51 protein-coding genes, 1 tRNA gene and 1 pseudogene (1 of these 53 running past the window's edge) are annotated in these 56393 nt (G+C 72.9%); 16 read left to right on the top strand and 37 right to left on the bottom strand.

What is annotated here, in order from left to right:
* On the top strand, positions 1 to 1019 hold the end of the coding sequence (locus EKO23_RS04810; protein WP_134714644.1) for a SpoIIE family protein phosphatase. Its footprint begins 1354 nt before the window's first position; the window shows 1019 of its 2373 coding nt (coding positions 1355–2373); its start codon lies off the left edge, out of view; its stop codon occupies positions 1017 to 1019.
* Here the strand turns inward: EKO23_RS04810 and EKO23_RS04805 are convergent.
* Both EKO23_RS04805 and EKO23_RS04800 read right to left on the bottom strand, forming a co-directional pair.
* Positions 1005 to 1475, bottom strand: a complete 471-nt coding sequence (locus EKO23_RS04805; protein WP_134714642.1) for a DUF6069 family protein — start codon at positions 1473 to 1475, stop codon at positions 1005 to 1007. The two genes, EKO23_RS04810 and EKO23_RS04805, sit on opposite strands and share 15 nt — an antisense overlap.
* Complete coding sequence (locus EKO23_RS04800) at positions 1459 to 2481, bottom strand: RNA polymerase subunit sigma-70 (RefSeq protein ID WP_134714640.1); 1023 nt, start codon at positions 2479 to 2481, stop codon at positions 1459 to 1461. Before EKO23_RS04800 ends, EKO23_RS04805 begins: the two co-directional genes overlap by 17 nt.
* Positions 2482 to 2519: 38 nt before the next feature.
* On the opposite strand from EKO23_RS04800, the gene trhA reads away from it, so the two are divergent.
* The 5 genes from trhA to EKO23_RS04780 all read left to right on the top strand — a co-directional run bounded on the left by trhA (position 2520) and on the right by EKO23_RS04780 (position 9973).
* On the top strand, positions 2520 to 3077 hold the full coding sequence (gene trhA, locus EKO23_RS04795; RefSeq protein WP_217702468.1) for a PAQR family membrane homeostasis protein TrhA: 558 nt from the start codon (positions 2520 to 2522) through the stop codon (positions 3075 to 3077).
* Complete coding sequence (locus EKO23_RS26405) at positions 3037 to 3273, top strand: hemolysin III family protein (protein ID WP_217702467.1); 237 nt, start codon at positions 3037 to 3039, stop codon at positions 3271 to 3273. Before trhA ends, EKO23_RS26405 begins: the two co-directional genes overlap by 41 nt.
* 347 nt (positions 3274 to 3620) lie before the next feature.
* On the top strand, positions 3621 to 8603 hold the full coding sequence (locus tag EKO23_RS04790; protein ID WP_134714638.1) for an nSTAND1 domain-containing NTPase: 4983 nt from the start codon (positions 3621 to 3623) through the stop codon (positions 8601 to 8603).
* Between the two features lie 133 nt (positions 8604 to 8736).
* Positions 8737 to 9096 carry a hypothetical protein gene (locus EKO23_RS04785; RefSeq protein ID WP_134714636.1) on the top strand — a complete coding sequence of 120 codons (360 nt, stop codon included), beginning with the start codon at positions 8737 to 8739 and terminating at the stop codon, positions 9094 to 9096.
* A 400-nt stretch (positions 9097 to 9496) separates the two neighbouring features.
* Complete coding sequence (locus EKO23_RS04780) at positions 9497 to 9973, top strand: BRCT domain-containing protein (RefSeq protein ID WP_134714634.1); 477 nt, start codon at positions 9497 to 9499, stop codon at positions 9971 to 9973.
* A gap of 864 nt (positions 9974 to 10837) precedes the next feature.
* Here EKO23_RS04780 and EKO23_RS04775 read toward each other — a convergent pair.
* The 7 genes from EKO23_RS04775 to EKO23_RS04745 all read right to left on the bottom strand — a co-directional run bounded on the left by EKO23_RS04775 (position 10838) and on the right by EKO23_RS04745 (position 17284).
* The gene (locus EKO23_RS04775) at positions 10838 to 11110 is read right to left on the bottom strand and encodes a hypothetical protein (RefSeq protein WP_134714632.1); all 273 of its coding nucleotides are present in this window, start codon (positions 11108 to 11110) and stop codon (positions 10838 to 10840) included.
* A gap of 451 nt (positions 11111 to 11561) precedes the next feature.
* Positions 11562 to 11635 (bottom strand) — tRNA-Met (locus tag EKO23_RS04770).
* 171 nt (positions 11636 to 11806) lie between these two features.
* Positions 11807 to 14818: a UPF0182 family membrane protein gene (locus EKO23_RS04765; protein ID WP_246050909.1), complete on the bottom strand. Its 3012-nt coding sequence runs from the start codon at positions 14816 to 14818 to the stop codon at positions 11807 to 11809.
* On the bottom strand, positions 14815 to 15411 hold the full coding sequence (locus EKO23_RS04760; protein WP_246050908.1) for a PPA1309 family protein: 597 nt from the start codon (positions 15409 to 15411) through the stop codon (positions 14815 to 14817). The genes EKO23_RS04765 and EKO23_RS04760 overlap by 4 nt, the downstream gene beginning before the upstream one ends.
* Before the next feature lie 2 nt (positions 15412 to 15413).
* Entirely contained in the window at positions 15414 to 16457 is a 1044-nt protein-coding gene (locus tag EKO23_RS04755) for a YlbL family protein (RefSeq protein ID WP_134714630.1), read from the bottom strand.
* A gap of 38 nt (positions 16458 to 16495) precedes the next feature.
* A complete protein-coding gene (locus tag EKO23_RS04750) occupies positions 16496 to 16777 on the bottom strand; it encodes a hypothetical protein (RefSeq protein ID WP_134714628.1) in 282 nt (93 codons plus the stop codon).
* A gap of 36 nt (positions 16778 to 16813) precedes the next feature.
* Positions 16814 to 17284: a molybdenum cofactor biosynthesis protein MoaE gene (locus EKO23_RS04745; RefSeq protein WP_134714626.1), complete on the bottom strand. Its 471-nt coding sequence runs from the start codon at positions 17282 to 17284 to the stop codon at positions 16814 to 16816.
* Between the two features lie 67 nt (positions 17285 to 17351).
* Here EKO23_RS04745 and EKO23_RS04740 point away from each other — a divergent pair, with 67 nt between their 5' ends.
* The gene (locus tag EKO23_RS04740; protein WP_134714624.1) at positions 17352 to 18665 is read left to right on the top strand and encodes a zinc-dependent metalloprotease; all 1314 of its coding nucleotides are present in this window, start codon (positions 17352 to 17354) and stop codon (positions 18663 to 18665) included.
* Positions 18662 to 19231 (top strand): NUDIX domain-containing protein, encoded by a 570-nt coding sequence (locus tag EKO23_RS04735; RefSeq protein ID WP_217702465.1) that lies wholly within the window; start codon positions 18662 to 18664, stop codon positions 19229 to 19231. The genes EKO23_RS04740 and EKO23_RS04735 overlap by 4 nt, the downstream gene beginning before the upstream one ends.
* A 13-nt stretch (positions 19232 to 19244) precedes the next feature.
* On the opposite strand, the gene EKO23_RS04730 is transcribed toward EKO23_RS04735, so the two are convergent.
* The 3 genes from EKO23_RS04730 to EKO23_RS04720 form a co-directional block, all read right to left on the bottom strand.
* Complete coding sequence (locus EKO23_RS04730; RefSeq protein WP_134714622.1) at positions 19245 to 19802, bottom strand: M48 metallopeptidase family protein; 558 nt, start codon at positions 19800 to 19802, stop codon at positions 19245 to 19247.
* A gap of 10 nt (positions 19803 to 19812) precedes the next feature.
* Positions 19813 to 20859, bottom strand: coding sequence for a PHP domain-containing protein (locus EKO23_RS04725; RefSeq protein WP_246050907.1), 1047 nt, complete (start codon positions 20857 to 20859; stop codon positions 19813 to 19815).
* 339 nt (positions 20860 to 21198) lie between these two features.
* On the bottom strand, positions 21199 to 22026 hold the full coding sequence (locus tag EKO23_RS04720) for an enoyl-CoA hydratase/isomerase family protein (RefSeq protein ID WP_134714618.1): 828 nt from the start codon (positions 22024 to 22026) through the stop codon (positions 21199 to 21201).
* A gap of 209 nt (positions 22027 to 22235) precedes the next feature.
* Here EKO23_RS04720 and EKO23_RS25080 point away from each other — a divergent pair, with 209 nt between their 5' ends.
* Together EKO23_RS25080 and EKO23_RS04715 are read left to right on the top strand one after the other, a co-directional pair.
* Positions 22236 to 22394, top strand: coding sequence for a DUF5679 domain-containing protein (locus EKO23_RS25080; protein ID WP_167880327.1), 159 nt, complete (start codon positions 22236 to 22238; stop codon positions 22392 to 22394).
* 119 nt (positions 22395 to 22513) lie between these two features.
* The gene (locus EKO23_RS04715) at positions 22514 to 23419 is read left to right on the top strand and encodes a hypothetical protein (protein ID WP_134714616.1); all 906 of its coding nucleotides are present in this window, start codon (positions 22514 to 22516) and stop codon (positions 23417 to 23419) included.
* A 35-nt stretch (positions 23420 to 23454) separates the two neighbouring features.
* Here the strand turns inward: EKO23_RS04715 and EKO23_RS25075 are convergent, their stop codons facing one another.
* The 5 genes from EKO23_RS25075 to EKO23_RS04695 form a co-directional block, all read right to left on the bottom strand.
* Positions 23455 to 23619, bottom strand: a complete 165-nt coding sequence (locus tag EKO23_RS25075; RefSeq protein ID WP_167880326.1) for a hypothetical protein — start codon at positions 23617 to 23619, stop codon at positions 23455 to 23457.
* Between the two features lie 79 nt (positions 23620 to 23698).
* Positions 23699 to 23881, bottom strand: a complete 183-nt coding sequence (locus EKO23_RS04710) for a hypothetical protein (RefSeq protein ID WP_134714614.1) — start codon at positions 23879 to 23881, stop codon at positions 23699 to 23701.
* 19 nt (positions 23882 to 23900) lie between these two features.
* A complete protein-coding gene (locus EKO23_RS04705; RefSeq protein WP_246050906.1) occupies positions 23901 to 24050 on the bottom strand; it encodes a hypothetical protein in 150 nt (49 codons plus the stop codon).
* A 76-nt stretch (positions 24051 to 24126) separates the two neighbouring features.
* Positions 24127 to 24438 carry a WhiB family transcriptional regulator gene (locus tag EKO23_RS04700; protein WP_134714610.1) on the bottom strand — a complete coding sequence of 104 codons (312 nt, stop codon included), beginning with the start codon at positions 24436 to 24438 and terminating at the stop codon, positions 24127 to 24129.
* A gap of 479 nt (positions 24439 to 24917) precedes the next feature.
* On the bottom strand, positions 24918 to 26963 hold the full coding sequence (locus EKO23_RS04695) for an ATP-dependent DNA helicase UvrD2 (protein WP_134714608.1): 2046 nt from the start codon (positions 26961 to 26963) through the stop codon (positions 24918 to 24920).
* Between the two features lie 127 nt (positions 26964 to 27090).
* Between EKO23_RS04695 and EKO23_RS04690 the strand changes: the two genes are divergently transcribed.
* Positions 27091 to 27324 (top strand): mycoredoxin, encoded by a 234-nt coding sequence (locus tag EKO23_RS04690; RefSeq protein ID WP_134714814.1) that lies wholly within the window; start codon positions 27091 to 27093, stop codon positions 27322 to 27324.
* A gap of 137 nt (positions 27325 to 27461) precedes the next feature.
* Here EKO23_RS04690 and EKO23_RS04685 read toward each other — a convergent pair whose 3' ends face one another.
* The 3 genes from EKO23_RS04685 to EKO23_RS04675 form a co-directional block, all read right to left on the bottom strand.
* Entirely contained in the window at positions 27462 to 28325 is an 864-nt protein-coding gene (locus tag EKO23_RS04685; protein ID WP_134714606.1) for a hypothetical protein, read from the bottom strand.
* Between the two features lie 298 nt (positions 28326 to 28623).
* Positions 28624 to 29532 carry an NAD(+) diphosphatase gene (gene nudC, locus EKO23_RS04680; RefSeq protein ID WP_134714604.1) on the bottom strand — a complete coding sequence of 303 codons (909 nt, stop codon included), beginning with the start codon at positions 29530 to 29532 and terminating at the stop codon, positions 28624 to 28626.
* On the bottom strand, positions 29529 to 31454 hold the full coding sequence (locus EKO23_RS04675; protein ID WP_134714602.1) for a M3 family metallopeptidase: 1926 nt from the start codon (positions 31452 to 31454) through the stop codon (positions 29529 to 29531). Before EKO23_RS04675 ends, nudC begins: the two co-directional genes overlap by 4 nt.
* Positions 31455 to 31533: 79 nt before the next feature.
* Here EKO23_RS04675 and deoD point away from each other — a divergent pair, with 79 nt between their 5' ends.
* Positions 31534 to 32247, top strand: a complete 714-nt coding sequence (deoD, locus tag EKO23_RS04670; RefSeq protein WP_134714600.1) for a purine-nucleoside phosphorylase — start codon at positions 31534 to 31536, stop codon at positions 32245 to 32247.
* A 4-nt stretch (positions 32248 to 32251) separates the two neighbouring features.
* Here the strand turns inward: deoD and EKO23_RS04665 are convergent, their stop codons facing one another.
* Complete coding sequence (locus tag EKO23_RS04665; protein ID WP_246050905.1) at positions 32252 to 35455, bottom strand: ATP-dependent helicase; 3204 nt, start codon at positions 35453 to 35455, stop codon at positions 32252 to 32254.
* Positions 35452 to 38691, bottom strand: coding sequence for an ATP-dependent helicase (locus EKO23_RS04660; RefSeq protein ID WP_134714598.1), 3240 nt, complete (start codon positions 38689 to 38691; stop codon positions 35452 to 35454). The genes EKO23_RS04665 and EKO23_RS04660 overlap by 4 nt, the downstream gene beginning before the upstream one ends.
* Positions 38692 to 38883: 192 nt before the next feature.
* Here EKO23_RS04660 and EKO23_RS04655 point away from each other — a divergent pair, with 192 nt between their 5' ends.
* Complete coding sequence (locus EKO23_RS04655) at positions 38884 to 39429, top strand: hypothetical protein (protein WP_217702464.1); 546 nt, start codon at positions 38884 to 38886, stop codon at positions 39427 to 39429.
* A 155-nt stretch (positions 39430 to 39584) separates the two neighbouring features.
* Here the strand turns inward: EKO23_RS04655 and bar are convergent, their stop codons facing one another.
* From bar to EKO23_RS04635, 4 genes are all read right to left on the bottom strand, one after another.
* Positions 39585 to 40679 (bottom strand): barbiturase, encoded by a 1095-nt coding sequence (bar, locus tag EKO23_RS04650; RefSeq protein WP_134714596.1) that lies wholly within the window; start codon positions 40677 to 40679, stop codon positions 39585 to 39587.
* A 22-nt stretch (positions 40680 to 40701) separates the two neighbouring features.
* Positions 40702 to 41637: a carbamate kinase gene (locus EKO23_RS04645; RefSeq protein WP_134714594.1), complete on the bottom strand. Its 936-nt coding sequence runs from the start codon at positions 41635 to 41637 to the stop codon at positions 40702 to 40704.
* Between the two features lie 94 nt (positions 41638 to 41731).
* Positions 41732 to 42403, bottom strand: a complete 672-nt coding sequence (locus EKO23_RS04640) for a hypothetical protein (protein WP_134714592.1) — start codon at positions 42401 to 42403, stop codon at positions 41732 to 41734.
* 86 nt (positions 42404 to 42489) lie between these two features.
* Positions 42490 to 43455: a hypothetical protein gene (locus tag EKO23_RS04635; RefSeq protein WP_134714590.1), complete on the bottom strand. Its 966-nt coding sequence runs from the start codon at positions 43453 to 43455 to the stop codon at positions 42490 to 42492.
* A gap of 97 nt (positions 43456 to 43552) precedes the next feature.
* Here EKO23_RS04635 and EKO23_RS04630 point away from each other — a divergent pair, with 97 nt between their 5' ends.
* Positions 43553 to 44998 (top strand): CapA family protein, encoded by a 1446-nt coding sequence (locus EKO23_RS04630; protein WP_134714588.1) that lies wholly within the window; start codon positions 43553 to 43555, stop codon positions 44996 to 44998.
* Positions 44999 to 45011: 13 nt separating this feature from the next.
* Here the strand turns inward: EKO23_RS04630 and EKO23_RS04625 are convergent, their stop codons facing one another.
* The 7 genes from EKO23_RS04625 to EKO23_RS04595 form a co-directional block, all read right to left on the bottom strand.
* Positions 45012 to 46004, bottom strand: a complete 993-nt coding sequence (locus tag EKO23_RS04625) for a M28 family metallopeptidase (protein ID WP_246050904.1) — start codon at positions 46002 to 46004, stop codon at positions 45012 to 45014.
* A 171-nt stretch (positions 46005 to 46175) separates the two neighbouring features.
* Positions 46176 to 46595, bottom strand: a complete 420-nt coding sequence (locus EKO23_RS04620) for a cupin domain-containing protein (protein WP_134714586.1) — start codon at positions 46593 to 46595, stop codon at positions 46176 to 46178.
* A 32-nt stretch (positions 46596 to 46627) separates the two neighbouring features.
* The gene (locus tag EKO23_RS04615) at positions 46628 to 47110 is read right to left on the bottom strand and encodes a nucleoside deaminase (RefSeq protein WP_134714584.1); all 483 of its coding nucleotides are present in this window, start codon (positions 47108 to 47110) and stop codon (positions 46628 to 46630) included.
* Positions 47107 to 47553: a DUF1801 domain-containing protein gene (locus EKO23_RS04610; RefSeq protein WP_134714582.1), complete on the bottom strand. Its 447-nt coding sequence runs from the start codon at positions 47551 to 47553 to the stop codon at positions 47107 to 47109. The genes EKO23_RS04615 and EKO23_RS04610 overlap by 4 nt, the downstream gene beginning before the upstream one ends.
* A 28-nt stretch (positions 47554 to 47581) precedes the next feature.
* Positions 47582 to 48889 (bottom strand): ArsB/NhaD family transporter, encoded by a 1308-nt coding sequence (locus EKO23_RS04605; RefSeq protein ID WP_134714580.1) that lies wholly within the window; start codon positions 48887 to 48889, stop codon positions 47582 to 47584.
* Positions 48886 to 50391, bottom strand: coding sequence for a potassium/proton antiporter (locus EKO23_RS04600; protein ID WP_134714578.1), 1506 nt, complete (start codon positions 50389 to 50391; stop codon positions 48886 to 48888). The genes EKO23_RS04605 and EKO23_RS04600 overlap by 4 nt, the downstream gene beginning before the upstream one ends.
* Complete coding sequence (locus tag EKO23_RS04595; RefSeq protein WP_134714576.1) at positions 50388 to 51098, bottom strand: SPFH domain-containing protein; 711 nt, start codon at positions 51096 to 51098, stop codon at positions 50388 to 50390. The genes EKO23_RS04600 and EKO23_RS04595 overlap by 4 nt, the downstream gene beginning before the upstream one ends.
* A 113-nt stretch (positions 51099 to 51211) precedes the next feature.
* On the opposite strand from EKO23_RS04595, the gene EKO23_RS04590 reads away from it, so the two are divergent.
* The gene (locus tag EKO23_RS04590; RefSeq protein ID WP_246050903.1) at positions 51212 to 52180 is read left to right on the top strand and encodes a sensor histidine kinase; all 969 of its coding nucleotides are present in this window, start codon (positions 51212 to 51214) and stop codon (positions 52178 to 52180) included.
* Positions 52177 to 52830: a response regulator gene (locus EKO23_RS04585; protein WP_217702463.1), complete on the top strand. Its 654-nt coding sequence runs from the start codon at positions 52177 to 52179 to the stop codon at positions 52828 to 52830. Before EKO23_RS04590 ends, EKO23_RS04585 begins: the two co-directional genes overlap by 4 nt.
* Before the next feature lie 91 nt (positions 52831 to 52921).
* On the opposite strand, the gene EKO23_RS04580 is transcribed toward EKO23_RS04585, so the two are convergent.
* The 4 genes and pseudogenes from EKO23_RS04580 to EKO23_RS25070 form a co-directional block, all read right to left on the bottom strand.
* On the bottom strand, positions 52922 to 53341 hold the full coding sequence (locus tag EKO23_RS04580) for an SRPBCC family protein (RefSeq protein WP_134714572.1): 420 nt from the start codon (positions 53339 to 53341) through the stop codon (positions 52922 to 52924).
* A gap of 153 nt (positions 53342 to 53494) precedes the next feature.
* Entirely contained in the window at positions 53495 to 54199 is a 705-nt protein-coding gene (locus EKO23_RS04575) for an SDR family oxidoreductase (protein WP_134714570.1), read from the bottom strand.
* Complete coding sequence (locus EKO23_RS04570; protein WP_134714568.1) at positions 54196 to 56160, bottom strand: hydantoinase B/oxoprolinase family protein; 1965 nt, start codon at positions 56158 to 56160, stop codon at positions 54196 to 54198. The genes EKO23_RS04575 and EKO23_RS04570 overlap by 4 nt, the downstream gene beginning before the upstream one ends.
* Positions 56157 to 56393, bottom strand: a pseudogene (locus EKO23_RS25070) (hydantoinase/oxoprolinase family protein); the annotation flags it as partial. The gene EKO23_RS04570 and the pseudogene EKO23_RS25070, both read right to left, overlap by 4 nt.

Below are 56393 nucleotides of genomic sequence, written 5' to 3'. Positions count from 1 at the left end.
TGCGGGACGCACGAGGACACCTGGTCCTGCGCCACGTGTGGCACGAGGACGAGGGCACGCTGGACGCGCTCCGCGCGACCCTGGAGACCGCTGGCGCCGACAGCCTCCCGGGGCCGGTGCACACGCTCCCGTTGACCGCTCGCGGCCGGGACATCGGCACGCTCACGCTCGGCCGGCCGGGGGCCCCACCCCTGCGCGGAGAGGTATACCGCATCGCCGACTCCCTGGCACGACGCGCCGCGATGGCCATCGACAACGCCCGTGCCCACGGTGAGCTGAAGGCGGCCGGCGAGGCCCTCCAGCGGAGCCTGCTGCCGCCGTCGATCCCCGCCCCGCCGGGACTGGACGTCGGGGTCGTGTACGAGCCGGCGGACGAGAGCACCACGGCAGGCGGGGACTTCTACGACCTGTTCGCCCTCGGGGACGGACGGTGGTGCTGGGTGGTGGGCGACGTGTGCGGCACGGGGGCGGAGGCCGCCGCGGTGACCGGCCTGGCCCGGCACACGATCCGGGCGCTCGCCATGACCGGGATCCCGATCGCCGTCACGCTCGAGCGGCTGAACTCGGCGATCCTCGACGAGGGCGCCCGGGCTCGCTTCCTCACGCTCGCCTGCGGGGTCATCGGACCCGTGCGCGGCAGACGAGCCCGGCTCGGCCTGGTGGTCGCCGGGCACCCGCCACCGTTCCTCGTCCGGCACGGCGAGGTCCGACAGGTCGGTCGTCCGCAGATGCTGCTCGGGGTCGAGGAGCGCGTGACCTACACCGAGGAGTACCTCGAGCTCGAGCAGGGAGACCTGCTCGTCGCCGTCACCGACGGGGTGCTCGAGCGCCGCGACGGCGCCAGGATGCTCGGCGAGCAGGGCTTCGAGTCGGAGCTGGCCAAGGCCGCAGACCTGCCCGCGCAGATGGTCGCCGAGCACGTACGCGAGCTGGTGCTGGACTTCGTCACCGGTCCGAACCGCGACGACATGGCGGTCCTCGCGCTCAAGCTGCCACCGCCCGGCTCAGGGTCGGCCTGACCACGACGGCTGGGTGCGCAGGCTCCGGGTCAGGGCGGGGATCATCACCGCCGCTGCGACGAGGTGCAGCCCCATGAGGGCGGCGATGGTGGCGGTGTCTGCCCCGGAGAGCAGGGGCGGGACCAACGAGATCAGGGTCAGCGTCACCGCCGTCCACACGAATCGCTCGGCAGGGTGGGCGCTCCAACGAAGCAGCCCGCCGGCGATGAGGACACCCACGACCGAGAAGAAGCCGGTGACCACGGCGAACCCGGACAACGGGATGGTCTCGCCGCCGTCGGGGATCTCGAAGTCGACACCAGCCGCCCCGGCCAGCGCAGCGGCAAGGGTGGTGGCCACCATCGCTGCGAGGGTGGCGATGAGGCCGGTGACGGCGAGCCGGCGGAACCGGTGGGGGTGGCTGGGGCGGCCCGAAGCCGGACCGGAGACGACCCCGGTGTCATTGAGGCTGTTCATGGCGTTCCTGCCCGGTGCCGTCCGCCGGCAGGCGCTCCGGCAGGCCGAGCCGCGGGAACCGGTCGGCGTGGAACGTGACGATCTCGGTGATCGCCCCGCCGCTGATGCGCAGCGCGTCGATGGTCAGCGGCAGGTACGCGCCCTCCCGCTCGTGCCACTGGTAGAAGGCGACGGCGGGCTGCCGGTTGACGGACGTCGGTACGGCGCGCAGGCCCGTCATGGACTCGAAGCCGTCCTCCTTCCAGTCGTTGACCACCGCGTCACGACCGACGTACAGGCCCGGCGTCGGCGGCATCGAGCACCGGACGTCGTCGCGCAGCATCGCCGCGATGCCGTCGACGTCGGAGGCCACGCTGAGGTCGCTGAAGCGACGCACCAGCTCGCGTGTCCCCGCGTCGTCCTCGCCGCCGGTCCAGTCCTGGCGCTCGGCGGGCAGGTGCTGCCGCATGCCGGCGCGGGCCCGTTGCAGCGCGCTGTTGACCGAGTTCACGGAGTCCCCGAGGAGCTCCGCGACGTCCTTCGCCGGCCAGCCGAGCACGTCCCGCAGGATCAGCACGGCGCGCGGCCGCGGCGCGAGGTGCTGGACCGCGACGACGTACGCCAGCTCGATCGTCTCCCGGGCCACCGCGACCGTCTCCGGGTCGTCCGTGTCGCCCGTGGGCAGCTCGTCGAGCAGCCGGTCCGGGTAGGGCTGGAGCCACCGCACCTCCCCACCGGTCGCGGGCTCCGGGCGACGCTTGGCGAGCAGGTCCAGGCAGGCGTTGGTGGCGATCCGGTACAACCAGGCCCGGAACGTCGACCGCCCCTCGAACGTGTCCCGCCGCCGCCAGGCACGCAGGAACGTCTCCTGCACGGTGTCCTCGGCGTCCTCGAACGACCCGAGCATCCGGTAGCAGTGCACGTGCAGCTCCCGCCGGTGCCGCTCCGCCAGCCCCGAGAACGCCGGCTCGTCGACCTCGCCCAGCCCGTTCACGCCCAGCTCCTCCAGCAGTGTGTCCGACCTCATCGCGCCATCTTCCCGTCTCGTGGTGTCCCGTCACAGGTATGACGGACACGGGCGCGACAACTCATCACTCGCCGGCGCGCACCACCGGCGGCGATGCGGGCGGGTGGTTCGGGAAAAAGGTCAGCGGGTCGATCACCGCAACCAAGCTGCACCTGCGGGGCTGGCTCCACCTCGGGATCCTGCCGTTGACGCTGGCCGGCGGCGTCCTTCTGGTGGCGCTGTCGCCCGATGCGCGGACCCGGGCCGGGGCCGCAGTCTTCACCGTCTCCGCGCTGCTGCTGTTCGGTGTCTCGGCGGCCTACCACTGCAAGACGTGGTCGCCGCAGGCCTGGTTCGTCCTGCGCCGTCTGGACCACTGCAACATCTTCTTGCTGGTCGCCGGCTCGTGCATGGCGTACGCCGCGCTCCTGCTCGACGTCAGCGACAGCGTGGTGATGCTCAGCATCGTCTGGTCCACTGCGCTGCTCGGCGTCGCCGCCCGGTTCGTCTGGCCGTACGCGCCGCGGTGGCTGTCCCCGCCGCTGTACGTTGCCGCCGGCTGGGGTGTTGGTGTTCGTGCCCGACCTGTTCGGCGGTGCGTTGCGGCTCGGCGGTGACGCGGGCGGAGCGACCTTGTTCCTGCTCGTGGCCGGCGCCGGGCTCTACGTCACGGGGGCTGTCGTGTACTTCTTCCAGCGCCCCGACCCGTGGCCCCGCTGGTTCGGCTTCCATGAGGTGTTCCACGCCTTCACCGTGCTCGCGTTCCTCAGTCACTACGCGGGCATCTCGGTGGCCACACTCGCGATGCGCTGAACAACGTTCCGGCCGGTGGCGTCCCTCCGGACCGCCGCACGGTCGGCTCGGCTGGCCCTCATGCCGAGAGCGGATGGGCGTGGGAGTATCCCCGCATGACCAGCGCCCCACCCTGCGGGTGACACGCGCCAGGCCAGAGGCCCCTTTGGTCCGCGCTGTCGAGCAGGTGGTCGCCGGCGTCGTAGGGGTGGGACGATCGTCGGACGGAGCCTGCCGGCTCGCTGGACCTTGCCTCATGGGTCCGGAGCGTCGCTCGGGAGGGCATCTGGGCGCTGGTCACGTTGCCACGTGAATGCAACAAGCTCGAGGCACCGTGACATGGGCAGGCGACACCGAACGAGGTGCAGATGATCCGGTTCCACGCGCTGGGTGGGCTCACCGTCACGGACGAGCAACGTGGCGAGCTGGGCATCGGTGGGCCGCGCCAGCGACGACTGCTGGCGATGCTCCTGATCCACCGGGACTCCGTCGTGTCCGTCGACCGGCTCGCCGACGCGGTCTTCGCCGGCGACCCGACTCCGGCGGCGAGCACCACCCTGCGCAGCTACGTCGCCCGCGCACGCAGGTTGCTCGATGGAGCGGAGTCCGGATCCCTCGTGGTGACCCAGGCGCCCGGGTACCTGCTCCGGGTTCCGGTCGAGGCGTTCGACGTCACCTGCTTCGAGCGCTCCGTCGCCGAAGGAGGGTCGCGGCTGGGGCGCGACGATGCGACCTCCGCGTCATCGGTACTTCGGGAGGCGCTCGCCCTGTGGCGTGGAGATGCCTACGCGGAGTTCGCCGACGAGGACTGGGCACGTCCCGAGGCACAGCGTCTCCAGGAGCTGCGCCTGGTCGCCCAGGAACGTCTCATCGATGCCGAGCTGGCCTGCGGTCGAGCCGCGGCGATGATCCCGGAGATCGAGGCCCTGACCCGTGAGCACTCGCTGCGGGAGTCGTTCCGGGCGCAGCTGATGATCGCGCTGTACCGGGCCGGCCGTCACGCGGAGGCGCTCGCCGTGTTCCGCGACTACCGCAACCTGCTCGTCGACGAGCTCGGCGTCGAACCGTCCCCCACGTTGGCCGCGCTCGAGCAACGCGTGCTCAGCCACGACCCGGGGTTGGCGCTCTCCGAACCCGCGGGACGCCCCCTGCGGGGGTATCGCCTCGGCCAGCGGCTGGGCACCGGCCGCAGCGGCACCGTGTACGCGGCGCGCCTCCCCGGTGTCGAGCGCGACTTCGCGATCCGGGTCGTCCGGGACGAGGTCGCCGACCACCCCGAGTTCGTGCGGGCGTTCGAGGCGAGAACCCAGCAGCTCGCCGCGCTCCGGCACCCGGGGATCGTGTCGATCCACGACTACTGGCGCGAGCCGGGAGCCGCCTACCTCGTCATGCGCCGGATGCACGGCGGGTCCCTGGCCGACAGGCTGGAGCGCGGGCCGCTCACCGACGCCACCACCGCCGCCCTGGTCACGCGGATCGGCGGAGCGCTGGTGGCCGCGGCCGCCAGCGGCATCGTGCATGGCCAGCTCGTTCCCGGCAGCGTGCTCTTCGACTCGGCCGGCGATCCCTATGTGTCCGACTTCGCGCTCGCCCCCGGGGATCCGGCGCGGACCCCCGGCGACGACGTACACGACTTCGCAGAGCTGGTCCGTGCGTGCCTGGCGCGCGACCGCGGTCACGTCCTCGAGGTCCTCGCCCGGGGGCTGTCGACGGTTGACCGACCGTCGATGGCGGAACTGGTCCCGTTGCTCGTCGCCGCGATCACCGGCGGGCGGCCGGTCAGGGAGACTGCCCAGCTGAACCCATACAAGGGACTCCGGGCCTTCGAGGAGGCGGATGCCGAGGACTTCTTCGGCCGTGACGACCTCGTTGACGAGATCGTCACCCGTCTCCGGAGGGACGGTCCGCGGGGTCGGCTCGTGCTGGTGGTCGGCGGCTCCGGAACCGGCAAGTCCAGCGTGGTGCGGGCCGGGTTGCTGCCGCGGGTGCGTCGCGGCGACGTCCCGGGGTCACACCGGTGGTTCGTCACGACGATGCTTCCAGGCTCCTCGCCCTTCAAGGAGCTCGCCGAGTGCCTGCGCCGGGTCGCGGTCGCCGACCCGTCCGGGCTGGCGGACCGGCTCGCCGAGGACGAGGCGGGGGTCGACCGGGTGCTCCGGCACCTCATCCCGGGGGACGGGCAGCTTCTCCTGGTCGTCGACCAGCTGGAGGAGCTGTTCACCCTCGCGAGCGACCAGGACCAGCGCGCCTTCGTCAACGGCGTGATGCACGCGGTGTCGATCCCCGACAGCCGCCTGCGGGTGGTCGCCACCCTGCGCGCCGACTACTACGACCGACCGCTCGCGTTCCAGCCCCTGGGGATGGTGGTGAGCGACGCGACGGTCACGACGACGGCGATGTCGCCGGCCGACATCGAAGCGGCCGTCGTCGAACCTGCCGAGCGCGTCGGGGGGCGGGTCGAGCAGTCACTAGTGGTCGAGCTGGTCAGCGCGGTCGTCGACGAGGCGGCCGCTCTGCCGGCACTCCAATACACGCTGTACGAACTGGCCGAGCGCAGTCCCACCAAACGTCTCGAGCTGTCCGCTTACCGGGAGCTGGGCGGTGTCGGCGGGGCCATCGCCTCGCGGGCCGAGCGTCTCTACAGCTCGCTCGACGACGGGGACCTTGCCGCCGTACGCCGGATGTTCGAGCGCCTCGTCGTCGTGGCGACCGAGGGGGAAGCCACCCGTCGGCGCGCCGCCCGCACCGAGCTGTCCGGCCTCGGTGCCGACCGGCGGGTGGAGGCGGTCATCGACCAGTGGGCGCAGGCGCGACTCCTGACGCTCGATCGTGATCCCCGGACCCGGGTGCCGACCGTCGAGCTCGCCCACGAGGCCCTGCTGCGCGAGTGGCCGCGGCTGCGGTCCTGGATCGAGGAGGACCGTGAGGCGATCATGGCCCTAGGCCGGTTGCGCGAGGCCGCGCGGACCTGGGTCGAGCTGGGCCGCGACCCGGGGTCGCTCTACCGCGGCGCCCGTCTCGAGATCACCTTGGACAACGCCGGCTTCGGGACTGCCGACCTGCCGGAACCGGAACGAGAGTTTCTCGAGACCAGCAAGGACGCCCGCGACCTCGAGCGGCAGGAGGCAGCGGACGCGATCACTCGGCAGGTGCGGGCCAACCGGCGGCTGCGCTGGCAGCGTGCGGCTATCGCCGTCGCCCTGGTGGTCGCGCTGGTCGGCGGTTTCATCGCGCTGGACCAGCGACGCCAGGCCGAGCAGGAACGTCGGGTGGCTATGGCACGCGAACTCGCCGCGGCCGCGGTGGCCAGCATTCCCGACGACTCGGAGCGCAGCATGCTACTGGCCCTGGCCGCTGTCGACGAGACGCGGTCGCACGGGGAGGAGGCGCTTCCCGAAGCCGTCGAGGCCCTGCACCGAGCCGTGACCGCGTCCCGCGTCCTCCTCACCGTCCCGGACGTCGGAGGCGGGCTGGACTGGAGTCCGGACGGGGCTACGTTCGTGACCGAAGGCACCGAGGAGTCGGGCATCGTCGACATCCGGGACGCGAGCACCGGCGCGTCGATCCGCAAGTTCCGGGGACACGACGACGACGTCAACGACGTGACGTTCAGCGACGACGGCTCCATGCTCGCCACGTCCGGCGACGACGGCGCGGTTCGTGTGTGGGCCCCGGACACGGGCAAGAAGCTGCTCGAGCTCCAGCCCCCGGGGGGCCGCGCCGACCGGGACGTCGGCGTGTGGGGGCCGTCGTTCAGCTCGGACGGGACCCGGCTGGCCGCGGCCTGGCCGGACGCGGTGCGCGTCGTCGACCTCGCGACGAAGCGGACCGTCGTCGAGATCCCGGCCGACGACCCATCCAGCACCGCACTCAGCCCGGACGGGAAGTGGGTCGCCTTCGGCGGGGATGGCGCGACGGCGACGGTCGCGGACGCCACCACCGGGAAGGTGCGGTTCAGGGCGGTGTGGGGGGACGGCGACCCCGTCCGCGATCTCGCGTGGAGCCCGGACGGCCGGTGGATCGCCACCGCAGAGAGGGACGGGACGGCCCGTCTCTGGGACGGAGCGACCGGGGAGCCCGGGTTCACGGTCCCCGGCCACTCCGGGCTGGTCTGGGAGCTCGACTGGAGCCCGGACGGCACTCGCCTTGCCACGGCCGGTGACGACGGCACGGCACGAGTCTCGGAGATCACCGAGGACGGCTTCCGTGCGCTGTTCACCTTCTCGGCGCAGGACACCAGCCGTGGCGGTGGCTTGGGTGGCGTGGCGTTCTCGCCCGACGGGCAACGGCTGATGACGGGCGACAGCGCGATCACCTCGGTGACGGTCTGGGACGCCGCGATCACGGGCGGTGGAGAGTGGGCGAACGCGGTGGGCAACGCCGACTTCACGCCCGATAGCCGCGGCCTGGTCGTGAGCAACGGCAACGGCACCCTGTCCGTCGTCGGCGTCGAGTCCGGGGAGCGCCGGTCCACGATCCCACGGCTGTCTCGCGGGAGGGACGCCCAGCACTGGATGCTGGACCTGAGCGACGACGGGCAACTGCTGGCGACCCTGGGACCGCAGGGTGTCAGCGTCAGGGACGTCTCGACCGGTGCGCACCGGTTCACCGTCCCGTGGGGCGACGAGGACTTCGTGTATGACATGACCTGGAGCAGGGACAGCGCCTGGCTCGCCATCTCCTTCGCCGCCGTAGGCCGCCCGGGGTGGGTCGTCGTCGTCGACCGCTCCGGTGCCGAGGTGGCCAGATTGGAGGAGGTTCGCGGGCACCACACCAGGTCCGTCAGCTTCAGCGCCGACGGGCGCTTCCTGGCAACGACTCGATGGGGGTACGAGTCGGTCGAGGTCACGCGGATGCCCGCGACCATCTGGGACTGGCGACGCGGTGAGGTCGTGAACCGAGTGGGAACCTCCGCGGAGTTCGTCGAGTTCGACCCGACAGGTGGCCTGATCGCGACCAGCCGGCCCGTCGAGGGGATCGCCGACGTCTGGGACGCGCGGACGGGCAGGCGGGCCGCCACCCTCACCGCGTCCGCCCATGTCCTGGACATCGCCTTCGATGCCTCCGGGACGCGTCTCGCCACCGCCCACGCAGACGGCTCCATCCGCCTGTGGGACCCCGAGACGGGGGTGCAGGACCTCGTCCTCCACAGTGACGACCACGAAGCCCACACCGTGGCGTTCAGCCCGGACGGCTCCATGCTGCTCTCGACCGACGATGCGAACGTTGCCCGGGTGTGGGCGCTGGACCTCGACGACCTGGTCGACATCGCGAAAGCCCGCCTCACGCGTGGGTTCAGCGAGGACGAGTGCCGTCAGTACCTGCACGTCGAGCGGTGTTCGGACGCCTGAGCGGGCTCCAGTGCCTCCGCCTTCCCCCGCCGCCACGGATCTGCCACGGCGTCGCCGGCCCCTCGCCACCGCGTTCGCCCACGCTCCTCGTGTCAAGCCAACGCTGCCACGGCAGCCACACCGAGGAGTCGTCATGTCACACACCACCGAGCGGTCACCTGTCCAGGCGCCGAGCTACGTCCATGTTCCACACCAGCGGCCGCCACGGTCCGTGCGCAAGCTGCTCTCCTGGGTCGCCATCGTCGTGGCGCTGATCGCAGCAACCGCGATGTTGGTGCTGACCATCACATCCGACACCGGCTCGCCGCGGATCCAGCCCGAACAGCCGACGGACGCGGGCTCTACTGCCGACGGCAACACCACCCGCCCCGAGGGGGTCCCCTGGTCCGCCGACGCTGCCGAGCGCTACTTCGCCCAGCACAACGCCACCCGCCCCGAGGGGGTCCCCTGGTCGGCGGACGCCGCCGAGCGCTACTTCGCCAACCACGAGTAGCGGTGGGACCGCGATCCCGATCGGACGCGTCAACGACTATCGGTGGCGAGATCTCGTCCGACCGATCAGCACGCGAGCCGCCCTGACAGGTGTCAGGGCGGCTCACGTGGGCGACCACACGAAAGACGAGGTCGACGACGAGAAGGATCACCGAGAACGTAACTAACTGGGTCCCCGGAGCGTTCCCTACCCTGCTATGAGCTTCTCGAGGCTCTCCAGGTCGGCTACGAACCGCTCCTCCGTCTCGCCCGAGAAAGCACCAGTCAGAAGCGGAACCTCTCGCGGCAGTCACTGCCGTTCTTCACCAGAACCTTCCACCGCACCAGCACCCTGGAACCGGACGCCAAGCGGCTGGCCCTGCGACCGTGCCCCCACGCTGACTGCCCCGAACGCATGCGCGGTGGACAGGGTTGGTGCAGCATCGTGCTGCGCACCCCGGCCGTGGAGCGGCCGGTTCGGCCCCGGAAGCAAGAAGTCGGCGCGCCACGAGCAGGAAGCGACCTTCGTCGACGCTGCCTTCGTCGACCCAGGGGCCGCCCCCGCATTGCCCGATGTGGGCATTCTGCCCCGTGCATGGGACGGCAAGCTCACCCACACCGGGAAGGAGTACGTCCCGGCGCACGTGGTGCGGGCCAGCCACATGGGCGCCAGGCGCTTCTACGTGGTCGACAGCAACGGCGATGTCTCCGACGGGCTCACGGACTTCATCACAGAGAACGGCGGCCGGATGGCCAAGAACCTAGTACGCAGCGTCGCGGCCCTGATCGTCCCCCGACCCGGCTTCGCCTCGCCACAGACAGCGCGCGCAGCAGAACTCGGAATCCCGGTAATCACCGCCGCGGACTTCTTGGCGACACCTCCCGAGACGTGGGCGTAGGTCTATTGCGCAGCTTGGGAGTGAGCCGGACGGTACCGACGCATGGACCGCACACCTGAACCCAACCCCGAGCCCGAGCCGAACCGCGGACGCGAAGGCGCCCAGCAACGGATGGAACGATGGCGTCGCCTGTCATGGGACGACTTGGGGGCCATGATGTTGCCGGGTGAAGACGGACAGCCTCCGCACTGCGAAAGCCTGGCCTCTGTCAGTGTGCCGGTGCGTTTCTCACGCCACGACCGCTAGGGACCTTCGCCGATTCACTGGCCGGCACGCATCGCTGTCCGCGACGTCGCACTGCCCATGGCGTCGTCGGCATTTGAATCAACCGCACCGTCCTGCTGTGACCCTGCCTTGGTCCTCGAGGTCCTGGGCCACCGCGGCCATGAGTGGACAGAGGATCCCCGACTGCCGAGACCTCCCTCAGCACGGCGTCGTTGCGCCGCCCTCGTGGTTGGCAGCAGGCCCCGCGATCGCCGTGATTGTGGGGTGTTCGCGGCCCGAGGCGACCCTCACGCGGACCAGTCGCCGACAGTCAGGCAATGGCATTCCACGCCATCGACGCCGGATCCGGAGGGGGCCAATCATGGTTTTCTTCGTTGAGGAGGTGCGCCTGAGCGGGCGCCGTCCAGGGATGGACGGCATCGGATCGTCCGTGGGCGACAGAACGGCGTCCTCGGTGCCACCGGGACGGTCGCAGTCGTTCGGCTTTGCGGATTGAACAAAGTTCGCCGGCGCACAGGCGCAGAACGGCCGGTCGCGCCTCGTCGTCGGAGGTCGGGGTCGGGTCGCCGGTCGGGGGCACTGCGTGGTCGGGGGTTGCCGCGACGTGGAGGTGACGGTTGGTGGTGCGTACGGAGAGGTTCACGCGGCACCGCCGATCATGCCGAGACGAGCGATGAGCTGGGTGATCTGGTCGCCCTGCTTGGCCAGCTGCCGGTCCTTGATCGAGAGCTGGTCCCGGAGCGTCTCGACCAGCGCGTCGGCGTGGCCCAGGCGGCCCTGGAGCTCGGCGGCCCTCTCCCGCAGGCCGGCGATCGTCCCGGGCGCGGAGGACCTCGACGGACTCTGCGGGGGTGGCGCCGGGGGTCGGGTCCTCGACGCGCAGGAGGCCGAGGTCGAGGAAGTCGGCGACATTGACGAGGGTGCGGCCGGCCTCGTCCTTCCGGGTGGTGAACTGGTGCTTCTCGGCCGTGCGGCGGACCGTGTCGGGGCTCTTGCGGATGAGCGCTGCCATGTCGGCGCGCGGGATCCAGGTCTCGGCGTACTGGTGGTGGGGGGACATTGTGCAGCTCCGTGGCGCGGTGGCCCGGGTGGCCACGTGTGCACCTGACCCGTTCCGGGTCGCGGATCCTGCGCAGTCACCGCACAGGTGCCGCGCACCTGTGCATGGCGCGGCGTCTCGTCGTGAGCGTGCCTGCGGGGCCTGTGCCGGGGTGGCACCGCGCATCTGCCGGGGCATCGCCGGGGCAACTGCTGGGGCAGGATCATCGTCGGCGGGCCGTGCGAGCGTCCCTGAGAACGCCGAAAGCCTCCCAAGCGAGCCTGGGAGGCTGAGGGCCAAGGGAGCGATCGCACCCTTGATTTGTAGCGGGGGCAGGATTTGAACCTGCGACCTCTGGGTTATGAGCCCAGCGAGCTACCGAGCTGCTCCACCCCGCGTCGGTGAAGAGAACACTACCGGGCGGGTCCGGAGCATCCAAATCGGGGGTGGTTTGGAGACAGGCGCTGCGCGCCTTCCTCAACCACCGGGGCGGCGTGTGCGTGGGACCCGACCACCGGGGTGGCGCCCGCGTCTTCCGCAACCACCGGGGTCTCCCCGACCACCGGCGCTCAGCCGTTCGAGCTCGAGCCGCCTCCGCCTCCGCCTCCCTGGGTCGTCCCGTCCTGCTGGGCCAGCTCCAGGGCACGGACCACGAGGCGCTCAGCGCGCTTGGTCAGCGTCTGGTACTTGCCGAGGTCGCCGTCCTGGAGCGCCTGCTGCGCCGCCTTGAACTGCGCGTCCGCCCGGCGGAGCAGGTCCACCACGGTGGCCTCCTGGCTGCCGCCCTGGTTGTTGCCCGGCGGCTGGGTGCCGCCCCCGCCGGGGCTGGGCGGAAGTGTCGGCGGGGTCTCCTCGAGCGAGGTGCCGAGCACGTCGGCCACCGCCTCGGCGACCGTCGTACCGATGCCGCTGCGGTTGCCCAGCGATACCAGGACGTACTGCAGCACCGGGTAGTTCGCGGTGCTGGTGCCGCTGCGGACGGCGTACAGCGGCTGCACGTAGAGCAGGCCGCCGTCGGAGCTGTCGTCGGTGACCCCCACGGGCAGCGTGAGCAGGTTGCCGTTGAGCACCCGCACGTTGGCGTTGCGGGTCAGCTTGGCCAGCTCGTTCTGGATCGTGGTGTTGGAGCCGAACTGGTTGGCGATCTGGCCCGGGCCCGGGATCTGCGTGTTGCCGGGCAGCGTGAGCACCCGCAACGTGCCGTAGTCGCTCTTGGACGCGTCCGCGTCGACCGAGACGAACGCCGCCAGGTTGTTGCGACGGTACGGCGCGTAGACCGAGGTCAGCGAGAACACCGGCTCGTCGGGGCCGCCCGGCGTCCGCACCGACAGGCGGTACGGCGGCTGGAGCTTGCCGGTGGTGTTCGGGTCGTCCGGCACCTCCCAGCGGTCGTTGGACTCGTAGAAGTCGTTCGGGTCGGTGACGTGGTACCGGGCCAGCTGGTAGCGCTGCACCTTGAACAGGTCCTCCGGGTAGCGCATGTGCTGGAGGAGGTCCTCGGGGATGTCCGCCTTGTCCTTGACGGTGCCCGGGAACGCGCTGCGCCAGGCCTTGAGCAGCGGGTCCTGCTCGTCCCAGGCGTAGAGGGTGACCGTGCCGTCGTACGCGTCGACGGTCGCCTTGACCGCGTTGCGCATGTAGTTGATCTCGTCGGTCGGCAGGGTCCGGAACTCGTTGCCGGAGGCACGCGCGTCCGAGGTCATCTCCTCGAACGACCCGCGCTGGGCGAGGGGGTACTGGTCGGTGGTGGTGTAGCCGTCCAGCATCCACACGATCTTGCCGTCGACGACCGCCGGGAACGGATCCTGGTCGACGGTCAGCCACGGCGCGACCTTCTCGACCATCTTCCGCGGGTCGCGGTCGTAGAGGATCTTGGAGTTCTGGTTGACCCGGCCGGACAGCACGATGTTGGGCTCGCCGAACTTCCACGCGTAGAGCAGCTGGCGCCACAGCCCGCCGACCTCGACGCCGGACGCGCCGGTGTAGGTGTTCGTCGTGCTGCCGGACTCGTCGTCGCCGTTGGGCAGGTCGAGCTCGACGTCGGGCGAGCTCGCGGACGCCTTGCCGACGATGGAGTACTCCGGGGAGTTCTCGCCGAAGTAGACCTGCCCGCGGTAGCCGTCGGCGGTCAGGTCGGTCAGCTCGCCCTGCGGCGGGATGTCCTTCTCCGCCCACACCGGGTCGTCGGAGCTGGTCACCACGCGGTTGTCGCGGTCGCGCTGGTTGCCGAACGCCGCGATCACGCCGTACCCGTGGGTGTAGACGGTGTGCAGGTTCGACCAGTTCTTGCTGTCCTCGGGGAGGCCTTCCTGGTCGAGCTCGCGCAGCGCCACCACGACGTCGCGGTCGAGGCCGTTGATCCGGTAGCGGTCGACGTCGGGCGCCCCGACCACGGTGTAGTAGCGGGTGACCTGCTGGCGCTGCTCGAAGGTCGCCTGGATCAGCGCCGGGTCGACCAGCCGGATGCCGGGCAGGTTGCGGACCTCCTCGGCCTGCTGCTGGGCGTCCAGCGTGGTGGTGCCGGAGTACGGACGCACGTCCGCATCCTCGAGGTCGTACGCCGCCCGGGTCGCCTGGATGTTCTTGGCGATGTACGGCGACTCCTTGTCGGCCTGCGAGGGCTCGACCTGGAACTGCTGCACGATCCCCGGCCAGACCAGGCCGAGCAGGATCGACGACAGCACCAGCAACGCCAGCCCCACCGACGGCAGCAGCCAGGTGCGCAGCACCAGGTTCGCCAGGAACAGCACCGCGCAGATCAGCGCGATGAACATGAGGATGTTGCGCGCCGGCAGCACCGCGTGGTCGTCGGTGTAGGTGACGCCGGTGATCAGCGAGCCGGACTCGTTGAGCAGGTCGAACCGGTCCAGCCAGTAGTCGGCGGCCTTGGCGAGCACGAAGACGCCCATGAGCACCGACAGCTGCGCGGCCGCCGGGCCGGAGAACCGGTCGTGGCGCGACTGCAGCCGGATCCCGCCGTACAGGTAGTGCACGACGGCTGCGGCGATCAGCGAGATCACCGCGACCGCCATCAGGAAGTCGACCAGGTAGTGCAGCCAGGGCAGGTCGAAGACGTAGAACCCGATGTCGCGGTGGAAGTACGGGTCCTCCTTGCCGAAGCTCGTGCCGTTGCGCCACAGGAGGTACTCGCGCCACTTGCCGGACGCCGTGGCGCCGGCGAACAGGCCGATCACGACGGAGGTGCCGGCCAGCAGCCACACGCGGATCGGGGTGACCGCCTCGCGGTAGCGGTCGAGCGAGACCTGCTCGGGCGAGGACGGGCGGAAGATCGGGCGGAAGCGGTAGGCGATCAGGAGGTTGACGCCGACCGAGAGCGCCATCAGCAGCGCGAACACCAGGAACAGCGCGACCTTCGTGCGCAGGAGGGTGTTGAACACCTCCTGGTAGCCCACGGAGGAGAACCAGAGGCGCTCGGTCCAGAACGCCGCGAAGCCGGTGAAGACGAGGAACAGCGCGACCAGGATGACGACCGTGATCAGCAGCGCCCGGGACCGGCGCGGCGGTTCCTCCCGGAGCTCCTCGCCGCCCTCGGGCTCGTCGTCGTACATGCCACCACTCACGGCGTGGTCCCCTCGTCGTGCTCGTCCGGTTCGTCGGTGAAGCTCTCCAGCGTCCCGCGCAGGAGGTCGACGAGCGCCGGCACCAGGTCCACGCCACCGACCACCGACTGGTCGTCGTCGTGCGCCCGCAGCCGCAGCGCGCAGTACGCCGCGCCGGCACGGGTGGCGCCGGCCACGATCCGCACCTCCTGGCGGTCCGGGTGGTCCTCGGCGAACGCCTGCGCGGCGGTCGCGTCGTCGGGGATGTGGCCGTCCGCGCTGGGCGGCAGCACCAGCCGCTCCACTACGGCCGCGCAGCCGGCGACCTGGTCCGGCCACATGATCGACTCCAGCACCGCCTCGAGGGGCACGTCGCCCGCGAGGTCCTGCTCGATCGGCGTGAACGACCCCGCGGCGCTGGACTCGTCGAGCCCCATCTGCGCGGCCAGGGCCGGCTCGCGCGCCACCAGCTCTCCGGTCGCCACCAGCGCGTAGAGCCGGGCCGGCTGGTCCCAGCCGGCCTGCGCGATGTGCTGCTCGATCTCGAGCACGGCCGAGGCCAGGGCCGGGTCGGGGAGCTCCCCCGGGTCGGGCAAGGTCACGTCGTCGGCCACGGTCACTCCTTCTCGCAGGACGGCAGGTCGGCGTCCGGGTCCTTGACGAACTTCTGGATCGAGGCGAGCGCGTCGGGCATCGTCTTGACCCGGACCAGCCGCATGTCGCCGCGCGGGGCACCGAGGGCCTCCGCACAGTTGGCGTCCGGCACCAGGAACAGCTCGGCGCCGGCGTCGCGGGCGCCGACCACCTTCTGCGCGATGCCGCCGATCGGCGCGACCGTGCCGTCGGTCCGGATCTCGCCGGTGCCGGCGATGTCGTGGCCCCCGGTCAGCGGGCCGGGGGTGAGCGTGTCGTAGATGGCCAGGCTGAACATCAGGCCGGCACTGGGCCCGCCGATGCGCGGGTCGATGAGCACGGAGACGTCGAACGGGAAGTCGTAGGCGGGACCGACGCTGACGCCGATGCGCGGGCCGTCCGCGGTCTGTTTGGGCGTGACCTGCACGGTCCGGCGCTTGCCGTCGCGGCGTACGACGACCGTCATCGGCTTGCCGGTGTCGGCGGCGTCGACGACGTTCTTCGTCGAGGTGACCTTGGCGCCGTTGACCTCCAGGATCCGGTCGCCCTTGCGCAGCTTGCCGTCGGCGGGGGCGCCGGCGACCACGTCGTTGACCTGCACGTGCGGCGTGAGGTGGTAGCCGAGCTGGTCGAGCGCGACCACGATCGCGGCGTCCTGGGACGAGACCATGTCGACCGCGCCCTCGGTGTCGCTCTGCTTGTCGGTCTCGCCCTTGTCGTAGACCGCGAGGTACGGCTCGACGGCCTCCTCCTTGCTCACCCAGGCCGTCAGCGCCTCGAAGATGGAGACGTCCTCCTGGGGCGGGGTGACCGACACCGTGGTCATCCGCAGCGCGCCGCTCTCGTCGTCGTAGTAGGCCGGGTGGCCGGTGACCTGGATCCGCTCCTTGCCCCCCATCTCGGAGAGCATGTCGGTGGTCGACCCGGGGTGGTAGGTGACGTAGGGAACCGGCAGCAGGGCTGCAGCAACCCACAGCCCGACCAGCAGCGGCACCGCGATCGCGGTCGCCAGGGAGCGCCGACTCATGCGGCCAAGGATGACACCCGGCACAACAGGGACCGGAGTCAGGCCGTGCGCTTGTCGTCGCCGTGGGTACGGCGGGGTGCCTGGTCGTTCGCGCGGGAGGAGGGCCGCACCGCGATGCCGGTGCTCCGGTCACGCGGTCGCGAGGTCGCCGGACCGGGTCGACGCTGGCCGGGGTGCTCCTTGCGGAGCGCCCGGGCGAGCTTCTGGACGGCGACGTCGCGGTCGACCTCCCGCTGTCCGTGGCGCCCGAGCCACGTCACGAGCACCATGGCGAGCACGGTCACGACGACCGGAGGCACCAACCACAGCAGGATGTCCATGAGGGTCACTGTGTCACGACTCGCGCGCGTGCGTGGTCAGGGCGCGCCAACCCACTCCTCGTCCCCGTCGGCGAAGACCTGGTGCTTCCAGATCGGCACCCGGTCCTTGAGCCGGTCGATGAGGGCCCGCGACGCGACGAACGCCTCGCCACGGTGCGCGGCGGCCACGGCCACGATCACGGCAGCGTCGCCGATCGCCAGCGGGCCGGTGCGGTGAACGGCGGCCAGCGCCAGCACGTCGTACTCCCCCGCGACCTCGTCGCACACCGCACGCAGCGTCGCCTCGGCCGTCGGGTGCGCCGAGTAGTCCAGACCGGTCACGCCGCGGCCGCCGTCGTGGTCGCGCACCCGCCCCACGAACAGGGTCAGGCCGCCCGACGCGTCGTCGTCCAGCGCGGCCAGCACCTCGTCCACCGACAGCGGGGTCTCGCGCAGCGCGACGAGGCGCACCCGCGGGTCGGGCGCGGACGACCCTGACGACGGGGCGGACGACGGTGAAGCGGTCATGGGACGGAGCGTAACCGCCGGCTCGCCCGCATCGACCGGCTCACCGGTCCCCGAGTAGTTTGGGGGCATGAGCGACAACCCCGGTGAGCAGCCGGACAACCCCTTCAAGGGCACGCCCTTCGAGCAGTTCTTCGGCGGCGGCCAGATGCCCGACCTGGCCGGACTGATGAGCCAGGTGCAGGCGATGATGACGCCGCACGAGGGCCCCGTGAACTGGACGCTCGCCGGCGACATCGCCCGCCGCGCCGTCGCGCAGCAGCCCGACCCCTCCCCCACGCAGCGGCAGCAGGACCAGGTCGCCGACAGCGTCCGTCTCGCCGACCACTGGCTGGACGAGGCCACCACGTTCTCCTCGGGCGTCACCTCCACCGCGGCGTGGAGCCGCGCCGAGTGGGTCGAATCCACCCGCGAGGTCTGGCGGCGCCTGGTCGAGCCGGTCGCCGAGAGCGTCGTGGGCGCGATGGGCAACGCCCTCCCCGAGGACGCCCGCGCCATGGCCGGACCGCTGATCGGGATGCTCGGCCAGATGGGCGGCGCCATGTTCGGCAGCCAGGTCGGCTCCGCGCTCGGCGGGCTCGCCACCGAGGTGCTGACCGCCTCCGACATCGGCCTCCCGCTCGGACCCGCCGGCAAGGCGGCGCTGCTGCCGACCAACGTGGCCGCGTTCGCGGAGGGCCTCGACGTCTCGGAGGAGGACGTGCTCCTCTACCTCGCGCTCCGCGAGGCCGCCCACCAGCGCCTCTTCGCGCACGTGCCGTGGCTGCGGGAGCACCTGCTCTCCGCGGTCGCCGACTACGGCCGCGGCATCACCATCGACACCGCGGGCATCGAGGAGCAGATCCAGGGTCTCAACCCCTCCGACCCGGCCGCGCTGCAGAAGGCGCTGGAGGGCGGCCTCTTCGAGCCGGCCAAGACGCCCGAACAGGAGGCCGCGCTGAGCCGGCTGGAGACCACGCTCGCGCTGGTCGAGGGCTGGGTCGACGAGGTGGTCGGCCAGGCCACCCACGAGTGGATGCCCGCCGCCGCGAAGATGCAGGAGGCGGTACGCCGCCGCCGGGCCGCCGGTGGTCCCGCGGAGGAGACCTTCGCCGCGCTGGTCGGGCTCGAGCTGCGCCCACGCCGGCTGCGCGACGCCTCGACGCTGTGGGGCTCGCTGCGCACCCGGCAGGGCATCGAGGCCCGCGACGCCGTGTGGCTGCACCCCGACCTGCTGCCCACCGCCGCCGACCTCGACGACCCGCTCGGCTTCCGTGAGGACGTCGGCTCGCCGGAGGAGCTCAGCGACGACGACTTCGAGGCCGGGCTGCGCCAGCTGCTCGACGAGGGCAGGGGCGACGGCCCCGACCCGGGGACCACCCCGGACACCGACCCCGAGAAGTGAGCGCCGGCGCACCGGCCGACCCGCTCCACGTCGACGCGCTGGCGACCCTGACCGGCTGGGTTCCGCCCACGCCCGGCCAGGCCGCAGCCCGGGACCGCTACGTCACGCACCTGCGCGCGCACGGGGACGGGATGCGCCGGGAGTGCTATCCGGACCACCTCACCGCGAGCACCCTGGTGCTCTCGGCGGACGGGGACGCGGCGCTCCTCACGCTGCACGCGAAGGCCCGGCGCTGGTTCCAGCTCGGCGGGCACTGCGAGGCCGGCGACCGGTCCCTCGTGGAGGCCGCCGCCCGCGAGGCCCGGGAGGAGTCCGGCCTGGCCGGGCTCTCCCTCGACCCGGTGCCGGTGCAGCTCAGCGAGCACCCGGTGCCGTTCTGCGACCCGCGCGGCGGGGTCCACCACCTCGACGTCCGGTTCGTCGCGGTCGCCGCGCCGGGCGCCGACCACGCGGTCAGCGCGGAGTCGCTGGACGTACGGTGGTGGCCGGCCGACGCGCTGCCCGAGCCGGAGCCCGACCTGGTCGAGCTGGTCGCGCTGGGCCGCGACCGGCTGCGGAGCCGCTGACCCCGCTGGGTCGTCAGCGCTCGACGTCGTCGACCGGGGTGTCCTCGTCGTCCTCCGAGCCCGGCGGCGGCTCGAGGTGCGCGGCCGAGGAGTAGCCCTGGAGGTAGCCCTTGGCCCGTTCGGCCCTCGGGTAGTTGTCGACCCACGCCCAGAACTCCGGCGTGTGGCCGTGCTCCAGCAGGTGCGCGAGCTCGTGGACCAGCACGTAGTCGACCACCCACGACGGCAGCCCCTGCAGCCGCGACGACAGCCGGATCGATCGGTCTCCGGGCGTGCACGACCCCCAGCGGGCGTTCTGGTTGGTGACCCAGCGGACGCTGTCCGGCTTCGCCATCCCGCCGAGGTAGGCGTCGGACAGCTCCCGTGCCCTCCGCGCCAGCTGGGCGTCGTTCGGCCGCTTCCGCTTCTCCGACCGCTCCAGCCGGGCCACCATCGTGTCCACCCACTGCGACTCCTGCGCCCGGGTCATGGTGGCCGGGATCAGGACCACGACCTTGTCGCCGTCGCGGTACGCCGAGACCGTACGGCGGCGCCGCTTCGAGCGGCGTACCTCGATCTCGGGGCGGTCCATGCCAAGGAATCTATCGGTTCGCCCAGGCCAGCAGGCGGTCCGCGGGCCAGGTGTTGACGATGCGGTCGGGGTCGATCCCGGCCGCCTCGGCCCGCTCCGCGCCGTACGCGAGGAAGTCGAGCTGGCCGGGCGCGTGCGCGTCGCTGTCGATCGAGAACAGGCAGCCCGTGTCGCGGGCCAGCTCCAGCAGCTTCGTGGGCGGGTCGCGCCGCTCGGGCCGGGAGTTGATCTCGACCGCGACGTCGTTCTCCGCGCAGGCCTCGAACACCGCGCGTGGGTCGAACTGGCTCTGGTTGCGGGTGCCGCGGTTGCCGGTGACCAGGCGGCCGGTGCAGTGGCCGAGGACGTTGGTGCGCGGGTTCCGCACCGCCGTCACCATCCGCCTGGTCATCGCCGGCGACTCCATCGCGAGCTTGGAGTGCACGCTCGCGACGCGGACGTCGAGCCGGGCCAGCATCGCGTCGGTCTGGTCGAGGCTGCCGTCGTCGAGGATGTCGACCTCGATGCCCTTGAGCAGCCGGAACGACCCGTCCAGGTGCGTGTTGACCGCGTCGACGACGTCGAGCTGTCGCGCCAGCCGCTCGGCACTCAGCCCGCGGGCCACCTTCAGCCTCGGCGAGTGGTCGGTGAGCACCAGGTAGTCGCGGCCGAGCTCGATCGCGGTGAACGCCATCTCCTCGATCGGCGACCCGCCGTCGGACCAGTCGGAGTGGGAGTGCAGGTCTCCCCGGATCCGGGCCAGCAGGTCGGCCCCGCCGGGGGCCAGCGGCCCGGCCTGCTCGCGCTCCAGCCGGGCCAGCCGCTCGGGCATCCGCCCGTGCCAGGCCTCGGTGATCACCCGGGCCGAGCTCTTGCCGATCCCGGGCAGGTCGGTGAGCGTGCCGGCCTCGACGTGGGCGGCCAGGTCGGCCGCGGGCATCGGGAGCACCGTGGCGGCGGCGCTGCGGAACGCCTTGACCTTGAAGGTGTCCTCGCGGGCCCGCTCGAGCAGGAACGCGATCCGGCGTAGCGCGGCGACCGGCCCGGCGGCGTACCCGCCCTCGGTCCCGTCAGCCACGATTTCCTCCGGAGTTTCTTTTCTCCACACCCGGCCGGGCGGCATCGTGCCTGCTCAGCCCCGGGGTACGGCGGGTCGCGGGCGGGGTGTCCACAGCCTCATCCCGACGTGGTCCACAGTCAACCGCGCCACCTCCACAGGGTTGTCCACAGCCTTGTCCACAGGGGTGGACGGAGCTCCGTTGACGCCTCCGGGAAACCCTCCTAGGTTGGGCGCCGATGAGGCCCCCGGTCGTCCGCTTCGGCGGGCACCTCCACGTTCGCAAGGGGAAGGCAAGCGTGGGGATGCCGACAGGGGGCCTCTTCTCCTGCCCGGTCCCGGGTCGGACGGCCGCCTGGCTCACCGGCCGGTGAACCGCGGCGCCCGCTTCTCGGCGGCCGCCCGGATCCCCTCCTGGAGATCGGCGGTGGCCAGCGTGACCGGTTGCGCGAGCGCCTCCCACTGCAGGCAGGCCTCGAGGTCGGCGTGGCCCCTGGCCAGGGCGACCTTGGTGTAGCGGGTCGCGATCGGCGCGTTCGCCGCGATGCCCTCGGCCGCCTCGGCGACCATCGCGTCCAGGTCCCCTGCCGGCGCCACCCGGGAGACCAGCCCCAGCCGCAGCGCCTCGTCGGCGTCGACCACCCGGCCGGTGAGCAGCAGGTCGCGGGCCGCCGCCTCGCCGACCACGTCCGGCAGCAGCCAGGTGCCGCCCATCCCGGCGTGCATGCCCAGCCGCACGAACGGGGCGCCGAGCTTCGCGCTGGCGACGGCGTACCGGAGGTCGCAGGCCAGCGCCAGGCAGAGCCCGGCCCCGATGGCCGGGCCGTTGACCGCAGCGATGGTGGGCACCTCGAGCCGGCGGATCGACAGCCAGGCCCGGTAGAACGGCATCATCCGGTCGCGCAGGTGGTCGACGGTTGCGTCGGGCTCGCTGGCGATCCAGGAGGTGTTGCCGCCCGAGCAGAACGCACTGCCCTCGCCCGTCACCACGACCACGCGTACGTCGCGGTCGTCGGCGAGAGCGTCCACCGCGCGCACCCAGGACGCGGTCATCTCCTCCGACATCGCGTTGCGCTGCTCGGGGTTGTCGAGCACGAGGCGGACCACACCGGGTGCCGGACGTTCGAGACGCAGGTGGGTCAGGGCAGGGTGGGTCAGGGTGGGATCCGGACGGTCGTCGGGGGCCATGCCGGGCACCCTACCGACGGGTCAGGGTGCCGGCAGGCCGTCCCGGTGCGGCGTGCGCCACGCCTGAGCGTGCGGGGGCGCCTCCCACACCCTCGCGTGAGCGTGCCGTAGGGTCGTGGTGGTCGGAGGGAACGACATCCGACCCCGGCGGGCTTCCCTGAACCCCCGTCGCGACGACCGATACAGATGAATCAGGCAAGGAGGCCGTCATGGCGGAGACCTGGAGCGGCGAGTTCTACTGCGTGAAGTGCAAGGCCAAGCGTGAGGCAACGGGCGAGGTCAAGGTGAACGACAAGGGCACCCGGATGGCCAAGGCCACCTGCCCGGTCTGCAGCACCAACCTCAACCGGATCCTCGGCAAGGCCTGAGCAGCCCACGATCCATCTCGCGACGGCGCGGTCCCACCGGGGACCGCGCCGTCGCGTGTCTCGCGGGGCCTGTGGACGACGGCCGCGTCGCCGGACGCTCCTGTGCGAGGGTCGGCGCCATGAGCCGCCCGCACCCCGCCTACCCCGCCCGGCCACTGCTGCGGCCCGGGGCCCGGGTGTGCCGGCGCGCCGACGGCCAGCTCCAGGTCGGGCTGGAGGCGCGGATCGCGCTGGTCGCACCCGACACCGCGGAGGTCCGGACCGTGCTCGACGGCCTGCTCGCGGGGAGCCCGCCGCCGCACCCGTCGGCCTTGTCGCCGCGAGTGGCTCGGCTCTGCTCCGACCTGCTCGACCGCGGGTTGGTCGTCGACGGCGACGACCTGCTGTCCGCGGTCGGGGCGGCGCGGGACCGGCGTACCGCCGAGACCGTGGCCGCCACCTTCGCCGAGCACGGCACCTCCGCCGGCGACCTGCTCCGGGCCCGTGCCCGGGCGCCGGTCCGGGTCCTGCACCAGCGGGCACCGCGCAGCGCGGCCCGCTGCCGGGCGCTGCTCGCGGAGGCCGGGGTCGCGGAGGGTGACGGCGGTCCGGTGCTGCTGGTCGCCCGCACCGAGCCCGACCGGGCTCTCACCGACACCTGGATGCGCGCCGACCGGCCGCACCTGCTCGTGACACTGGTCGACGGCGTGGTGCGGGTCGGTCCGTTCGTGGTTCCGGGGCAGACCTCGTGCGTGCGCTGCGTGGATGCGCACCACACCGAGGTGGACCCCCGGCGGTCCCTGGTGCTCCAGCAGTACGCCGAGGTGGGCCGACCGCGGGTCGGCTTCCCCGATCCGGTCCCCCACGACCTGCTCGAGCTGGCGCTGGCCTGGGCGGTCCGGGACCTGGTCGGCTGGATCGACGGTCGGCGACCGCGGTCCTGGTCGGCGACGCTGCAGGTCGACCCGGGCCTCATGCTGCCGCTGACGCCGTGGCCGGCGCATCCGGCGTGCGGCTGCTCGTGGGGCGTGCGGTTCGCGGGCTGACGGGTGCGTGGGGCCTGCCCGTCAGGAGCGGGGACCTACCACCACTCGCTGTCGAGCTTGGACTCCATCGCCCGCAGGTTCTCCCGGGAGCAGGTCTCGCAGAAGACCCGCTTGCGGCCGTTCTCGACCGCCGTGGTCCAGGTCAGCGGCATCTGGTCGCCCTCGGACCGGCGGCCGCAGTAGTCACAGGTTGATGCCACCCGGCCACCGTAACGCGCCAGCCGGGCCGGCGGCCCCGGATGGGGCCACCGACCCGGCTGGGCGTCACGGCCGGCGCGCTCACAGGGAGCGGGCCAGGGCGAGGCGGGCCTGACGGGCCTTGCGGCCGACGCGACGGCTGAGCTCGAGCTCACGGCCGCGCCGCAGCTGCTGCGCCTCTCGCAGGCGCGAGCTCGTATGCTCGCGGGCCAGGTTCTCGTTGATGAGATTCATGTTCTTGCTCCGGTTCTTGAATAGATTCACGTGGGTGGGTGTTCCTCGGTCAGTTGGCCAGGGACAGGCGGGCCTGGAGAGCCGCCTGCTGAGCCCGACGGCTCGTGCGGCGTCCACGGACGAGCTCGCGTCCACGCCGCAGCTGCTGCGCCTCTCCCAGGCGCTCGGCCATTTGGGCTCGGGCCAGGTTCTCGTTCATGAGATTCATGTTCTTGCTCCGGTTCTGGTGAAGGTTCATGGCGTGCTGTTCTGCTTTCGGGTCAGGCGCCGGCCGGTCAGGCGGCGTCGTTCTTGCGGGGTCGGCCCCGAGGGCGCTTGCGGGGGATCACCACTCCCTGAAGGAAGAGCTCTCCGCCCCAGACGCCCCACGGCTCCCGACGCTCGAGGGCTCCGGCGAGGCACATCTGTCGAACGGGGCAGTCCGTGCAGAGGGCCTTGGCGAACTCGACGTCGGCAGGCAGCTCGGCGAAGAAGAGCTCGGGGTCGTTGACCCGACAGGGAAGCTGCTCCTCGTCGACCTGGTCGGCCGCAGCGTGCAGGTCACCGAGGGTGGTCTTCTCGACGGCCTCCAGAACGCTGATGGTCATGTTGTGTCACCTCCTCAGTGACCTGATCGTTGGTGTTGATCGGTGTGGGGTGCGGCTGGTGAAACAAAAAGGCCGCGGATCCCGGGTTTCGGGTTCCGCGGCCTGGAGGCTGCCGATGAGTTGCACTCAACTCGTCGGTGGACTCCAGACACTGGTCCCCGGGGTGGCTCCCTTGAGAGCGGACACGTGCGTACGAACCTTCACGTCGTCAGCGCACGCGACAGCACCGAAGCCGTAGGCGGGCATGACGAGACGCGGCTGGTTCGCAGCCGTGCGAATGATCTGGATGCTGTTCATCTGTGCCCACCTCCTTCGGTGAAATCGTGCGCGGACGGTGCCAAGGTCCTGTGCGCGTGCCTTCGAGTTAGAGAAAAGTAGCGGACCCGCCCTGTAAGGGGCAATCGATTTTGTGGGTATTTCCCGGAATTTCTCGTGATCTGGCGGCCACCCGCCCTCGGGACGCGTGGCCAGCCCCCTTGTCAGGCACCCACGAGAGCGAGCACGTCGTCGGCGTACCGCTCGATCTTGGCGGGGCCGATGCCGCTGATCCGCTCCAGCTCCGCCGTGCTCGCCGGCTTGACCTCGGCGATCGCCTCGAGGGTCTTGTCGGTGAACACGACGTACGCCGGGACCTGGTCCTCGGTGGCCCGGGCCAGGCGCCACTCCTTGAGCCGCGCGAACAGGTCCTCGTCGTACGTCGCGGGGCAGTCGCCGCAGCGACCCACCTTGCGCTCGCTCGCGGTCGCGAGGGGGCGGCCGCACGACCGGCACCGGGCGGCCTTGCCGCGTGCCTTGGTGGGCGCCGACGCGGCGGTGAGCGTCTCCGGGGCGATGCCGGCGAGGAACCGGGACGGCTTGCGGGTACGGCGGCCGCCGGGGTTGCGGGCCAGGCTCCACGAGATCGCGAGGTGCTCGCGGGCCCGGGTCAGCCCGACGTAGAGCAGGCGACGCTCCTCCTCGACCTCTGCCGGGGTGGAGGCGAAGGTGATCGGCACCGAGCCCTCCTGAACGCCGCACACGAAGACCGCGTCCCACTCGAGGCCCTTGGCAGCGTGCAGGGTGGCCAGGGTGACGCCGTCCGCGACCGGGGCGTGCTGCTCGGCGGCGCGCTTGTCGAGGTCGTCGACGAACCCGCCGAGCGTGGAGCCCATCGCGGGGTCGGCCACGAACGCCTCGGCCTGGGCGACCAGCGCCTGGAGAGACTCCCAGCGGTCGCGGGCGGTGCCCCGGCCGGTGGGTGCCTCGGCCGTCCAGCCCATGCCAGCCAGGGTGGCCCGCACCTCGGCGACCAGGTCGTCGCCGCCCTGCCCGGAGCGGGCGGCGCCGCGGAGCAGGGTGACCGCCTGGCGCACCTCGGCCCGGTCGAAGAACCGGGCCGCGCCGCGGATGACGTAGCCGATGCCGCGGGCCGCCAGCGCGTCCTCGAACGCCTCGGACTGGGCGTTGATCCGGAACAGCACCGCGATCTCCGAGAGCGGGACGCCGGAGCGCCGCAGCGCCAGCACCTCGGCGGCGACCGCCTCGGCCTCCTCGACCTCGTCGGGGTGCTCGCGGTGCGTGACCGCCGGGCCGGCCGGGCGCTGTGCGGCGAGCTCGACCCCGCGGGACGACGAGCCGGCCAGCAGCGTGTTGGCGGCGGCCACCACCTGCGGCGTCGAGCGGTAGTTGCGGACCAGGTCGATCGAGGTGGTGCCGGCGTACTTCCTCGGGAAGTCGCGGAGGTAGGCGGCGTTGGCGCCGGCGAAGCTGTAGATCGTCTGGGCCGGGTCGCCGACGACGCAGATCTCGTCGCGCCCGCCGAGCCACAGGTCGAGCAGCGCGGCCTGCAGCGGCGAGACGTCCTGGTACTCGTCGACGGTGAAGAACTTGTACTGGCGGCGGATCTGGGCGGCGATCCGCTCGTCCTCGGCGAGCATCGCCGCGGTCAGCAGCAGCACGTCCTCCATGTCCATCCGGCCCTGGCCGCGCTTGACGTCCTCGTAGGCGGCGAGGACCCGGGCCACGGTCTCCGCGTCGAGCCCGTTGACGTCGCGTCCGCGGGAGGCGGCGAGGGCGGCGTACTCGTCGGGGCGGACGTTGCTCACCTTGGCCCACTCCACCTCGGAGGCGAGGTCCCGCAGCTGCCCCTGGTCGGCCTGGAGCCGCTGCCGGCGGGTGGCGGCGGCGAGCAGCGGGATCTTGGACTCGGTGAGCGTGGGCAGCTCGGCGCCGTGCAGGTGCGGCCAGAAGTAGCGCAGCTGGCGCAGGGCGGCGGCGTGGAAGGTGCGCGCCTGCACGCCCGGCGCCCCGAGCTGGCGCAGCCGTCCGCGCATCTCGCCGGCCGCGCGGGTGGTGAAGGTCACCGCCAGCACCTCGGTCGGCTGGTAGACCCCGGTGGCCACCCCGTGCGCGATCCGGTGCGTGATCGCCCGGGTCTTGCCGGTGCCGGCGCCGGCGAGCACGCGGACCGGGCCTCGGAGGGCCTCGGCCACCTGCCTCTGCTCGGGGTCGAGCGCGTCGAGGAGGGCGTCCGGGCGGGGGGTCATCAGGAATAGTTGCCTTCTGCAGATGGTTGGTACCGTCGAGACCTGAACTCTAGATGCCCGAGGGGACAACCACGTGACCACCGACATCGGTATCGACACTGCGATCGGAAGCCGGACCGCCGTCACCATGTACACCACTCCGTGGTGCGGTTACTGCCACCGCCTGAAGAGCCAGCTCGACCGCGAGGGCATCGCGTACGACATCGTCGACATCGAGCAGCAGCCCGAGGCAGCGCAGATCGTGGAGTCCGCCAACAACGGCAACCAGACCGTGCCCACGCTGGTCTACGCCGACGGCACCGCGCAGACCAACCCGAGCCTGGCCCAGGTCAGGGACAAGCTCGCCGCGCTCGCCTCCTGACCCCCTCTCCCGCTGCCCCACCCACTGACCCGGCACATCCTGTGCCGGGTCACCCTCTGTCAGACCTGCCGAGTCGGCACATCCTGTGCCGGGTCGTCGTCTGCCGGGCCTGCCGAGTCGGCACGTCCTGTGCCGGGTCAGCGCGCGTGGTCGGCGTACATCTGCCGGAGCCGGCGTGCCGGGTCGGCGTCTCGCCCGAACAGGTCGACGTCCGTGAATACCTCAATGTGGATGTCGCGGGTCTCGGTGATCCACTCCCTGCGCACGCCGTCCTCCCGGGCCCGGTGGGCGTGGAACGCGACCCCGTCGTACTCGGCCGCAACGCGACGGATCGGGTCTGCCAGGTCCAGCCGGTATCGCTCGATCCCACCGTCGTCGAACACAGGCAACTGGGGCACGGGCCGACCGAGACCTGGCTGCTCCTCCCAGTGGAGCCGGAGCATCGACTCCGGCAACGACTCAGCCCGGGGGTCCACGCGAGGAGCGAGGTCACGAAGCTGGACCACGCCTCGCTGGCCGCGGAACCGCTCGATGCCGGCCAGCAGTTCGTCCTTCGAGAACTCCCCCAGGCGAAGCATCGCGTCGAGGCCTCCCATGGCTCGGTAGCGGGGCTGGAGACGCCCCAAGTCCCACGCGGTGCGCACCGCCGTCGTGACGCGCAAACCGGCGATCTCGACGATGTCGCCCTCGTCGAAGTGCCGTTCGCCGCTGCGCACGCCCGGTATCCGCATCCGGTCGTGGCCAGCCTCCTTGAAGACCGAGGCCGGGCGAACGGAGAGGTGCCCGCCCGGCGGCTCGACGTCGATGCCGCGTACCCACGCCGCCGTGGTGTCGCACACCACCGCCTCGGGTGGCGCGACCAAGCGCACCGCTGAGATGCGCAGGTCTGGGCTGTCCGGCGTGCCGGCGACCAGGTAGACACTCTTGAACAGACGCACCAGCTCGTGCCGCTCGCACATCGCCGTTAGCGCCCACGGCGGGATGCCGGCCTGCCGAGCCATCTCCGTCGTGAACGGCAGTCGTGGATCCAGCCCCCGAAGCGGGAGTACGTCGATCGGTGGTGGCAGGGCGAGCGAGGGTAGGGGCCTGCCTTGGGACCGGGATCGACTGATGGGCACGCTGAACAGGGTGTCGTCATTCTACGATCACTGCTCGCGTCATCCACAGGCAGGGCTTCCGGTCTCCGGTGAGTCGGCACAAGACGTGCCGGGTCACCGTCCAACAGCCCGGGTGAGTCGGCACAAGATGTGCCGGGTCACCGTCCAACAGCCCGGGTGAGTCGGCACAAGATGTGCCGGGTCACCAGCCGGGGCTGACCAGGCGCGCGCCGTACCAGTGCTCGAGGAGTGACGACGAGATCGAGACGCCGGCGGGGATCATCACGCTGCCGTCGTCGAGGGCGGCCTTCATCTCGGCGCGGGTGAACCAGCGAGCGGTCTCGATCTCCTCGCCGTCCACGTGGACGTCGCGGGTGAGGGCGCGGGCGGTGAAGCCGAGCATCAGGCTGGCGGGGAGCGGCCAGGGCTGGTTGCCGAAGTAGGTCACCTCGCCGACCGGGACCCCGACCTCCTCCATCACCTCGCGGCGTACGGCGTCCTCGAGCGTCTCCCCCGGCTCGCAGAAGCCGGCCAGCGTGGAGTAGCGGCCCTCGGGCCAGCTGTGCTGGCGCCCGAGCAGGATCGCCTCGTCGTCCGCGTCGCCGTGCGTGACCGCCATGATCACCGCGGGGTCGGTGCGCGGGAACTGCGCCTTGCCGCAGTCGGGACAGCGCAGCTCGTGGCCGGCCGACCGGGGCTCCAACCGGCCGCCGCACCGCGGGCAGTGCCGGGTTGCCCAGTGCCACTCGGCCATCCCGATCGCGTGGAACAGCAGCGGCGCCTCCTCGACCACGCCGGCCGCGAACCGCGGCAGGACCGCCCGCAGGCCGACCCAGTCGCCCCGCTCCCCCGGCGCCTCGGCCGGGTCGACGAGGACCGCGAACCAGGTCCGCCCGCCGCGCTCCCCGAGCAGCACCCGGGTGCCGTCGGGCACCTCCGCGGACGGCCGCCAGTCGGGTGCCCCGTCCACCGGGCGCAGCCGGGTGCCGGCGACCACCAGTACCCGGGTCTCCGGGTCCGCCCACCGCGCCGCCAGCCAGTCGGCGTCGACACGACGCACGCCGGCCCGGTCGTGCGCGTTCGCCGCCAGGTCGAGGTGCGGGAAGCTCACAGCGCCGGGCTCCGCTCGAGCCACGCCCGGAAGGCGGCGGCGTCGTACGGCCGGCCGAGGAAGTCCTCGACCAGGTCGGCGGCGTCCCGGCTGCCGCCCGGCGCCAGGATCCGGTCGCGGTAGCGGTGCGCGACACCGGTGGCGAACAGGTCGCCCGGGTCGAACGCCCCGAACAGGTCCTTCGCGATGACCAGGCTCCACATGTAGGTGTAGTACGCCGAGGAGTAGCCGGTCAGGTGGCCGAACGCGGTGAAGAAGTGGGCGTCCTCCAGCGGGGCGATGAGGTTGTACTGCTGCCACAGCTCGCGCACCCGGGCGTCGATGTCGGCGGGACGCTCCCGGTGCAGGTGGTAGGACACCGCGGCGTAGAACATCTGCGCGCTGGCGAGGTACCCCTTGCCGAACTCGTCGGCTGCGCGCATCCGCTCCACCAGCGCGACGGGGATCGGCTCGCCGGTCTCGTCGGTCGCGAAGCCCCGCAGCACGTCGGCGTCCCACGCCCACTCCTCGAGCATCTGGCTGGGCGCCTCGACGAAGTCCCACTCGGTGGCGACGCCCGAGAACCGGACCCAGCGGTGCCGGCCGGCCAGCACGTGGTGGACCAGGTGGCCGAACTCGTGGAAGAGCGTCACCACGTCCTGGTGGCTCATCAGGCCACGGGGGAAGTTGCACACCAGGACGCCCTCCGGCAGCTGCACGCCCGCGATGCCTGGCACCAGGTCGAACTGCGCGGCATGGTTGAACTTTCCCTCGCGGGGGTGCAGGTCGAGGTGGATGCGACCCAACGGCGCCCCGTCCAGGCTCACGTCGTACGTCGCGACGTCGGGGTGCCAGGCCGGCGCCTCGTGCACCCGCTCGTAGTGCAGCCCGAAGAGCCGGCCGGTCACGTCGAGGAGACCCTGCCGGACCTTGCCGAAGTCGAAGTACGAGCGGACCTCCTGCGCGTCCAGCTCGAACTTCTCGCGGCGCACCAGCTCGGCGTAGTAGCGCCAGTCGGCCATGTCCACGCGCTCGATCGCCGGGTCCTCGCGGTGCGCCTGCTCCAGCAGCACCGCCAGGTCGCGCTCTCCCGCGTCGCGGGCGACGGCCGCGATCTCGTCGATGAAGGCACCGATCGCAGGGCCCTCCCCGATCATCTTCACCTCGGCGTCGTACGACGGCCAGTCGGGGTAACCGAGCAGCGTCGCGTGCTCGTGGCGCACCGTCAGCAGCTCGGCGAGCACCTCGGCGTTGTCCGGCCAGGCGACGTTCAGGAACGAGGTGGACACCGCGTGCCGGGCCTCGCGGTCGGTGGAGAAGGTCAGGAACGGGTTGGTGTCGGGGTACTCCGTGGTGACCGTGACCTCGTCGCCGACCGCCGGGTGCTCGTCCACCCAGTCCGCGGGCAGGCCGTCCAGCGCGGCGACCGGCACCTGGGTGCTGCGCCGGCCCTCCCGGATGCCGCGCGCGAACGTCTGCTCGAGGTCGGTCTCGCGCTCGTTGATCTCGCGCAGCCGCGACCGGGTCGGCTCGTCCCGGTCGACACCGGCCCGGCGGAAGTCGCGCAGGGAGTGGTCGATCACCCGCCGCGCGCCCTCGTCCAGGCCGGCCGGGTCCACCGCCACCAGCGCGGCGTACACACCGGCGTCGAGCATCAGCTCGGTGCGGAACTTCTCCGCGGCCACGACGTGCTTCTCGGCCTCCTCGCGGAGGTCGGCGTCGGGGTGGACCTGGCTCATCAGGTGCGCGGCGTGCACGCCGTTGGCCAGCTCGGTGCCCAGCCGGTTCCACACGTCCAGCGGGTCCGCGGGCCCGGCCACCAGCTCGTCCCGGAGGTTTCCGGCCCGGGTCAGCGCGGTGTCGCAGCGGTCGGTCAGCCAGGCGGACCAGTCGCCGTCGAGGTCGGGCAGGGACAGGGGTTCGGGTGCGGCGTCGGTGCTCACGTGGGCAGGCTACATACGATGCCGACATGAACACCCCAACGGACCACTCGCTCCGCTCCCGCTGCGCCGGGGACCCCGAGTGAGCACCCACATCGGCGCCGAGCCCGGCGCGATCGCCCCCCACGTCCTGATGCCCGGCGACCCGCTGCGCGCGAAGTGGATCGCCGAGACCTTCCTCGACGCCGCCACCGGCTACAACGAGGTGCGCGGGATGCTCGGGTTCACCGGCACCTGGCGGGGCCACCGGATCAGTGTGCAGGGATCGGGGATGGGCCAGCCGTCGTTCGCGATCTACGCCAACGAGCTCTTCGACCAGTACGACGTGCAGTCGGTCGTGCGGGTCGGCTCGTGCGGCGCCCTGGTGGAGAAGGTCGGCGTGCGCGACGTGATCCTGGCCTCGGGCGCCTGCACCGACTCCGGGATGAACCGGGTGCGTTTCCACGGGCTCGACTACGCGCCGGTGGCCGACTTCGGCCTGCTCCGGGCGGCGTACGACGCGGCGCAGGCGCGCGACGACGTGACCGCGTGGACCGGGCTGATCTTCAGCGGCGACCAGTTCTACACGCCGCGTCCCGACCTCATGGAGCCGATGGTCGAGCACGGCGTGCTGGGCGTGGAGATGGAGGCGAGCGCGCTCTACACGCTGGCCGCGAAGTACGGCCGCCGCGCGCTCGCGATCTGCACGGTCTCCGACCACATGGTGACCGGCGAGGAGACCACCGCCCTCGAGCGGCAGGAGACGTTCTCCGCGATGGTCGAGATCGCGCTCGAGGCGGTCACCAGCCAGGCCTGACCCGTCAGGCGTCGGCAGCGACCAGCCCCTCGAGCTCGTCGCGGCCCGGGAGCCCGTCGTGCTCGACCAGCCGGCCGCTGCGGACGTAGTAGAAAGCTGCCCGCACCCGGTCGACCGGCACCCCGGCCAATTCCGCCCACGCCAACCGGTAGACGGCGAGCTGGAGCGGGTCGGCGGTCTCCGCGCGGTTGGTCTTCCAGTCGACGAGGAGGTAGCTGCCATCGGGCTCGGCGTAGACCGCGTCGATCCGGCCGCGCACCACCTGTCCGGCCAGCACCAGCGCGAACGGCGGCTCGACGGTGTGCGGGACCCGGTCCGCGAACGGCCCCACCTCGAAGGCCGCGATCAGCTCGCGCAGGTCGGACTCGTCGTCGACCCCGGAGTCCGCGCGCCCCGGCAGCTCGTCGGGATCGAGCAGCTGTTGCTGCCCGAAGCGGGCCTCGACCCAGGCGTGGAAGCGGGTGCCGAACCGGGCCGCCGGCGAGGGTTGGCGCGGCATCGGCCGGGCCAGGTCGCGCGCGAACTCCTCCGGGTCGTCGCGCAGCCGGGCCAGCGACGTCGCGGACAGGCTGGAGGGCAGCGGCACCACGATCTCGGTGGACCGGTCGCGGCGGGCCTCCTCGACCAGCCGGTCGAGCTCGACGTCCCAGTCGGCGACCACGGCTGCCTCGATCATGTCGAGACCGGCGTCGGGCGCGTCGGCGTCGACCTCGGCCACCCGGCGGGCTGCCTCGATCCGCAGCGCCGCCTCGATGCCGGTGCCGGTGGCCGGCCACGGTCGGGACGGGTCGACGGCGTCGTAGGGGTTGGGGTCACCCTTCTGCGGTTTCTCGGCCCACGCCTCCACCGGTTCTCCGGCCTCCTCGAGCCAGTCGCGGACCTCGCGCTGGTAGGACGAGGGGCCGAACGGGGTGGCCCGGGGGCTCCAGAGGTAGGAGCTGACCGCGAGCCGGTGCGCGGCTCGGGTGAACGCGACGTACCCCAGGCGCAGCTCCTCCTCGGCGTCGTGGGCTCGCGTGTCGGCGCGGTAGGCGTCGAGCGCGGCCTTGTTGTAGCCGGCCAGCTGGGGCAGGTCGTGGGCGTCGCCGCGCAGCGCCGCCGGCAGGATCGACGGGGACGACGTCCACAGGGTGCGGGACCGGTTGGACGGGAACCGGGTCTCGCAGACGCCGACCAGGAACACCGAGGACCACTCCAGGCCCTTGGAGCGGTGCACGGTGAGCAGCTTGACCGAGTCCGCCTCGGTCGGGGTGGCCACGTCGAGGCCGTTGCCCTGGTCGTCCTCGGCGGTGAGGTAGGCCAGCAGCGCCGGCAGCGTGACGTCGCCGTCGACCGCCTGGAACTCCGCAACCGCCTTGACGAACAGGTCGAGGTTGTCGCGCCGGGCGCCGGCCGCCGGGCTGACCGCGGAGGCGAGCTCGACGTCGGTGCCGGTGGTGTCGATGATCCGGCGGACGATGTCGAGCAGCGGCTCCCCGACGTACGTGCGAAGCATCCGGAGCTCGGCCGAGAGCAGGGCGAAGCGCTCCAGCGCCTCCGGGGAGTACGCCGCGTCGCCGGGGTCGGCGAGCGCGTCGTCGAGCGAGGGGATCTCGGCGGGGTCGATGCCGTCGGCGATCGTGACCAGCAGCTCGTCGACCGAGTCGCCGTTCCCCCGGACCTGACGGCCCGCGAGCTCCCGGGCCCGGCGGGCCAGCAGCCGCAGGTCGCGCGGCCCGACCGCCCAGCGGGGGCCGGTCAGCAGCGTGAGCAGGGCGGCGTTGGCGGTGACGTCGTGGAGCAGGTGCAGGATCGCGACGATCTCCGCGACCTCGGGCAGCCGCAGCAGGCCGGACAGGCCGACGATCTCGACCGGGATCCCGGCACCGGTGAGCACGTCGAAGACGTCCTCGGCGTGCGCGTTGTCGCGGGTGAGCACGCCGATGTCGGACCACAGCTCGTCGTGCGCCTCCGTCACCGCCTCGGCCAGCCAGGCAAGCTCGTCGGCGTGCGTCTGGAACACCCGGGTCTCGACCACCCCCTCGCCGGCCTCGGGCTTGGGCACCAGCGGCTCGACCTGCGGGAACCTGTCGTGCAGCGGGGCTGCCAGCCGGTTCGCGACCGCCAGGATCCGGCGTTCGGAGCGGCGGTTGACGGTGAGCGGGTGGACCGGCACCGGGCCGCCGTCGCGGGCCGGGAAGGTCTGGTCGAAGTGGAGGATGTTGCTCACCGAGGCGCCGCGCCAGCCGTAGATCGCCTGGTTGGGGTCGCCCACCGCGGTCACCGCGTGGCCGCGCCCGGACGCCGGGTCGGGGCCGGCGAACAGCCGGGACAGCATGATCGCCTGCGCGACGGAGGTGTCCTGGTACTCGTCGAGCAGCACGACCTTGAACCGCGACCGCTCCAGCGCGCCGACGTCGGGCTGCTCGCTGGCCAGCCGGGCGCCGAGCTCGATCTGGTCGGAGAAGTCCATGAGGCCGAGGTCGCGCTTGAGCCGGCGATAGGCCTCGACCAGCCCGAGCAGCTCGGCACGGCGGTCGATCGCGTTGATCGCCTTCTCGACCGGCTCGCGGTACGTCGTGCGGTTCTTGCCGTTCGTCTCCTCCTCGAGCGCGCGGAGGAAGCCGCGGCGCGCCTCCTCGTCCACGCGGCGTACGGCGGCGGCGTCGACGAGGTGCTCGCTCATCGCGCCGTCGAGGGCGAGGAGGTTCTGGATCGCGGTCTCGGGGTGGTCGGTGAGGTGGCGGACCTCGCCGGTGTAGCGGTCGATCGCGCGGGCGCCGAGCTGGTAGCGGGCGGCGTCGGTGATCACGCGGGTGTCGGGCTCGTGGCCGATCCGGAGGCCGTGGTCGGTGAGCAGGGACGCGGCGTACGCGTTGTACGTCGCGACCGTCGGCTCGAGGATGTCCTCACCATCGTCGGGGTCGCCCTCGTCGAGGGCGCCGGCGGTGCGCAGCGCGGCGCGGATCCGTTGCCGGAGCTCGCTGGCGGCCTTCGTGGTGAAGGTCAGTCCGAGCACCTCGTCGGGCCGGACCTGACCGGTGACCACGAGGTAGACGACGCGGGCCGCCATCAGCGTGGTCTTGCCCGAGCCGGCGCCGGCGATCACGACCGCCGGCGACAACGGCGCCGAGATGGCCGCCCACTGCTGGTCGCTGGGGGCGTAGGGGGTCCGCATGACCCGGGCGAGGTCATCGGGGGTGTCGATGCGGATCGGGGTCGTGGTCACTGGGCGGTCACCGAGCCTGCGCTCTTGATGGGGCAGATGGGGACGAAGGAGCAGTCGCGGCAGTGCTGGCCCGCGACCGCAGGGAAGCTCTCCGCCCGTAGCAGGGCGGCGGTGCGGCCGAGCCGACCGCGCAGGTCGTCGCGCTGGGGGCCGTCGTCGGGTTGCGGGTCCTGCGGCTGGACCACCGCCCGCTCGCCGCAGTCGGTGAGCCCGAGCTGGACCAGCTCGGCTCCCCCGGCCTCGGCGGGCTCGCCGGTGAGCGCGTCGACGGCGCCGTGGTCGACGGCGTACTGGTAGAGGCCGAGCTGGAGGTGCCCCTCGACCGCCTTGGTGGACGGCTTGGTGCGGCCGGACTTGAGGTCGACCACGACGACGCGGCCGTCGGCGTCGAGCTCGAGCCGGTCGGCGTACCCGGTGAGCCGCACTCGCTCGCGGTCCGGCAGCTCGACCACGGTCTCGAACTTCGCCTCGGTGGCCAGCAGCCGACGCGGGTTGGCGTGGTGCCAGGCGAGGAAGCGGCCGAGCGCGGCCCGGACCCGCTCGTGCTCGCGGGCCTTCGACCACGGGGTGCGGAAGTCGAGGCGGTCCCAGATCCGGTCGACGTGCTCCATGAGCACGTCGACGTCGTCGGGTCCGGCGGCGAGCTCGCCGGAGGCGACCCGCTCGGCGAGCGCGTGCAGCAGCTCGCCGAGGTTGGCGGACTGGTGGGCGCGGGCCACGCCGCCGGCCTCGCGCTCGAGGAACCACTGGGTGGGGCAGACCTGCATCGACTCGAGGACGCTGGCGGAGACCGGCACCGGCTGGGCGGGGTCGCGGACCGGCTCGACCGACCGGCTGGCCGAGCGAGTGCCCCACCAGGTCGACGGGTCGGCGCTGGGGACTAGCGGGCGGGTGCCGGTGGACTCGCGGGCCAGCCGGGCCAGCCGTCGGGCGGCGGCCTCGCGGAGCGGCTCGCTGGTGGCCGGGTCGGCGAGGGTACGCCGCAGCTCGCCGACCAGCCCGCCGAGCGAGAGCGGCCGGACGGGCCGGCCGACCACGTGCTCGACCTGGACGCCGAGCTCCCCGAGGAACCGGGACGGCTGCTCGCCCTCGTCGTCGGCGGCCTGGACCGCGGTGACGACGAGCCGCTGCCGGGCGCGGGTGGCGGCGACGTAGAACAGGCGGCGCTCCTCGAGCAGCAGCTCGCGCACGGAGACCGGCGGCACCACGCCGTCCGTCCCGATCCGGTCGGCCTGGAGCAGGGTGGAGCGGCGCCGCTGGTCGGGCCAGCCGTCCTGCTGGACGTGGGCGACCACGACCAGCCGCCACTCGAGGCCCTTGGAGCGGTGCGCGGTGAGCAGTCGGACCGCCGCGCCGCGGGCGCCGCGGTCGGCGAGCGTGTCGGCGGGGATCTGCTGGGCGACCAGCGAGGCGAGGAAGTTGCGGACCCCGACGTGGTCGCGCTGCTCCTCGGCGCGAGCGGCGATCCCGAACAGCGCGCAGATCGAGTCCAGGTCGCGGTGCGCCCGCCGAGCCGCGCCGCCGCCGAGCCCGACGGACCGGCGCAGCCGCTCGGGCCAGCCGGTGCGAGACCACAGCGTCCACAGCAGCTCCTCGGCGGTCGCCCCGCGGTCGAGCTCGTCGCGCGCGTCGTGCAGCAGGGCGGCCAGGCCACGGGCCCGGACCACCTCGGGACCCTCGAGACCGTCGAGGAAGGTGCCGTCGGTGACCACCCGACGCAGCAGGTCGCGGGAGGGGCGCGGCGCCCGGTCCTCGGTGCGGGACGCGGCCTTCTCGCGGACGCGCAGCTGCCGGGAGAGCCGGCGTACGTCGCCCGCGTCGAGGCCGCCGATCGGGCTCAGCAGCAGCGCCTCGGCCCGGCCTGAGTCGAGGTGGTCGACATGCTCGACGTCGTCGTTGTCGAGGTTGACCACCGCGCGCAGCGCGTCGAGCAGCGGGAGCACCGCCGGGTCGCGGACCAGCGGAACCTCGTCGGAGGCCACCTCGACAGGCACGCCGGCGGCGCCGAGCGCCCGGCGCAGCGGCGGGATCGAGCCGCGGCCGGAGCGGACCAGCACGGCCATGTCGTCCCAGGGGATGCCCTCCTCGAGGTGCGCCCGGCGCAGCAGGTCGGCGAGGTGCTCGGCCTCGGCCCGCTCGGTGTCGAAGGTGCGGACTACGACCCGGCCCTCCCCCAGCCCGCCACCCTCGGCGACCGGCTCGAGGAACGCCTCGCGGGCCTCCTCCGGGATGCTGCCGGGCAGCGCCAGCCGACGGGCGACCCGCTGGGAGGCGAGGAGGAGGCGCGGGCCGAACCGGCGCGTCGTACGCAGCGCGATGACGTCGGCAGGGCGGCCGTCGGCCCGCGGGAACGCGGCCGGGAAGTCGAGGATGCCGCGGACGTCGGCGCCGCGGAAGCCGTAGATCGACTGGTGCGGGTCCCCGACCACCGTGAGGTCGCGACCGTCCCCGGCGATCGCGCGGAGCAGCGCGACCTGTCCGGGGTCGGTGTCCTGGTACTCATCCACGAACACGTGCCGGAACCGCTGCCGCAGCTCGTCGCGGTGCGCCTCGGCCTCGATCGTCGCCCGGCGGATCAGGTCGGCGTAGTCGGTGGCGCCCTGAGCGTCGAGGTTGGTGAGGTACTGATCCAGGAACCGGCCGGCCGCGATGAACTCGGGGAGGTCGTTGGCCTCGCCGAGCGCTCGCAGCGCCGTGCCGTCCAGGCCCTTCTCGCGGGCCCGCCCGAGCACCGCGTGCACCTCGCGGGCGAACCCCCGGGTGCCGAGCGCGCGGGACAGCGAGCCCGGCCAGGTGACCGACTCCTCGTGCTGGTGCAGCAGCTCGCGGAGCACCACGTCCTGCTCGGGCGCGGACAGCAGCCGCAGCGGCGCCTCGTAGAGGTCGGGCGGGCTGTAGGCGCGGATCAGGCCGTAGGCGAAGGAGTGGAAGGTCGAGCAGAGCGTCGACGAGGTGGTGCGGGCCATCCGCGCGGTGACCCGGTCGCGCAGCTGCTCGGCGGCCTTGCGGGAGAACGTCAGCGCCAGCACCTGGTCGGGCTGCGCGCCGCGCTTCTCGATCCGGTCGACGATCGCCTCGACCAGCGTCGTGGTCTTGCCGGTGCCGGGTCCGGCCAGCACCAGGAGCGGCCCGCCCTCGTGCTCGACCACGCGTCGCTGGTGCTCGTCGAGCTCGACCGGGGCGACGCCCTGGGGCGCGGACGCGGCGAGCCGGAACGTGGGGTTGGTGGTGGTCATCGCGGCCAACCTAACCATCCCGCGCCGACACCCCGCCGAACCGTGCGCAACGGCGGGCCGAGCCATACGAGATGGCGGGTCCGCCGGTCGAGGAGGTCGCGCAGCGACCGTCTCGAGACCAAGGACCCGGAGTGCGCCGTGCGGCCCGTCTTGCGCGCCGAACGGCCACGAATTGCGCGCTAGCGTCGAGGCATGGGGCTCGTGGACCGGCTGCTGCCGTCGGTCGTGCCGCGTGACGTGGAGGTGGCTGTCGGCCTGCCCGGCGACGACCTGGTCCCGCACGCGGACGTCGTCATGGACCGCGCCTTCTCGGTCGACGCGCGGCCGGCCGCGGTCTGGCCGTGGCTCGAGCAGCTCGGGAAGCGCCGGGCGGGCTGGTACCTCCCGCGCCGTCTCGAACGCGCCCTCCCCTCCTCACGGCGGGCCCTACGACGCCTCGACCCGTCGTACGGCGGGCTGCAGGTGGGCGACGTGATCCCCGACTACGGCGGGCGGGACGAGACGTTCACGGTCGCGATGACCGCGGCACCGTCGTACCTCGTCTACACCTCGCGCCGCCGCGGCACCGACGTCTCGTGGGCGATCGTGCTCACCCCCGAGGACGTCCGCACGCGCGTGCACCTGCGTCTGCGCCTCGGCCCCGTGAAGCATGTCCGGCTTGCCGAGGTCGCCGGCGGGCTGTTCGACGCGCTCACCATCGCCGGGATGGCCGCCGGCCTGCGCGAGCGGGTGTGCTGACGCCACCATTTCGCAGGGCTCGGCAGCCGCTGGTTGAGGAGGGCGTTCTGGGCCCCTCTCGAAACCAACGTCGCAACACGTGGAGGTTTCGAGACGGTCGCTGCGCGACCTCCTCAACCACCGAACGCAAGACCTGGCCGTTCGGCGTACGACGGTCAGCCGAGGTCGACGATCGCGGCGACGGGGCCGCCGCCCTCGGGGCCCTGGTGCGCGGCGGAGACCGACACGAAGACCGCGGGGTCACCGGTGACGGCCGCGGTGACGCCGCCGACGCACGACTTGATCTGGCGGTGCCAGTGCACGTCGGAGTCGTCGAGCATCGCGTTGCGGCGGCCGCGGACCATGCCGTCCTGGGAGGCCTCGCACTTGAGGAAGAGGTTCACCAGCCGGCCGTCGAGGTCGCTGTGGTGGGGGCGCTCCGGCAGGTCGAGGCCGGCGTCGCGGATCGCCTCCCAGAGGCCGTCCTGGTCGAGGGCGTCCTTCATCACCGAGTGGCCGATGCGGTACCGGCCGCCGACGCCGGGCGCGTTGCCGACCACCACCACCTGGGCCTGGTCGAGCTCGACGCCGGAGGAGCAGGAGGCGACCGAGGAGTACAGGTCGCGGTCGTGCATGACGTCCGCGTCGGTCGGCATCTCGATCTCGCCGAGCGCGACCGCGATGCCGAGGGCGGTGACACCGTTGGAAAGGTCCATCGACTCGTGGGTGTGCTCGGTCCACACGGTCTTGCCGCGCGACTTCGCGTCGCGGATGGTGTGGATGGTCAGCAGCGGGGTCTTGGTCTGCACGTAGTGCACGTCGGCCGGGTCGGTGATGCCGGCCCGCTCCATCGCGACCTTCACCGCGTCGGCGACCTTGGAGATCATCGGGGTGCGGCCGATCTCCTCGGGCAGCAGCTGCTCGCTCATCGCGAAGCCGACGGTGAGCCGCGGCTCGTCGGTGGGCTCGGCGTCGGTGGTGGCGAAGATCGTGGCGTGCGGGCTGATCACGCCGTCGGTGCCGCCGGACCACACGATCGGGACCTGCTTGACCTGGTCGGCGGGCGCGCCCTTCTCGACCAGCACCTCGCGGAACGCCCGGTCGGCGATGATCCGGGTGTAGTCGTTGACGCCGCCGTTGCCCTCGGTCTTGCCGATGATCGCGATGACGCGGTCGGCGGCCATCACGCCGTCGTCGATGAGCTTGGCGAGCTCGGAGGCGTCGGCGACGGAGTGGATCGGGACCTTGCGTACTTCGATCGCGCTGGGCATGGCGTTCCTTTCGGTTCTTCGTTCAGTTCTGGACGACGGTGCCGGCGTTGTCCCCGGTCACGGCGTCGACGATGTGGGCGAGGTCGGTGATCACCGAGCGGGAGCCGCCGTGCTCGACGAACCGGCAGGCGGCGTCGACCTTCGGTCCCATCGAGCCGCTGGCGAAGTGGCCCTCGGCGGCCAGCGAACGCAGCCCGGCGGCGCTCACGGTGCCGATCGCCTCGGCGTCGGGGGTGCCGTAGCGGAGCACGGCGTTGGGTACGTCGGTGGCGATCACGAGCACGTCGGCGTCGACGGTGCGGGCCAGCAGTGCGGCCCCGAGGTCCTTGTCGATGACCGCCTCGACGCCTTCGAGCGACCCGTCCTCGCGACGTACGACGGGGATCCCGCCGCCGCCGTTCGCGACCACCACGAAGCCGGCCTCCACCAGCGCCTGGACGGCCGGGGCGTCGATCACCTCGAGCGGCTCGGGCGAGGCGACCACGCGCCGCCAGCCCTTCTCGCCGCGGTCCTCCCAGGTCTCGCCGTGCTCGACGAGCACCGCGGCCTCGTCGGCGGGCAGGAACCGGCCGATCGGCTTGGTCGGCTTCGTGAAGCCGGGGTCGTCACGGTCGACGCGGGTGCGGGTGACCGTCGCGGCACTGCGCCGGTCGATCCCGCGGCGGGTCAGGGCGGCGTCGAGCGCGTTCATGAGGACGAAGCCGAGGGTGGCCTGGGTCTGGGCGCCGCACCAGTCCAGCGGGACCGGGGGTACGACGGCCGCGGCCAGCTCGTTCTTGACCAGCAGGTTGCCGACCTGCGGGCCGTTGCCGTGGGTGACCACGACGTCGACGCCCTCGGCCACCAGGTCGGCGACCGCCTCCATCGCCACCTCGGCGGCAGCGATCTGGTCCTCCGGCCGCGCGCGGCCGTCGGCGTTCGTCATGGCGTTTCCGCCGAGCGCGAGCAGGACCCTCATGGCTGACGAACCTAGTGGGCGGGCAGGGCGCGGGCACCAGCAACAACGGCCAACTCAGCGGCCGGTCGCTGGCAGTTCTTGCCAACGCCGGCGGCTACTCCGGCGGCTCGTCCTCGTCGAATCGCGGGTCGGCGAGGAGGTACTGCGCGAGCAGGCCGGGCTTCTTGTGCCGCGGCGGCTCCGGCTCGGGCGCCATCCGGCCCTCGGCAGTGTCCCAGAACGCGTCCACCGCGTGCATGACCCGGCGACTGACGCTCCCGGCCAGGCCGGTGTGCGGGGCGTAGGGGTGGGGCCGCGTCGGGGCTCCCGCCTCGGCGTTCTGGAGCCGCTCGGTCACGTCGTCCAGCTCCGCCGGGGCGAGGGCGTCGGTGAGCGCGCCGGCCAGCGCCAGCTCGGCGCCGCGGTGCCCGGCCAGGCTGGTGCCCACGTCGGACCAGACCTCCGGCCACGCGTGCTTCGCCTCGTACGTCGAGCCGTACGCCCGTGCCTTCACGTGCGCCAGCGCGATCTCGAGCTCCTTCTCGGCGTGCACGTAGTCGTGGACGAGGTGGCCGCCCTCCTTCACGTTCCGGCGCACGGCCGGCAGGAGGACGGCGTCGACCGCACCGAGGTGCTTGCTGGCGATGGCGAGGAAGGTGTCGATGTCCTCGTAGGGCTTGCGCGGCTGTCCGGGCGCGGGTGCCGTCGTCCGCGCGCCCTCGAGTCGGGCGGCGAGGTTCTCGTGCGTGTGCTCCACGGAGCGACGCAGGACGTCGACGGTGCTCATCGTTCTCACCGGTCGCGGCGACGCGACCTCTCTGAACCATCGTCCGCCCGCGTGGCGCGGCGATCAAGGGTTGGCGTGCGGCACTTTCACCGCCGGGCCGGCAGCAGCCCGGCCGCCCGCATCGAGCGCCACGCGACCGCGGCCTCGGCGGCCTCCCCGCGGACGGAGAGACAGCCGCGCCGTGCATCCACGTACGACGGTCGCACCCGCGTCGCGGTGAGCGCACCCCGGTCGTCAGCACAGCGCGGGACGGCGGCGCAGCTGCGGGCCAGGCGCCGCCCGTAGGCCCGCTCGGCTGCCCCGCGCCGGGCGACGCCGCGGGGCAGGACCCGCCCGTGGGCGTCGGCCGTCACGCACCGGCCGGTGCCGGGGACCGTGACCCGCCGCGCCGGGCCGGTGGACCCGACGTACGGGCGCGAGCTGCCGAACCGGGTGACCACGAAGATCCGTGAGGTCGGCAGGCCGTCGTCGATCTCGTCGAGCGTGGCCCGCAGCTGCTCCTCGAACCGGTCGAGGTCGGCACGCGACGCCGGGCAGTCGAGACCCTCGCCGATCGGCTGCAGGACCACCAGCGGGTCGGGCGGCTGGAGCGCGACCAGGCTCCGCGCCTGGCCGTGCAGGTCGTCCAGGGTGGCTCGGTCCCGCGCGAGGTCGATCGCGTGGCCGTCCGCGTCGGGGTGCCGCGCGACCAGGCGCAGGAAGACGCTGGCCACCTGCGGGTTGCTCCCGGTCGCCCAGGAGTTCTCACGGACGTCGATCCCGGGTCGGGCGGGGTCGGAACCACGCCCCGTGGCGTCGGAACCGCCGAGGACCGCGACCGCGTCCGGGTAGCCGCGGTAGGGACGGCCCTCTGTCGACGTGGCCGGGTCCTCGGGGGCGGGGAGGGGCGTCTTCGGCACCACGACCCCGGTCGGCGGCGGGCCTCCGCTCGCGTGGGCGTCGTCGCCGAGTGGTTCGGTTCGTTGTCGGGCGGGGCGATCGCCGTCCTCGGTGCTGCACCCGAGCACCAGGATCGAGACGACGGCGAGGACGGCCGCGAGGCGTCTCGCCATCCGCCCATCCTCCACCGCCCGCGGTGCCCCGCCCAGACCCGAACGGGGTGCCCCGGTCGGGCGGGACCAGACCGGCCTTGACCCGTAGATTCGGGACATGGACGGGCCGTCCCCACGTCGGCATCCACGCTGGGGCAGCCGGCTGGCCGCGCTGCTGCTGGCCGGGCCTGCCGCGGCCTGCTCCGGGGAGACCGCCTCCGAGGCGGGGCCCGAGCCGCCGCCTCCCAGCGAATCCCTCGTGCCCGGGCCGCGCGACGTGCGGCCGGGCGCGCACCAGAGGGACACCACCGAGCCGCTGGTCCTGGCCGGCCACGCGACACTGACGCCGTCACGGCTGCCGGTCGCGCTGGCGCGACGCGTGGTCCGGGGCGAGGTCCGGACCTGGCGGGTGCTCGACGGCAGCACGGCCCGGCTCCGGCTCGTCGACGGCCGCGGCACCCCAGCCGCCGCGCGACGGGCGCTCCGGACGGTCGCCCGCGACCCGCGCGCCCTGGCGCTGGTCCCGGGCTCGGCGATGCGGCCGTGGGTCCGGGCCGCCGTGGTGGCCGGCGTGGACCCGCTGCGCCGGCCCGCGGCGTACCCGCTGCGCGTGGCCGGGCCATCGCCTCCCACGGTCACCCGGCTGACGGTCGGGGGCGACGTGATGCTGGCCCGCGGGGTGACGGCCGCACACCCCGGGGACCCGACCCGGGCGCTCCGACCGCTGGCCCGCCGGCTGGGGCAGGCGGACCTGGCCGTCGCGAACCTCGAGAGCACCCTGTCGGTCGCCGGGGCGCCCACCCAGGGCGGTGACTCCTTCGGCGCGCCCGGCGTGCTCGACGGGCTCCGCGACCTCGGCCTGGACGCGCTGTCGTTGGCCAACAACCACACCGGCGACTTCGGCGAGCGGGCTCTGCTCGCCACGATCGCGGCGTTCGGGGGCAGCGGGGTGCGGGCGTTCGGGGCCGGCCGTGACCGGCGGGCGGCCGGCCGGGCGGCCGTGCTGGTCCGCAACGGGGTCAGGTTCGGGTTCCTCGGGTTCAACGCGATCGGCGAGACGCCCGCGGCGGCGCCCGGTGTCGCGGGAGCGCTGTCGGTCCGGATGCCGCCCCGCACCGGGCCGCTGGACCGCGGCGACCTGCGGCACCTGCTCGGGCTGGTGCGCGACCTCGACCGACGGGTCGACGTGGTCGTGGTGCTGCCGCACTGGGGCACGCAGTACACCCATGTCGCGGGGCCGGTGCAGCGCGCCGTCGGACGGCGGGTCGTGGCGGCCGGCGCCGACCTCGTGGTCGGCGGTCACCCGCACTGGGTGCAGGGCCTGGACCGGGTGGGGGACGCGGTGCTCGCCCACTCGCTGGGCAACCTGGTCTTCGACATGGACTTCATGGAGCAGACCATGGAGGGAGTGCTGCTCGAGGCGACGTTCTGGGGCGACCGGCTGGTGGCGGTGACCCTCGCGCCGTACCGGATGGACGCCGGGTTCTCCCCCCGGCCGGTGCCCGGCCCGGACGTGCTGGCCGACGTGTGGCGGCACAGCACCGGACCCTTCGCGCTCCGGTGACGGCCTCGCCCGTTCACCGCAGCCAGGCCAGCACGACGCGACCGGTCCGGCCCAGCTGCCGCGGGTCGACGACCGCGGGCAGGTCGCCCGGCGAGTGGTAGCCGGCGTACGGCGTGCTGCCGATGCGCACCCCGGGCATCCCGGCCCGCGCGAACGACCAGTGGTCGCTGGACCGGTTCTCGCAGGCGATCGCCGGGACCCCGACGGCACGGGCGGCGGCCAGCACCCGGGCCCGGGCTCCGGTCCCGGTGCCGCCGGCAGAGCAGACCGGCACCACGGCCCCGACGCCGACCCGGTCCAGCGACACCATGCCCCGGACCGCGCGGCGCTCCCCGACCGCCAGGGACGCGACGTACGCCCGCGAGCCGAAGTGGTGGTCGGCGTCCGACGGCCCGCGCGGCTCCTCGGCGCCGAACGCCACCAGCACCACGGGAAGCCGGGTCCGTGCCTCGCCGAGCACCCGTGCGACCTCGAGCAGCACGGCGACGCCGCTGGCATTGTCCTCGGCGCCCGGCGACTGCGGCACCGTGTCGAGGTGCGCGCCGACCACGAGGTGCGGCTCGGTCGGGTCGAGGCCGGGCGGGCTCGCGACCACGTTGAACGAGCGGCCGGGGCCGACTGGCACGCCCCACGAGTCACCGCCCGGGACGGCGACCGGCGCGCGCCGTACGACCCGGCCGTGAGCGCGGAGTCGACCGGCCACCCAGTCCGCGGCCGAGCGGTACGCCGGGCTGGTGGCGTGCCGCGGTCCGATGCCACCGGCCAGCCGGACGACGGTTCGCCGGGCCGCGGCAGGGTCGAACGCGTCCGGGTCCACCCGCGGCCGCGGGGCGAGGGTGGGCGCCTCGGGCGTGGGCGCCGGGGTGGCCGGGGACGAGGTGCCGCTGGCGGCCGTCGTACCGGCCGACGAACCGGGCGGCCGCCGCTCCGCCCGCGACCCGTCCCCGTCGCAGGCCACGGTGGCCACCAGCGAAGCCATCAGCGCCGCGACCAGGGCCGGCCTCATCCGTCCAGCCTGACACGCCCCGGACCGACGAACGCCATCCCCGAACACGTGTAACGCGGTGTTCGTGTCACTTCCCACGTGTTCGAACGCGTGGGAAGCGACATGAACACCGCGTTACAGCTGCGGATTGACTAGCGGATGGGTCGACTTTGCCGGCCGACGACCCGCCCGTCAGAGCTGCTCGAAGTCCTCGAAGTCGAACCCGGGCGAGACGACGCAGCTGACCAGGGCGTCGGCGGTGACCGGGCGGGTGCGCTGCCAGACGCCGGCCCGCACCAGCAGCTGGGGATGCTGGTCGGCACCGAGGTCGGTGCCGAGCGTGAGGGCGTCGCCCTCCTCGGGCATCGGGCCGCTGCCGCCGAGCACGAGGTCGACGGTCCCCGAGTGCGCCAGCCACATCTCCTCGGAGGTCAGCCGGTGCCAGGCCGACGACTCACCCGCGGCCAGCGCGAACAGGATGCAGGTGGCGGTCGGCCGGGCGCGACCCCCGGAGAGCACGACGGTCTCGGGGGCGACCCAGGTCTGGCGGTACCAGCCGCCCTCCGGGTGCGGGTCGAGGCCGAGGGCAGCGGCAATCGCGGGTCGCTCCATGGGGCGACATCCTGCCGGGTCGGCGGGGACCGTCAAGCACGACCCGCGTTGCGCTTGTGGAGCCGCCGGATCTCGTCCTGCAGCTCGGGTGCCGGCCCGTCGACGGGTACGCCGGGCGCGACCGCGTTGATCGGCAGCGGCAGCACCGGCCCGTCGGGCAGGTCCCAGGCCGACCGCCAGGCGGCCAGCTGCGCCGAGGAGACGGCGTACACGATCCGGCCGAGGCCCATCCAGCCGTGTGCGGCCGCGCACATCGGGCAGTGCTCACCGGAGGTGTAGACGGTGGCCTCGGCCCGCTCCCCGGCGGTGAGGTTCGCGGCCGACCAGCGGGCGATCTCGAGCTCGGGATGCCGGGTCTCGTCCCCGTCCTTGACCCGGTTGCGGTCCTCGAACCTGACGTCGCCGGCCCCGTCGACGAGGAGCGAGCCGAACGGCTCGTCACCCTCGTCCAGGGCTTCCCTGGCCAGCTCCACGCAGCGCCGCAGGTACACGAGGTCGGTGTCGGTGAGCGTCATCGGCCGACCCGCGCTGCCTCGTGGCGGGCGATGAGCTCGCCGGGCTCGATCTTCCCGATCACCTCGCCGACCACGTCGAGCGGCAGGTCGTCGAGGTGCTTGAACCGGACGCACGACCTGCCCATGTCCAGCCTCATCCCCCGCTCGGCGTACTGCTGCCGGAACCACGACTCCTCCGGCCCGTCGGTGTAGAGCCCCATGAGGTAGAGCGCCATGTGGTTCTTCTGCGACGCCAGGGCGGCGTAGCAGAGCGGCAACTTGTTGTACGTCGTCGGGTAGTCGGCGAGCGGGACGACCCAGCTGATCATCCCCCAGTCCATCTGCTCGACGTACCCCGCGGGCAGGTGGGCGTTGACCACGTCGCGCACCGTCCCGATCGGCTCCCGGCGGGCCCCGGGGAGGGAGTCCAGGTAGTCCTCGACGGTCGCGGCATCACTCTGCATGCCGCCATCATGCTCTGCTCCCCGCCGGTCACGCGAGCGCGAAGTAGCGCAGCCACACGTAGAGCCACGCGATGGCCAGGGACGCGAAGGTCACGACCAGGCCGTGGCGGGTGAACTGCCAGAAGCTGATCGGCTGGCCGGCGCGGGCCGCGATCCCGAGCACCACCACGTTGGCGCCGGCGGCGACCGCGGTGGTGTTGCCGCCGAGGTCCGCGCCGAACACGAACGCCCACCACAGCGGGCTGCCCGACCCCGGGTTCGGCGAGGCCAGCACCAGGTCCTCGACGATCGGGACGGTCGCCGCGGTGTACGGGATGTTGTCGACGAACCCGCCGACGATCGCCGACCCGAACAGCAGCACGGTGGCGGCGAGGAACTCGTGGTCGCCCATCGTGTCGGCGGCGAGCCGCCCGAGCGACCCGATCACGCCCACCTCCACCAGGGCCCCGACCACGACGAAGAGCCCCATGAAGAACGCCAGCGTGGTCCACTCGATCTCGGCGAGGAACTCCTCGGGGGTGGCCCGCGAGACCACCACCATGGCGCCGGCACCGAGCATCGCGACGATCGACGGGTCGAGGTGCAGCGCGTGGTGCAGGCCGAAGAAGACCATCACCACCGCGAGCACGACGAGGCAGCGGACCAGCCGAGCCTGGTCGACGATCGCGCCGCGCGGGTCGAGGTCGTGCACGTCGTCCGGCGCGAGGTCCCCGCCGCTGGTGCCCGGCGCGTGCAGGTCGTTGCGGAACAGCCAGCGCAGCATCACGACCAGCCCGGCCACCAGGACCACCGTGAGGGGCAGCGAGTGCACGAGGAAGTCGTTGAAGGTCAGCCCGCCGCGGCTGGCGATGATGATGTTCGGCGGGTCGCCGATCAGGGTGGCGGTGCCACCGATGTTCGACGCCAGCACCAGCGCGATGAGGTACGGCGCCGCGGGCAGCCCCAGCCTGGCGCAGACCGAGAGCGTCACCGGCGCGACCAGCAGCACCGTGGTCACGTTGTCGAGGACCGGCGAGACGCCCGCGGTGACCAGCACCAGCAGGGCGAGCAGCTTCGACGGCCGACCACCCGACGTCCGCGCGGCCCAGAGGGCGAGGAACTCGAACAGCCCCGTGTGCTTGAGGATCCCGACGATCACCATCATCCCGAACAGCAGGAAGACGACGTTCCAGTCGATGCCGGTGTGCTGGTCGAAGAAGGCGGTGTCGGCGTCGACCAAACCGATCACCGTCATCGCGGCGACGCCGCCGAGAACCGCGGCGACCCGGTGCACCTTCTCGGTGGCGATGAAGGCGTAGGTGACCAGGAAGATCCCCACGGCGGCACAGGCGATCACGGAGCGGTTCCTCCCGGGAGGGCGGCGTACCAGCCGGCCAGGCGACCGCAGTCGCTGACCGCGCGGAGGCGCCGTTCGATCGTGGGCCGGTGCTCGCGCGCGGCCGCGACCAGGAGGTGGTCGCCGGCGCGCAGGACGGTGGTGGGGCCGGGCACGAAGATCTCGCCGGCGCGCAGGACGAGGGACACCCCGGCGCCGGGGGGCAGCCGGAGCTCGGCCACCTCGACGCCGGCGAGCCGCGACTCGGCCGGGACGGTGACCTGCATGAGGGTGGCGTCGAGCTCCTCGAGCGGCGCGGACTCGATGGGTACGTCGCGGGGCGAGGTCTCCTCGGAGACGCCGAGGCGGCGGGCGGCCCAGGGCAGGGTCGGGCCCTGGACCAGCGTGAAGATCACGACCAGCAGGAAGACCACGTCGAAGATCCGGTCCGCGCCGGGCAGGCCGACCGCCATCGGGATGGTGGCCAGCACGATGGGCACGGCGCCGCGCAGCCCGGCCCAGCTGATGAACGCCTGCTCGCGCCACGGCACCCGGAACGGCGTCGCGCAGAGCGCCACCGAGAGCGGCCGGGCGACGAAGGTGAGCACCGCCCCGACCACCAGCGCGGTCGGCAGCGCCTCGGGGAGCCGGGACGGGCTGGCCAGCAGGCCGAGCAGGATGAACAGCCCGATCTGCGCGAGCCAGGCCATCGACTCGACGAACCCGGTGGTGGTGCCGCGGTGCGGCAGCGCCGCGTTGCCGAGCGCCAGGCCGGCCACGTAGATCGCGAGGAACGGGCTGGCGCCGGCGACGCCAGCGACGGCGTACGCGAGGAACGCGATGGCCAGCGTGGCCAGCGGGTAGAGCCCCGACGACGGCAGCGCGCTGCGGGCCAGCACCTTCTCCCCGGCCTTGGCCACCAGCAGCCCGAGCACCGCCCCGGCGGCGAGCTGGTAGCCGATCTGGCTCGCCATCCCGTCGACCCCGGCCTCGGCCCAGGCGCTGGAGGTGACGACGGTGACGATGATGATCACCGGCGGGTCGTTGAAGCCGGACTCGGCCTCGACCGCGGCCCGCAGCCGGCCGCGTACCGGCAGCCGTCGCAGCACTGCGAACACCGCGGCCGCGTCCGTCGACGACGCCACCGCGCCCAGCAGGATCGCGGTGCGCACGTCGACGTCGAGCAGCAGGTAGACCAGCCCGCCGGTGATCGCGACCGACAGGAAGACGCCGAAGGTGGCCAGGACGCCGGCCAGCGCCGCCACCGGGCGTACGACGCGCAGGTCGGTGGTGAACCCGCCCTCGGCGAGGATCATCGCGAGCGCGACGCTGCCGAGGATCTGGGTGAGGTCGACGCTCTCGAACTCCAACCCGAGCCCGGCCTCGCCGATGGCAACACCGAGCGCCAGGTAGATCAGCAGGGTCGGCAGCCCCGCACCGGCGAGCAGGCGCACCGCGGCCACCGCGGCCAGCAGCACGCCCGTCGTGGCGAGCAGCACGACGTTGAGGTCCTCGGGGGTCACGGCCGCCCGTCGGGTCCGGGCGCGGGCTCGGGTGCCGGCGCCCGCTCCGGCTCGCAGTGCGGAAGCGGGTCGGGGTCGGCGGCCCGACCGTCGCGGCGCCCGTCCGGTCCGTCACCCAGGCAACGGGCCAGGCGTGGAGTGAGCTGGGCCTCGACCTCGGTGACCAGCAGGCCGGTGGCACGACTGCCCGACGTCAGCTTGCGGGTGATGACGTCCGGCAGCCCGGCCTCGAGGTCCCCGAGCGCGGCGACCAGCGTGTCCACGGCGAACCCCCCGACGGCTTCCGCGAGCACGTCCTCCGCGACGGCGGCAGCAGCCGTCGCCGGGTCGACGTACGGCGTGCCGGCGGGGACCCCCTCGACCGCCAGGGTGAGGTCCGCCAGGGCCAGCACCTCGATGCCGTCCCGGGTCCGGCCGCGCACGACCAGCGGCAGGACCTGACGGTGTGTCGGCACGCGCACGAAGCGCTCGAGCCCCGGGAGCCGGGTGGCGACGCCCGCCGCACGGGACCGGGCCACCGTCCCCCGCCGGACCACCAGGACGAGCTCGTCGCGCCCCACGCGACGTACCGACACCCCGACCAGCAATGCGAGCGAGGGCAGCAGGAGCACCGCCCAGAACACCCACGTGCCGTCCTCTGGTCCGCCCGCGCCCAGCGCTGCGTCGGTGGGGTCGCGCAGCGCCGGGGCGGGCGGCAGAACGGGCATGCCTCGAGTCTTCGCGAGGCTCGCCCCGTCCTGAATGGGGTCCGCCACCCATCTCGACGCCGCACCGGCCGTCCGCGTGGACACGCGCGCGAGGGATGGGTGAGGGTGTGGGCGTGCGCGTGCCCGCTGACCTGCCCCTCTACTGGAAGATCTGCCTCATCAACGGGGCGGTCTTCCTGGTCGGCACGCTCGTGCTGGTGCTGTCGCCGGCGAGCGTCTCGTCGCGGCCGCTGCTGTCCGAGGTGGCCGTGGTGTCGGTCGGGCTCGCGGTCATGCTGGTCACGAACGCGCTGCTGATCCGTCGCAGCCTGGCGCCGCTGGACCGGGTGATCCGCGAGCTGGAGGAGGTCGACCACCTGCAGCCGGGCAGCCTCCCCGAGGAGGGGTCGGGGCCGGTCCGCGGCATCGCCCGGGCGGTGAACCGGCTGCTCGACCGGCTGGAGGCCGAGCAGCGGGCCGGCAACGCGAAGGCGCTGGCCGCGCAGGAGGCGGAGCGGCACCGGATCGCGCAGGAGCTGCACGACGAGGTGGGGCAGAGCCTGACCGTGGTGCTGCTCGGGCTCAGGCAGGTGCAGGACCGGGCGCCTGCCGAGCTGGTCGAGGAGCTGGCCCTCCTCCGGGAGAGCGCGCGGACCGGCCTGGACGACGTACGACGGGTGGCGCGGCGGCTCCGCCCGGGCGTGCTGGAGGACCTCGGCCTGACCAGCGCCCTGGCCGCGCTGGCCACCGACTTCGCGCAGCACAGCACGGCGCCGGTGCGGCGGTCGTTCGGGCCCGGGCTGCCGCCGCTGACGCCCGACGCGGAGCTGGTGGTCTACCGGGTGGCGCAGGAGGCGCTGACCAACGCGGCCCGGCACGCCGACCCCCGGTCGGTCGAGCTGTCGCTGACCCGGCAGGACGCCGCGGTGGTGCTGGAGATCCGCGACGACGGCCGCGGGTTCGCGCCGCTCACCGAGGGGTCCGGGCTGCTCGGCATGCGCGAGCGGGCGGCGCTGGTCGACGCCGAGCTGACCGTCACCAGCCAGCCCCGGCGCGGGACCACGGTGCGGCTGCGGGTGCCGGCGGTCGGGACGGTGCGGTGACCACGCCGATCCGGATCCTGCTGGCCGACGACCACGCGCTGGTGCGCCGCGGCGTACGCCTGATCCTGGAGCAGGAGCCCGACCTCACCGTGGTCGCGGAGGCCGGCGACGGTGCCGAGGCGGTGCAGCGGGTGCGCGAGACGGAGGTGGACCTGGCGATCCTCGACATCGCGATGCCGCGGATGACCGGCCTGCAGGCCGCGGCCGAGGTCGCCCGGCGGCGGAACCCGCCGCGGATCCTGATGCTGTCGATGCACGACAACGAGCAGTACTTCTTCGGGGCGCTCAAGGCCGGCGCCTGTGGCTACGTCCTCAAGTCGGTCGCCGACGAGGACCTGGTCGCGGCCTGCCGGGCGGCGATGCGCGGCGAGACGTTCCTCTACCCGAACGCGGTCAGCACGCTGGTGCGCGACTACCTCGACCGGCTGCGCCGCGGTGAGCGGGTGCCGACGTCGGTGCTGACCGCGCGCGAGGACGAGGTGATCAAGCTGATCGCCGAGGGCCGGTCGTCGAAGGAGATCGCGCAGGACCTCACGATTGCGGTGAAGACCGTCGAGCGGCACCGGGCCAACATCCTCGCCAAGCTCGGCATGCGGGACCGGACCGAGCTGACCCGGTACGCCGTCCGCGCCGGGCTGATCGAGCCCTGAACCGACCCGCCGCCCAGCTGTAACGCGGTGTTCGTGTCGGTTAGTACGTGTTCGAACCCTCACTAAGTGACAAGAACACCGCGTTACAGGTTCAGCCCCGCTCCGCCCGCGCCTTGAGCCCGGCCGCTTCCATCGCCAGGTAGCGCCTGGTCAGGCCCCTGGTCAGGAATCCGACCACCGGGCCGAGCGGGCCGCCCTGGTCCAGGATCGCGGTGGCCCGGGCGCCGTCGCCGTCCGGCTCGACCACGTGCGTGCCGGTCGAGCGCACGCCGGGGCCGCGGGCGACCCAGGTGAACGAGCGGCCCTCGTCGATGTCGGTGACCGTCCACTCCGCCACCGGGAGCCGCGGCTGCCGGATCCGGGCGCGGGACCCGATCCGCAGCGGACCCGGGTCGAGCAGCTCCACCGAGGTGACCGACTCGGTCCACTCCGGCCAGCGCTCGACGTCGCTGTAGACCGCCCACACCGTCGCGGCCGGCGCCGCGATCGCGATCGAGTCCTCGAACCTCATGGCCCGATCGTCACACCGGACGTCGTACCGCCGCCACCCCGGGATGTCGACGCGCCGCGTCGCTTGTAACGCGGTGTTCCTGTCACTTAGTGCGGGTTCGAACACGTGCTAACCGACACGAACACCGCGTTACAGCGGGAGCGGGGTCGGTTGTCAGCGGCCGAGCAGGGTGCGCAGCGGGAGGGTGCCGGCGGGCAGGCCGTGGGCGTCGTAGTAGGCGAACATCGCGAGCAGCCAGTCGCGCACCCGCGCGTCGAGGGCGGCGCCGTCGGTGGCCGCCCAGCGCGCCGGGCTGACCACCTCGACGTCGACCCCGGCCTCGGCGGCCAGGTCGGCGACAGTGGCCCGCCGGCTGGCGAGCTCGTACGTCGCGCCCTCGTGCCCCGGCTCGGTCAGCACCACCGCGGCTGCCTCCGCGACGTCGGCGAGGTCCGCGAACCCGAACGGCGCGTCCGCGCGGTAGGCGATCCGGACGGTCCGGGAGAGGTCGAGGTTCTGCAGGTAGGCGCCCGGCTGGAGGACCGTCCACGCCAGCCCCGACCGGCGTACGACGTCCTCCGCGGCCGCCTTCCCGAGGTGGTGCGGCATCGCCGGGGCGTACGGCGCGACCACCGAGTGCAGCGCCACCCGCGGCACCCCTGTCGCCCGGAGCGCGGAGACCGCGGTGCGGGCGTAGCCGGATTCGTCGGGGTGCATGTTCGGCGCGACGAGGTACGCCGCCTCGCAGCCGACCAGCGCGGCCGGCAGGTCCGCCCACGCCGCCCGCCCGAGCGGGACCACCTCGTGGCCCCGCCGCTCCAACGCCGCAGCCACGGCCCGGCCGGTCTTGCCGGTCCCGCCGAGGACCGCGGTCCTCACGAGACCAGGTCGACCTCGGCGTGGGGAGCGCCGTCGGCCAGTCGTGCGTAGCCCGGACCGCGGTCGAAGAATGCATCGGACGGGGCCGGCCGCGAGGCCCGCTCGGAGCGGGTCGCGTCGGCGTCGAAGCCCAGCGAGTCGTCGTCGAGCGAGCCGGTCAGCACCACGCCGTAGTCGGCCAGCGCCGCCTCCGGCGACACCTTCCGCCACACCACGTCCCGGACCACCAGCTCCGGGTCGCGGACCAGCGGGTCGCCCCAGCCGCCGCCACCCGTCGTACGGATCCGGATCACCTCACCGGCGGTCACCGGCTCGGCGTCGGCGAGGGCGTCGACCTCGCGCTCGTTCGGCCCGCCCGGGTCGATGGTGACCTGGAACGGCTTGCCGGCCTGGCCGCCCTTGACGCCCCAGCAGGCCAGGATCGACCGGTCGGCGATCGACATGAAGTGGCCGTCCTTGAGCATCCGGATGTGCTTCTCGTAGCCGAGGCCGCCGCGGAACCGGCCCGCTCCCCCGGAGTCCACCGCCAGCGACAGCGACTCGACCAGGAAGGGGAACCGCGACTCGGTGAACTCGGTCGGCAGGTTGCGGCTGTCGGGCACCACGTGGATGGTGTCCTCGCCGTCGGCGTAGTAGCGGCCGCCGGAGCCGCCGCCGAGCACCTCGCGCATGAGGTACGGGCGGCCCTCGCGGTCCTCGCCGTAGACGCCGGTGTAGCGGATCGTCTCCTGGTCGGCCGGCATCCGCCCGTCGACCGCCTTCGCGACCACACCGGCGAGCACCCCGAGCAGCCGCAGGATCACGAACGTGCGGGCGTTGGTCGGCGCTGGGAAGACCGGCGTCAGCAGCGTGCCCGGCTCGGGGAACCGCATCTCGATCAGCGGCACGATGCCCTCGTTCACGTCGAGCTCCGCCATCCGCTCGGGGGTGTCGGCGAGGTTGCGCAGGATCGGCGCCAGCCACTTCTTGAGGAAGACGCCGTCGGAGTAGTCGCCACAGTGGTTGATCGGCCCCTTGGCCTGGGCGCTGGTGCCGTCGAAGTCGAGGATCAGGCGCTCGCCCTCGGGGTCGTCCTCCGCAGTGCGGGTCAGCGTGATCCGCTGGGTGTGCAGCTTCGGGTCGTCGACGCCGTCGTGCTCGGCGTAGTCCTCCCAGGTCCACGAGCCGACCGGGATCTTGGACAGGATCTCGCGGCGGTACGTCGTGGTGGTGCGGTCGATGATCGCGTCGAAGCAGGACTCGACGGTCTCGACGCCGTACCGGTCGAAGAGCTCGCCGAGCCGGCGCGCGCCCATGAGGCAGGCCGAGCACTCGGCGTCGAGGTCGGCGGCCAGCGACTCCGGCATCCGCGAGTTGCGGGTCATGATCGCCAGCGCGGACCGGTTCGGCACGCCGCGGTCCCACAGCTTGATCGGGGGGACCATCAGACCCTCCTCGAAGACACTGGTCGCGTGGCTCGGCATCGAGCCGGGGACCGCGCCGCCGATGTCGTCGTGGTGGCCGAACGCCTGGACGAACGCGACCACCCGGCGCTGGTCGGCCGGGCCGGAGAAGACCGGCACGGTGACGCAGAGGTCCGGGAGGTGGCCGATGCCGCCCTCGGAGCGGTAGACGTCGTTGTGGAAGAAGACGTCGCCCTCCTGCATCTCCTCGATCGGGAAGTCGCGGGCGACCGGGTGCACGAGCGCGGAGTAGGACCGGCCGGTGAGCTTGCGCAGCAGCCGGTCGTGGATGCCGGCCCGGAAGTCGTGCGCATCGCGGATCATCGGGCTGCGGCTGGTGCGCGCGATCGCGGTCTCGACCTCCATCTCGACGCTGGCCAGGCTGCCCTGGACGATCTCGACCAGCACCGGGTCGGCGCTCGCGCCGGCGTCGCCGGTCAGCGAGCCGAAGGGGAACTGGGTGGGCGCCCTTCGAGACGCTCGCTGCACTCGCTCCTCAGGAACCACGCGGCCGCTCATGCGTCCGTCCTCTCCACGATCACGTTGCGGTAGTCGTCGACGCGGGCGGTGAAGCCCGGGTGGATCGGGACCGTCGAGCCGAACTCCTCGAGGATCACCGGGCCGGTCAGGGTGGTGCCGGCGGTCAGGTCCGGTCGCCACAGGACCGGGGTCTCGACGTACCCGTCGCCCGCGTCGAAGCAGACCGGCCGCGTCGCCGTTTCCTCGGTGGTTGAGGAGCGAGCGCCAGCGAG

The sequence above is a fragment of the Nocardioides guangzhouensis genome (genome assembly GCF_004519545.1).
Taxonomy (GTDB): Bacteria; Actinomycetota; Actinomycetes; order Propionibacteriales; family Nocardioidaceae; genus Nocardioides; species Nocardioides guangzhouensis.
This window is presented reverse-complemented; position numbering and strand designations above follow the sequence as displayed.

Excerpts from the sequence above, each read along its gene's own strand:
- EKO23_RS04630 (WP_134714588.1), top strand. The coding sequence starts at position 43,553 with ATGGACGGGCCGTCCCCACGTCGGCATCCACGCTGGGGCAGCCGGCTG.
- EKO23_RS04610 (WP_134714582.1), bottom strand. The coding sequence starts at position 47,553 with ATGCAGAGTGATGCCGCGACCGTCGAGGACTACCTGGACTCCCTCCCC.
- EKO23_RS04655 (WP_217702464.1), top strand. The coding sequence starts at position 38,884 with ATGGGGCTCGTGGACCGGCTGCTGCCGTCGGTCGTGCCGCGTGACGTG.
- EKO23_RS04805 (WP_134714642.1), bottom strand. The coding sequence starts at position 1,475 with ATGAACAGCCTCAATGACACCGGGGTCGTCTCCGGTCCGGCTTCGGGC.
- EKO23_RS04715 (WP_134714616.1), top strand. The coding sequence starts at position 22,514 with ATGAGCCGCCCGCACCCCGCCTACCCCGCCCGGCCACTGCTGCGGCCC.
- EKO23_RS04690 (WP_134714814.1), top strand. The coding sequence starts at position 27,091 with ATGTACACCACTCCGTGGTGCGGTTACTGCCACCGCCTGAAGAGCCAG.
- EKO23_RS04720 (WP_134714618.1), bottom strand. The coding sequence starts at position 22,026 with ATGGCCCCCGACGACCGTCCGGATCCCACCCTGACCCACCCTGCCCTG.
- EKO23_RS04775 (WP_134714632.1), bottom strand. The coding sequence starts at position 11,110 with ATGTCGCCGACTTCCTCGACCTCGGCCTCCTGCGCGTCGAGGACCCGA.
- EKO23_RS04635 (WP_134714590.1), bottom strand. The coding sequence starts at position 43,455 with ATGGCGAGACGCCTCGCGGCCGTCCTCGCCGTCGTCTCGATCCTGGTG.
- EKO23_RS04700 (WP_134714610.1), bottom strand. The coding sequence starts at position 24,438 with ATGACCATCAGCGTTCTGGAGGCCGTCGAGAAGACCACCCTCGGTGAC.
- trhA (WP_217702468.1), top strand. The coding sequence starts at position 2,520 with ATGACGGACACGGGCGCGACAACTCATCACTCGCCGGCGCGCACCACC.
- EKO23_RS04595 (WP_134714576.1), bottom strand. The coding sequence starts at position 51,098 with ATGCCCGTTCTGCCGCCCGCCCCGGCGCTGCGCGACCCCACCGACGCA.
- EKO23_RS25080 (WP_167880327.1), top strand. The coding sequence starts at position 22,236 with ATGGCGGAGACCTGGAGCGGCGAGTTCTACTGCGTGAAGTGCAAGGCC.
- EKO23_RS04790 (WP_134714638.1), top strand. The coding sequence starts at position 3,621 with ATGATCCGGTTCCACGCGCTGGGTGGGCTCACCGTCACGGACGAGCAA.
- EKO23_RS04740 (WP_134714624.1), top strand. The coding sequence starts at position 17,352 with ATGAGCGACAACCCCGGTGAGCAGCCGGACAACCCCTTCAAGGGCACG.
- EKO23_RS04750 (WP_134714628.1), bottom strand. The coding sequence starts at position 16,777 with ATGGACATCCTGCTGTGGTTGGTGCCTCCGGTCGTCGTGACCGTGCTC.
- EKO23_RS04640 (WP_134714592.1), bottom strand. The coding sequence starts at position 42,403 with ATGAGCACCGTCGACGTCCTGCGTCGCTCCGTGGAGCACACGCACGAG.
- EKO23_RS04785 (WP_134714636.1), top strand. The coding sequence starts at position 8,737 with ATGTCACACACCACCGAGCGGTCACCTGTCCAGGCGCCGAGCTACGTC.
- EKO23_RS04645 (WP_134714594.1), bottom strand. The coding sequence starts at position 41,637 with ATGAGGGTCCTGCTCGCGCTCGGCGGAAACGCCATGACGAACGCCGAC.
- EKO23_RS04730 (WP_134714622.1), bottom strand. The coding sequence starts at position 19,802 with ATGGACCGCCCCGAGATCGAGGTACGCCGCTCGAAGCGGCGCCGCCGT.
- EKO23_RS04625 (WP_246050904.1), bottom strand. The coding sequence starts at position 46,004 with ATGAGGCCGGCCCTGGTCGCGGCGCTGATGGCTTCGCTGGTGGCCACC.
- EKO23_RS04685 (WP_134714606.1), bottom strand. The coding sequence starts at position 28,325 with ATGGCTCGGCAGGCCGGCATCCCGCCGTGGGCGCTAACGGCGATGTGC.
- EKO23_RS04800 (WP_134714640.1), bottom strand. The coding sequence starts at position 2,481 with ATGAGGTCGGACACACTGCTGGAGGAGCTGGGCGTGAACGGGCTGGGC.
- EKO23_RS04620 (WP_134714586.1), bottom strand. The coding sequence starts at position 46,595 with ATGGAGCGACCCGCGATTGCCGCTGCCCTCGGCCTCGACCCGCACCCG.
- EKO23_RS04745 (WP_134714626.1), bottom strand. The coding sequence starts at position 17,284 with ATGACCGCTTCACCGTCGTCCGCCCCGTCGTCAGGGTCGTCCGCGCCC.
- bar (WP_134714596.1), bottom strand. The coding sequence starts at position 40,679 with ATGCCCAGCGCGATCGAAGTACGCAAGGTCCCGATCCACTCCGTCGCC.
- EKO23_RS04660 (WP_134714598.1), bottom strand. The coding sequence starts at position 38,691 with ATGACCACCACCAACCCCACGTTCCGGCTCGCCGCGTCCGCGCCCCAG.
- EKO23_RS04755 (WP_134714630.1), bottom strand. The coding sequence starts at position 16,457 with ATGAGTCGGCGCTCCCTGGCGACCGCGATCGCGGTGCCGCTGCTGGTC.
- EKO23_RS04570 (WP_134714568.1), bottom strand. The coding sequence starts at position 56,160 with ATGAGCGGCCGCGTGGTTCCTGAGGAGCGAGTGCAGCGAGCGTCTCGA.
- EKO23_RS04705 (WP_246050906.1), bottom strand. The coding sequence starts at position 24,050 with ATGAACGAGAACCTGGCCCGAGCCCAAATGGCCGAGCGCCTGGGAGAG.
- EKO23_RS04580 (WP_134714572.1), bottom strand. The coding sequence starts at position 53,341 with ATGAGGTTCGAGGACTCGATCGCGATCGCGGCGCCGGCCGCGACGGTG.
- EKO23_RS04615 (WP_134714584.1), bottom strand. The coding sequence starts at position 47,110 with ATGACGCTCACCGACACCGACCTCGTGTACCTGCGGCGCTGCGTGGAG.
- EKO23_RS04695 (WP_134714608.1), bottom strand. The coding sequence starts at position 26,963 with ATGACCCCCCGCCCGGACGCCCTCCTCGACGCGCTCGACCCCGAGCAG.